Origin of the sequence: Roseivivax isoporae LMG 25204 (genome assembly GCF_000521865.1) — a bacterium.
GTDB classification, from domain to species: domain Bacteria; phylum Pseudomonadota; class Alphaproteobacteria; order Rhodobacterales; family Rhodobacteraceae; genus Roseivivax; species Roseivivax isoporae.
Genome location: NZ_JAME01000004.1, coordinates 56256 through 111120 on the forward strand (window position 1 = coordinate 56256; position 54865 = coordinate 111120).

A 54865-nucleotide genomic window follows, 5' to 3' on the forward strand; every position below is an offset into this window, starting at 1 on the left:
GGGCGAGGCGATCCTCGTGATTGACAAGAACGTCGACGCGCTCTGCCGCTTCGCCGACCGTCACGTGGTGATCGAGAAGGGCCGCGTGGTCTGGACCGGCACCACCCCCGAGATCCTTGCGACCCCAGAGGTCAAGGACCGTTTCCTGCATGTCTGAACCAATGAGGACCCCCATGACCATGCTGCCCGGCGTCACCAAGTCGAATACCGGCATCGACGGTATCTCGTGGAACATCCTCGGCCAGACCTACGTGCCGAAGCAGAAGTCCGAGGACTCGATGGCCTGGCACGCGACGCTGCCGCGCGGCACCTTCGTGCCGCCGCACATCCATCCCACGCAGGACGAGTTCATCTACGTGCTCGAGGGGCGGTTCGACCTGCTCCTGAACGGCGTCGAGACCTATGCCGAACCGGGCGACCTGATCCGGATGCCGATGGGCATCCCGCACGGGATCTTCAACAAGACCGAGCAGACCATCAAGTGCCTGTTCTGGGTGGCGCCGACGCGCCGGCTCTACGACCTGTTCTGGGGCCTGCACAATCTCGGGCCGGACGCGAACCCCGCGGACGTGGTCGCGCTCTCGGCCGAGCACGAGGTCGATTTCCTGCCGCCGGAGGATTGAGGCCATGACCGTCGTCATTGCGGGCGCCGGGATCGGCGGGCTGACCACGGCGCTGATGCTGCATGCGCGCGGCGTCCGCTGCGTCGTCTACGAGGCGGCGCGCGAGGTGCGCGAGGTGGGCGTGGGCATCAACGTGCTGCCGCACGCGATCCGCGAACTGGCGGCGCTGGGTCTCCTGCCGGCGCTCGACAAGGTCGGCGTGCGCACGCGCCGGCTGTCCTACCTCACCAAGGGCGGGCTCGAGGTCTGGTCGGAGCTGCGCGGCATGCATGCGGGCCACGACGTGCCGCAATTCTCGATCCACCGCGGCCGCCTGCAGAAGGTGATCCACGACGCGGTGGTCGAGCGGCTCGGGGCGGACGCGATCCGCACCGGGCGGCGGCTTGCGGGGTTCGTGCAGGACGAGGCGGGCGTCAGCGCCCACTTCCGCGACAGCGCCGAGGGCGGCGCCGGCGAGACGGTGCGCGGCGAGGTGCTGGTCTGCGCCGACGGCATCCATTCCGCCGGTCGCCGCGTGTTCTACCCGGACGAGGGCGCGCCGTCCTGGCAGGGCGTGGTCATGTGGCGCGGCGCGGCCGACTGGCCGGTCTGGGAGGACGGCGAGAGCATGGCGATCGGCGGCGGCCTCGGCGCGAAGTTCGTGCTCTACCCGATCGCGCCGGCGGTCGGGAAGCGCCAGCTGATGAACTGGGTGGTGAACGTCCGCATCAAGGACCCGTCGGTGTCCACGCCGCCGCCCGACAGCTGGTCGCGGCAGGCGTCGCTGGCGACCGTGCTGCCGCACGCGCTGCGGTTCCGGGTGCCGGGCATGGACATCGGCGGTCTCGTCCGGGCGACGCCCGCGATCTACGAATATCCCATGGCCGACCGCGATCCGCTGCCGCGCTGGACCTTCGGGCGGGTCACGCTGCTCGGGGACGCGGCGCACCCGATGTACCCGGTGGGCTCGAACGGGGCGAGCCAGGCGGTCCTCGACGCGCGCTGTCTCGCCGATGCGCTGGCCGCGGCCGAGCATCCGCGCGCGGGTCTCTGGGTCTACGAGAAGGAGCGCCTGCCGAAGACCGCGGAGGTCGTGGCGCAGAACCGCACGGGCGGTCCCGAGCGGGTGATCGACGAGGTCGAGAAGCGCGCGCCCGCGGGCTTCACCGACATCGACAAGGTCCTGGACCACGCGGCGCGGCGCGCGATCGTGGGCGGCTACGCCGCGACGGCGGGATTCTCGAAGGTGCGCGCGCTGCGCTGAGGCGCGGCGCGCGTCAGTCGTCGGCACAGAGTTCGCGGTAGACGACGCGCAGGAGGCGCTTCAGCTCGCGCCCCGATCCGCCGGGCAGGCGGTCGAGGAGCGCGGTCTCGTGCGCGCGGGCCTTGTCGATCATGCGCCGGGCGAGATCGGCCCCCGCCGGCGTGAGGAAGACGCGCACGCGCCGGCGGTCGGCCGCGTCCGAGCGGCGCTCGACGAGGCCGCGGGCGTCCATCTGGTCGATGATGCGCGTGAGGCGCGACTGTTCCATGAGCGACAGCGCGGCGAGCCGCGTGACCATCTGCCCGTCGGCGTCGCTGAGGCAGGCGAGCACGCGCCATTCCGGCACCCGGAGCCCGTTCGCGCGCACCTCGGCGTGGAATTCCTCGGACGCCGCGGCGGAGGTCGAGGCGAGCAGGAAGAGCACGTAATCGGGCAGGAAGGGCACGCCCTCGCGGCTGTCGGCGCGGTCCTGCAGGCGGGGATGATTGCCCATCTCGGTCACATCGAGTTCGGGACGAAGAGGGCGAGCCCCGGCACCGCGATCAGCAGCAGGAGCCGCAGGACGTCGACGAACACAAAGGGCAGCACGCCCGAGAACACCGACGCGAGCGGGATGTCCGGCGCCACGATCCGCATGACGAAGACGTTCATGCCGATGGGGGGCGTGATGTAGCTGAGCTCGGTGGCGACGACGACGAAGATGCCGAACCAGATGAGGTCGATGCCGAGGCCCTGCACGATGGGGTAGAGGACCGGCACCGTGAGCAGGATCATCGAGAGGCTCTCGAGCAGGCAGCCGAGGACAAGGAAGAGCACGATCATCATCAGGATGACGCCGAGCCGGCCGGCATCGAGCCAGGTCACGAAGGCGCGCAGGTCCGTGGTGAGCCCCGAGAGGTTCACGTAGTTCAGGAAGTAGAGCGCGCCGAAGAGGATGAAGAACATCACCGCCGTGGTCTTGGCCGTGTCGAAGAGCGTGGCGAGGGTGACGCGCCAGGTCAGGCGGCGGCGGAGCGCGGTGATCAGGATGGCGCCGCCCGCGCCCATGCCCGCGGCTTCGGTCGCGGTGAAGACGCCGAGATAGATGCCGCCCAGCACGAAGACGAAGAGGACGAGCGCGCCCGAGACGCCTTTCGTCGCGCGCAGGCGTTCGCGCAGGGGCAGGCGCGGGATCGCCCCGTGATCCTCGGCATGCAGCCAGAGCGAGAGGCGCACCGCGACGAGGTAGAAGAGGATGCCGACGAGCCCCGGCACGAGGCCCGCGAGGAAGAGCTTGCCGATGTCCTGCTGGGTCAGGATGCCGTAGATCACGAGGATGACCGAGGGCGGGATCAGGATGCCGAGCGTGCCGCCGGCGGCGACGGAGGCCGCCGCCAGCCGGTCGGAATAGCCGTAGCGGCGCATGGCCGGCAGCGAGATGCGCCCCATCGTGGCGGTGGTGGCGAGCGAGGAGCCGCAGACCGAGGAGAAGCCGCCGCAGGCCACGATCGTGGCCATGGCGAGCCCGCCCTTGCGGTGCCGCAGCCAGGCGTTCGCCGCGTCGTAGAGTTCGGACGCGATGCCCGACTGCACGATGAAATTGCCCATGAGCAGGAAGAGCGGCACCACCGACAGCGTGTAGCTCTTGCCGCTGTCGAAGTAGACCTGCCCCAGCATCGCCATGGCCGGGTCGAGGCCGATGATCGACACGACGCCGATCACGCCGACGAGGGTCAGTGCGAAGGCGATGGGCAGGCCGGCGAAGATGAGCCCGAGCAGGAGGGCGAGACCGAGGGGCCAGTCCATGGGTCAGAACTCCTCGGAGCGGCCGCGGGGAAGGCGCAGGACGCCCATGACGACGACGATGGCCGCCGAGGCGGCGCAGAACAGGCTCGCCGCGTAGGCCGCGGGCGCGAGCGGGATGCGCAGGTAGACGGTCGTCGAGTTGTAGCCGCCGATGCGGGTGCCGTGCTTCCACAGCTCCCATGCGACGAGTGCGAGGATCGCACCGACCAGCAGCCGCGACATGAGCGTCTGCACGGCCTCGGCGCGGCCGGTCAGGCGGGTGGTGAAGATGTCGACGGTGATGTGGGCGTCGTCGAGGCAGATCGCCGGCAGGCCGGTGAAGACGATGGCCATGACGAGAAGCTCGGTGATCTCGGCGGCGCCGGGCAGCGGACGCGACAGCAGGTAGCGCCCCGTCACGTCCACCAGCGTGATGCCGGTGAGCGCGAGGAGGAGCGCGCCCGTCACGAGCGCCGTGACGAGGCGCACGCGCTGGCGCCAATGGCCGGCGCGTGCGCCGGGTGCCGTGCCGCTGCCCGGTCGGGTCATTCCGCCGCGACCTTTTCCGCCTCGCTCGTCAGCATCTCGAGCGCGGCGTCGAAGTCGACGCCCTTTTCCTCGTACTTGGCGCGCACCGCGTCGTAGATCGGGCCCGCGAGGGTGCGGATCTCCTCGATCTGCTCGGGGCTCGCGGCGGTGAAGTCGACGCTGTCCTGCATCGCCTCGAGGCCCGCGGCATCGGCCGTGTCCCAGGCCTGGCCGGCCATGCGGGCGAGCGCCTCGCCCGAGACGCCGTCAATCGCCGCCTTGTCCTCGTCCGAGAGCGAGTCCCACTTCGCCTGGTTCATGACCATGAAGAAGGAGGTGTTGTAGAGCCCGCCCTCGACGGTCAGGGCCTTCGACACGATGCTGTCGAGCTTGAAGAACACGATGGATTCGTGCGGGAAGTAGATCGCGTCCGCGACGCCGCCCGACAGCACCTCGTAGGTCTGGGTCGAGGGCACCTGCAGCGGCACCATGCCCATCGCCTCGGCCAGCTGCGAGGGCAGGGGGCCGCCCACGCGGATCTTGAGCCCCTCGACCGCCGAGAGCGGCGTGACGTCGGCGCCGGTGGTGAAGAGGTGGCCGGGTCCGTGGGTGAAGACCGACAGCACCTTGACGCCCTGGTGTTCGTCCGCTTCCGCCAGCATCTGCTCGTGGAGCCGCTGGTAGGCGACGGAAAGCGCGGTCGAGGACGGCGTGATGAGCGTCAGCTCGACGATGTCGGTCAGCCCGAATCGGCCCGGCGTGTAGCCGTGGGGCGCGTAGGTCACGTCGGCCGCGCCGGTCGCGGCGAGGTCGAAATGCGCGGGCGGGGGGCCGAGCGGCGCGTCGAGGATCTGCACGCTCACGCGGCCCTCGGTCGCCTCGGCCACGGCTTCGGACCACGGAACGACGATGTCCTTGACGATCGGGTGCGACGGCGGAAGCCAGTTCGACAGGCGCAGGACGGTCTCCTGCGCGGCGGCCGGCTGGGCCAGTGCCGACAGCGCGAGCGCGGCGCCGGCAAGGGTGGTGGCGATCCTGTTCATTTTGGCACGCTCCCTGCGATTGTGGATCTCCGGCCAGCGTAGACGCGGGATTCCGCGTCTGGCAACGAAAATATGAAATCGCATCTTTTGAAACTTAAACCTTGACGCTCCGATCCATGATATTTCATGCTTAAAGGGACGACGACCCCTGCGGATGCATGCAAGGGAGGCTTTCCATGTCCGTTCTCGATCTCGTGGTGACACGCGCGGAGCCCGCCGGCGACATGATTCGCCTGGTGGAGCTGGCGCGGCCCGACGGCGGCACGCTGCCTGCCTTCGAGGCCGGCGCGCACGTGGAAATCCACCTGCCCGACGGCGATACGCGGCCCTACAGCCTGATCGATCTCGGCGGCGAGGCGGCGGCGCCCGCGCTCTACCGCTTCGGCGTGCGGCTCGAGGCGCCGGGGCGCGGCGGGTCGGCCTACATGCACGGATTGTCCGCGGGCGACCCGGTGCGGGTGGATGCGCCGAAGAACGACTTTCCGCTCGACGCCGGCGATGCGCCGGCGGTGCTGGTCGCGGGAGGGATCGGGGTGACGCCGATCGTGTCCATGGCCGCCGCGCTGAAGGCCGCGGGCCGGTCCTACGTGCTGCACTACGCGGCGCGCTCGCGCGCGGCCGCGGCGCTCGCCGATCACCTGGCCGAGGCGCATGGCGACGCGCTGTCGCTGCATCTCGACGACACGGCCGGCGGGCCGCTCGACCTGGCCGCGGTCATGGCCGCGGCCGATCCGGCATCGCATGTCTACATCTGCGGGCCGAAGCCCATGATCGAGGCGGCGCGCCGCGCGGCCGAGGCGGCGGGCATCCCGTCCGCGCGGATCCACGTGGAGCTCTTCGAGAGCGCGGCGGCGCCCGCGGCGGGCGACGCGCCCTTCGAGGTCGAGCTCGCGTCGAGCGGAAAGGTCTACACGATTCCGCCCGGCCGCAGCATCATCGAGGTGCTGGAGGAGGCGGGCGAGGACCTGATCTACGACTGCCAGCGCGGCGATTGCGGCATCTGCCAGACCGACGTGCTGGAGGGCGAGCCCGACCACCGCGACGTGGTGCTGTCCGAGGACGAGCGCGCGTCGGGCAAGGTGATGCAGATCTGCGTGAGCCGGGCGAAATCCGCCCGCCTGAAGCTGGACCTCTGAGGGAGGAGCGAGATGGGACTTTCCACGAGACAGGACATCGAGGCGCTGGTGACCCCGTTCCAGGTGCACCGCGACGTCTACACCTCGGCCGAGGTCTACCGGCTGGAGATGAAGCATCTCTTCGCCAACACCTGGGTCTTCGTCGGCCATGACAGCCAGGTGCCGAACAAGGGCGACTACTACACCACGCAGGTGGGCGACCAGCCCGTCATCATGGTGCGCCACTCGGACGGCGAGGTGAAGGTCCTCTACAACCGCTGCCCGCACAAGGGCACCAAGATCGCCATCGACCGCACCGGGAACACCGGCAAGTTCTTCCGCTGCCCCTACCATGCCTGGTCGTTCAAGACCGATGGCTGCCTGCTCGCGATCCCGCTCAAGAAGGGCTACGATGGCACCGGCCTGTCCGAGACCGAGAGCGCGAAGGGCATGAAGGCCGTGGGCGCGGTCGAGGTCTATCGCGGCTTCGTCTTCGCCCGTCTCGCGCCCGAGGGCATCGGCTTTGCGGAATTCTTCGGCGACAGCCTGTCCTCCATCGACAACATGGTCGACCGCTCGCCCGCCGGGCGGCTCGAGGTGGCAGGGCAGCCGCTGCGCTACATGCACCGCTGCAACTGGAAGATGCTGGTCGAGAACCAGACCGACACCTGCCACCCGATGGTGGCGCACGAGAGCAGCGCCGGCACCGCCGTGCGCATCTGGGAGGAGATGGACGCGCCCGAAGGCACGCCCAAGCCCGCGGCGATGCAGATCATCGCGCCCTTCATGAGCCCCTACGAGTTCTTCGAGGAAATGGGCATCCGCACCTGGCCGAACGGGCACGGGCACACCGGCGTGCACCACTCGATCCACTCTGCCTATTCCGAGATCCCGGGTTACATGGACGCCATGACCGCGGCCTACGGCGAGGAGCGCGCGACCGCGATCCTGGGCGAGAACCGGCACAACACAGTCTATTTCCCGAACATCATGATCAAGGGGCCGATCCAGCAGCTGCGGAACTTCATCCCGCTCGGGCCGGACAAGACGCTGGTCGAGAGCTGGATCTACCGGCTGGTGGACGCGCCCGACGAACTGGTGGCGCGCACCGCCATGTACAACCGCATGATCAACGCGCCGACCTCGATCGTCGGGCACGACGACCTCGAGATGTACGAGCGCGCGCAGGAGGGGCTGATGTCCGACGGGCTCGAATGGGTGAACGTGCAGCGGCTCTACCGCGAGGGCGAGGATTTCGACACGACCGCCGAGGAGAACGGCACCACCGAGCGGCAGATGCGCAACCAGTTCCACGCCTGGGTCAAGTTCATGACCGCCTCGATGCCGCGGGACGCCGCGCGGGAGGCGGCGGAATGAGCGTCGCGACCACGGACCGCGCGGTGACCCGCGACGACCTCGTCGACTTCGTCTACGACGAGGTGCGCATGCTCGACGAGGGGCGCTGGGACGACTGGCTGAAGCTCTGGCTGCCGGACGGCATGTACTGGATGCCGCTCGACTACAAGCAGACCGATCCGATCCACGAGACCTCGCTCATGTGGGAGGACCAGTTCATGCTGCGCCTGCGCGTCGAGCGGCTGAACGGGGCGCGCACCTTCTCGCAGAAGCCCAAGAGCCGCTGTCACCACGTGATCCAGCGCCCCTATGTCGACCGGATCGACAACGCGGCGGGCGAATACGTGGTGGTGACGCAGATGCACTATGTCGAGACGCGGCTCGACGACCAGATGCTGCTGGCGCTGACCGCCCGGCACGACCTCGTGCGCGAGGGGGACGCGTTGAGGATCCGGCAGAAGCGGGTGGACATCCTCAACTGCGACGCGGCCTTCGGCAACATCCAGCTGCTGCCATGAGCCCGATGGACGCCGAGACGGTCGCGGGCGCGTTCGAGGCGGCCGCCACGCGCTGGCCCGCGCGGCCGGTGCTGAACGTGCTGCCAGAGACCGCGGAGGTCTACGGCATCCCCGCGGGCGAGATCGCCTACGGCGCGGCGGCCGAGCGGATCGCGGCACAGCGCGCGGCGTTCGCCGCGGCGGGATATGTCGCGGGCCAGCGGGTGATGCTGCTGCTCGAGAACCGGCCGGATTTCTTCCTCACCTGGCTCGCGCTGAACGGGCTCGGCCTGTCGGTGGTGCCGGTGAACCCGGACCTGCGGGCGGCCGAGCTCGAATACATGATCGGCCATGCCGAGCCCGCGGCCGCCATCGCGATCGCGTCCCGCGTCGCGGACCTCTCCGCCGCGGCCGAGGCCGCCGGCATCGCGATGCCGGTGGTGGCGCCAGGCGACGCGCTGCCCGCGCCGGGCCGCGGCCCGGTCTGCAGGGAGCCCGCGGCGGCGGAGGACCGCGAGGCGGCGATGCTCTACACCTCGGGCACGACCGGACGGCCCAAGGGATGCGTGCTGTCGAACCAGTATTTCCTCGAGGCGGGCCGCTGGTACGCGGACGCGGGCGGCGTCTGCGCGCTGTCGGCGGAGGGCGAGCGCATGCTGACGCCGCTGCCGATCTTCCACATGAACGCCATGGCCTATTCGTTCATGGCGATGGTGGCGGTGGGCGGCTGCCTGACCGCGCTCGACCGCTTCCACCCGCGCACGTGGTGGGCGTCGGTCCGCGAGAGTGGCGCGACCTGCCTGCACTACCTGGGCGTGATGCCGTCCATGCTGATGGGTCTGCCCGAGGCGCCCGGCGACCGCGACCACGCGGTGCGGTTCGGCTTCGGCGCGGGGGTCGATCCCAAGCTGCACGCGGCCTTCGAGCGGCGGTTCGGCTTTCCGCTGATGGAGGCCTGGGCCATGACCGAGACCGGCGCGGGCGCGGTCGTCGCCGCGAACCATGCGCCGCGCAAGGTGGGGGTCGCCTGCTTCGGCCGTCCGGGGCCGGAGCTCGAGGTCCGCATCGTGGGCGAGGACGGCGCCGACGTGGCGCCGGGGGCGCCCGGCGAGCTCCTTGTGCGGCGGGCGGGCGACGATCCGCGGCGCGGCTTCTTCCGCGAGTACTGGCGCAACCCCGAGGAGACCGAGGCGGTCTGGGCGGGCGGCTGGTTCCACACCGGGGACGTGGTGCGGCAGGACGCGGACGGCTCGATGACCTTCGTCGACCGCAAGAAGAACGTGATCCGCCGCTCGGGCGAGAACATCGCGGCGGTCGAGGTGGAATCGGTGCTGATGCGCCATCCCGGGATCACCGCGGCGGGCGTCGCGGCGGTGCCCGACGACATCCGCGGCGACGAGGTCTTTGCCTGCCTGTCGGTCACCGGCGCGCGGGACGAGGGCGCGGCGCGGGCGATCGTGGACTGGGCGCTGACGCAGATGGCCTATTACAAGGTGCCGGGATACGTGGCTTTCGTCGACGCGCTGCCGCTGACCGCCACCAACAAGATCCAGCGCGGCGCGCTCAAGACCCTCGCGGCGGAGCTTCTGCGCGACGGGCGCGCGGTCGACACGCGCGGCATGAAGCGCAGGACCGCGGCATGACGCGACGCGATTACGCGGGCGTGGTGCTGGCGGCGCCCTTCTCGACGCCCTACACCCGCTATTCGACCGAGACCGCGCATCACTGGATCGCCCGGGCGCTCGCGGGCTGCCTGGACGCGGCGGGCCTCCGCAAGGACGCGGTGGACGGGCTGTCGGTCGCGTCCTTCACGCTGTTTCCGGACACGCCGGTGGGGCTGACCCAGCATCTGGGGTTCTCGCCCCGCTGGCTCGATTCCATTCCCATGGGCGGCGCGTCCGGGGTGGTCGCGGTCCGGCGCGCGGCGCGCGCGGTGCAGGCGGGCGATGCCGACATCGTGGCCTGCGTCGCGGGCGACACGAACCAGATCGACAGTTTCCGCAAGCTGCTGTCCTCGTTCTCGCGCTTCGCGATGGATGCGGCCTATCCCTACGGCTACGGCGGCCCGAACGCGATGTTCGCACTGCTGACCGACCGCTACATGACCGAGTACGGCGCCACGCGCGCGGAGTTCGGCCATCTCTGTGTGGCGCAGCGGGCGAACGCGCTGCGGAACCCGAACGCCGTGATGAAGACGCCGCTCAGCCTCGAGGATTATCTCGGCGCGCGGCCCATCGCGGACCCGATCGCGCTCTTCGACTGCGTGATGCCCTGTGCGGGCGCGGAGGCGTTCCTCGTCATGTCCGAGGATGCGGCGGCGCGCCTCGGGCTGCGGGGCGCGCGCATCGCGGGGACCATCGAGCGGCACAACGCCTTTCCCGACGATCCCGTGCAGCTGAGGGGCGGCTGGGCCGTCGACGTGGATGCGCTCTGGGCGCAGGCGGGCTGCGGGCCGGAGGACATGGACCTCGTGCAGACCTACGACGACTACCCGGTGATCTCGGTGCTGCAATTCGAGGATCTCGGGTTCTGTCCCAAGGGCGAGGGGGCGGCGTGGCTCGCGGCGCGCGACCTAACGGTGAGCGGCGACCTGCCGCACAACACCTCGGGCGGTCAGCTCTCGGCGGGCCAGGCGGGCGCGGCCGGCGGGTTCCTCGGCCTTGTCGAGGCGATCCGGCAGGTGACGGGGACCGCCGGGCCGACGCAGGTCGCGGGCGCCGCGCGCGCGCTGGTCTCTGGGTTCGGGATGATCAACTACGACCGCGGGCTCTGCTCGGGCGCGGCGGTGATCGAGGGCGTGGCATGACCGATCCGCTGAAGCCGCCACCCAAGAAGGACCCCCAGAAGGTGCAGGCGGTGCCGCTGCTGCCACCGTCCATGCGCAGCCGCGCGGCGATGGGCCTGACGGCCGCGGCCGCCGAGGCGCGGTTCATGCTGCAGCACTGCGCGCGCTGCGGCGCGGTGCAGTATCCCCCGCGCGACGCTTGCCGCGAGTGCCTGTCGGTGGATCTCGACTGGCGCGACACCGATCCGCGCGGCGTGCTGATCGCCGAGACCACGGTGCGCACCTCGCCCAACCTCTACTTCCGCGGGCAGGCGCCGTGGCGGACCGGGACGGTGCGCCTCGAGGCGGGGGTGAGCGTCGTCGTGCACGTGCACGGCGATTGCGTGAAGGGACAGGCGGTGCGGCTGATCAACCGGCTCGACCGCGCGGGACAGGGCGTGCTGATGGCGCTGCCCGAGGAGGCGACACCCGACATGGCCGACGATCCGGAACTGCGCGAGCTGACCGCCGATCCGAAACACCGCCGCGTGCTGATCGCGGATGCGCGTGCCGACCACACCCCCGCGCTGGTGCAGGCGCTGCGGGCTGCGGGCGCCACGACGATCTTCCTCGGCGAGGCCGAGGCCTGGCGGCCGTGGCCGGGGCGCGCGGCGCTCGCGGCGCTGGAGGGCGTGCACATCCTGCCGCTCGACGTGACCGATACCGCGTCGGTGACCGAGCTGGCCGGCGAGATCGGCGGCAAGGTCGACATCCTGATCAACAACGCGCGGTTCCTGCGGCCGGGCGGCGTCCTGTCGCGGACCGACACCGCCTGGGCGCGCGAGGAGATGGAGGTGAACGCGCTGGGGCTCATGCGGCTCGCGCAGGCCTTCGGGCCGGGGATGCGGGCGCGGGGCGCGGACGGCGTCAACAGCGCGGTCGCGTGGGTGAACATCCTGTCGGCGCACGCGCTGGTGCCGGACCCGGCCTACGGCGCCTTCGACGCGAGCCAGGCGGCGGCCCTGTCGCTGTCGCAATCGCTCCGGGCCGAGATGCGGCCGGGGGGCGTGCGGGTGATGAACGTGTTCACCGGGCCGACCGAGGACGCCTGGCACCAGGACGTGCCGCCGCCCAAGGTCACGCCCGGCGCGCTCGCGCGCGCGCTGGTGGCGGGGCTTCGCGAGGGGTGCGAGGAGGTCTGGTGCGGCGACGTGGCGCGCGACCTGGCCGAGCGGTGGCGCAAGGGCCCCAAGGTGCTCGAACGCGAGATGGGGGGCGACACATGAGCGTGCTGGCGGGACTGGCGGGGGCGCTCGGCTCGGGCGCGGTCGAGGTGGTGGACCTGACCCACACGCTCGACCCGGATTTCCCGGTGATCGTGCTGCCGCCCGAGTTCGGGCAGTGCGCGCGGTTCCGGATGGAGGAAGTGTCGGCCTACGATCACCGCGGGCCGGCGTGGAAGTGGCACACCATCACCATGTCCGAGCATACGGGCACGCATTTCGACGCGCCCGTACACTGGATCTCGGGGCGCGACGTGCCGCGGGGCGCGGTGGACGAGATCGACCCCGCGGCCTTTGTCGGGCCGGTCTGCGTGATCGACTGCTCGGAGGGCGCGGCGGCGGACGACGATTTCGAGCTGACGCCCGAGATCATCGCCGCCTGGGAGGCGGTGCACGGCCGGATCCCGGCCGGGGCCTGGGTGCTCATGCGCACCGACTGGTCGAAGCGCACGGGCGCGGCCTACCTGAACCTGCGCGAGGACGGCGCCCATTCGCCGGGCCCCACGCCCGAGGCGGTGCGGCTGCTGGTCGAGGAGCGCGACATCCGCGGCTTCGGGACCGAGACGGTCGGCACGGATGCGGGGCAGGGCATGCATTACACGCCGCCCTTCCCGGCGCACTACATCCTGCACGGGGCGGGACGGCTCGGGCTCCAGTGCCTGTCGGGCCTCGACCGGCTGCCGCCCACGGGCGCGCTGCTGATCGCGGCGCCGCTCAAGATCAAGGGCGGGACCGGCTCGCCGCTCAGGGTGCTGGCCCTCGTCGAGAAGGAGACGGCATGACCCACACGGCACTCATCACCGGCGGCAACAAGGGCATCGGCGCCGATCTCGCGCAGGCCCTGCTCGACCGCGGCTACCGGGTCGTGTCGGTGGCGCGGCACGCGCCGGACGTCACCCACGAGCGGCTCGAGCACGCGGAATGCGACCTGCTCGATCCGGTGGCGGTCGCTGCGGTCGCGGCCGACATCGCCGCGCGGCACGAGATCACCCATCTGGTGCACAATGCGGGCGTGATCTGGCCGAACCGCGTCGAGGACGCGACGCCCGCCGACATCACCGGCCTCGCACAGCTGCATCTGGGATCGGCGCTGACGCTGCTGCAGGCCGCACTTCCGGCGATGAAAGAACGGCGCTTCGGGCGCGTTCTTTTCAACTCGTCGCGTGCGGCGCTCGGCGCGGCGACGCGGACCGCCTACGGCGCGTCCAAGGCCGGCATGATCGGCATGGCGCGCACCTGGGCGCTGGAACTCGCGCCGCACGGCATCACGGTGAACGTGGTGGCGCCGGGACCGATCCAGACCGACAATTTCTGGGGAATCGTGCCGAAGGGGTCGGACCAGGAGGCCTCGCTCGCCACGCGCATCCCGGTGGGGCGGCTCGGGACGGTGGGCGACGTGACGCGCGCGTTCCTGTTCTTCTGCGATCCCGAGAACGGCTTCGTCACTGGCCAGACGCTCTATGTCTGCGGTGGCGCGAGCGTGGGGTCGGTGCCGATCTGATCGGGCGGGCCCCCCGCTTGGGGGGCCTGCGCGCTCAGCCGTTCGGCAGGACCGCCGTCGCCTCGATCTCGACCTTCGCCTCGTCCTCGACGAGGGCACTCACCACGACCATGGTCATGGCGGGAAAGTGGTAGCCCATCACCTCGCGGTAGGCCGCGCCCACCTCGCGCTGGCGCGCGACGTATTCGGACTTGTCGGTGACGTACCAGGTCAGGCGCACGATGTCGGTGACGTCGCCGCCGGCGGCGCGCACCACCTCGGCGATGTTGACGAGCGCCTGCTTCATCTGGCCGATGAAGTCGTGGCTCTCGAAGACCTGCCGGGACGTCCAGCCGATCTGGCCGCCGACGAACAGCATGCGTCCCTCGGCGACGATGCCGTTGGCGTAACCCTTGGCGGGCGTCCAGCCTTCGGGGTGAATGGTGACCGTGCTCACTGCGGGGCATCCTCCAGATAACGTTCGAGCGCCCGGCGCGTGGGCTCGGGCCAGGGCTTCGATTTCAGCGGGTCGAGCGAGACGAGGACCAGCGTCGCCCGGGCGGTCAGCCGGGCGCTGCCGTCGTCGCCGGTGGCGTGCAGCACGAGGTCGAGGCTCGCGCCGCCGATGCGGGTGACGCGCAGCGACCAGTCGAGATCATCGCCGAGCCGCGAGGCGGCGTGGAACTCGGTGTCGATCCGAGCGGCGGGCACGCCCACCCGGTCCCGGCCGTGCATCCGCGCGAAGGACCAGCCGACCGCGTCGGCGAAGAACGTCTCGATCGCCGCGTTGATCATCTCGAAATAGCGCGGGTAGAAGACGATTCCGGCCGGGTCGCAATGCTGGAACATCACGCTATTTCGCCACGCAAAGGCGGGCATCAGCCGCGCCCCCCGTCCTGTTCGCCAATAGCCATGGGTCCTCGCCCGCTGCCGTTGCCCATCCACCTTCGGGCAGTGCGGCAAAAACTTCAAGCCTAAAGTTTTATACTTGAAATGAATCGCGGGCGGTGGGACAGTTCCGCCAAAGCTTGCCCGGAAGGAGAGCGCGCGATGAAGATTGTCTGCCTCGGGGGAGGTCCGGCCGGCCTCTACTTCGCCATCAGCATGAAGCTGCGCCGCCCGGACGCCCAGGTGACCGTGCTGGAGCGCAACCGCGCCGACGACACCTTCGGCTGGGGGGTCGTGCTGTCGGACGAGACGCTCGACAACCTCGAGAAGAACGACCCGAAATCGGCCGCCCTGATCCGCGACCATTTCGCCTACTGGGACGACATCAAGGTGGTGAAGGAGGACGTGGCGATCACGTCCACCGGCCACGGGTTCTGCGGGCTCGGGCGCAAGACGATGCTGCTGCTGCTGCAGGAACGCGCGCGGGAGCTGGACGTCGAGATGCGGTTCGAGACCGAGGTCGACGACATCGAGACGCTGATGCGCGAGAACGACCTCGTCGTGGCGGCGGACGGCATCAACTCGCGCACGCGGACGGCCTTTGCCGCCACGTTCAAGCCCGAGATCGACACCCGCGCGTGCAAGTTCATCTGGCTCGGCACGCACGCGAAGTTCGACGACGCCTTCACCTTCATCTTCAAGAAGACCGAGGCGGGCTGGATCTGGGCGCATGCCTACCAGTTCGACGACGACACCGCGACGTTCATCGTGGAATGCGCGGAGCCGACCTGGCGCGCGCTCGGCCTAGACACCGCGTCGCAGGACGAGACCATCGCGCTCTGCGAGAAGATCTTCGCGGATCACCTGGACGGCCAGCCGCTCATGTCGAACGCCAAGCACCTGCGCGGCTCGGCCTGGCTGAACTTCAACCGCGTGCTCTGCGAGAAGTGGCACCACGAGAACGTGGTCCTGCTGGGCGATTCCTCGGCGACCGCGCATTTCTCGATCGGGTCTGGCACCAAGCTCGCGCTAGAATCCGCGATCTCGCTCGCCGAGCTCGTGACCGAGAAGCCGACGCTGCGGGAGGCCTTCGAGACCTACCAGGAGGACCGTCGGCTCGACGTGCTGCGGCTGCAATCGGCGGCGCGCAACTCGACCGAGTGGTTCGAGGAGGTGGAGCGCTACCTGCATCTCGATCCGGTGCAGTTCACCTATTCGCTGCTCACGCGCAGCCAGCGCATCAGCCACGAGAACCTGCGCCTGCGCGACGCCGCATGGCTGCGGCAGGCCGAGGAGTGGTTCCAGGCGCAGGCGGGCGCCAACGGCGTGCACCGCGCGCCGATGTTCGCGCCCTTCGCGCTGCGCGACATGCGGCTCAAGAACCGCGTCGTGGTCTCGCCCATGGCGCAGTACAAGGCGGTGGACGGCTGCCCGACCGACTGGCACTTCTCGCATTATGCAGAGCGGGCAAAGGGCGGTGCGGGCCTCGTCTACATCGAGATGACCTGCGTCAGCCCCGAGGGGCGGATCACGCCGGGATGCCCGGGTCTCTACGCGCCCGAACACGAGGCCGCGTGGAAGCGGCTCTGCGATTTCGTGCATGCCGAGACCGACGCGAAGCTCTGCATGCAGATCGGCCATGCGGGCCGAAAGGGATCGACCCAGATCGGCTGGGAGGAAATGGACGCGCCGCTGCCCGCGAACAACTGGCCGCTCCTGTCGGCCTCGGCGGTCCCGTGGTCCGACCGCAACGCGGTGCCGAAGGCCATGGACCGTTCCGACATGGACCGGGTGCGCGACGAATTCGTCGCCGCGACGGAGATGGCGGCACGGGCGGGCTTCGACATGATCGAGCTGCACGCGGCGCACGGGTACCTGTTGTCCTCGTTCATCTCGCCGATCTCGAACCTGCGCGACGACGAATACGGCGGATCGCTCGAGAACCGGATGCGCTGGCCGCTCGAGGTGTTCCGCGCCATGCGCGCGGCCTGGCCCGAGGAAAAGCCCATGTCGGTGCGGATCTCGGCAACCGACTGGATCGGCAGCCGCGGCGTCGAGGGCGAGGAGGCGGTCGAGATCGCGTCGATGTTCCGCGCGGCAGGCGTCGACATCGTCGATGTCTCGGCGGGCCAGACCAGCGTCGAGGCGCGCCCCGTCTACGGCCGGATGTTCCAGACGCCGTTCTCGGACCGCATCCGTAACGAGCGCGGCATTCCCACCATGGCGGTCGGCAACATCTACGAGCCCGACCACGTGAACTCGATCCTGATGGCGGGACGGGCGGACCTGGTCTGCCTCGCGCGGCCGCACCTGGCCGATCCCTACTGGACGCTGCATGCCGCGGCGGCCCTCGGCGACGAGGACACCGCCTGGCCCGATCCCTACCTTCCGGGCCGCGACCAGATGCGCCGGCTCGCCACCCGCGGCGAGGGGCTGGGGATCCGGGTATGACCGATCTCACGGGACGCACGGCCCTGGTGACGGGCGGGGGCGCGGGCCTCGGCGCGGCGCTGGCGCGGGGGCTCGCCGAGGCGGGCGCCGAGGTCTGGATCGCCGGGCGCCGCGCCGGCCCGCTCGAGGCGGTGGCGGCGACGCATGCGCGCATCCGCGCGGTCGAGGCCGACGTGACCGACGAGACCTCCGTCGAGGCGATGTTCGAGTTCGCGGGCCCCTGCGACATCGTGATCGCCAATGCGGGCGCGTCCGAAAGCGCGCCCTTCTCGCGCACCGGGCTCGACACCTGGCGGGCGATGATCGACGTGAACCTCACCGGCGCCTTCCTGACGCTGCGCGAGGGCGCGGCGCGGCTCAAGGGCGCGGAGTGGGGCCGGCTGATCGCCGTGTCCTCGACCGCGGGGCTCAAGGGCTACGCCTACGTGTCGGCCTATGCCGCTGCAAAGCACGGTGTCGTCGGCATGGTCCGGTCCGCCGCGCTCGAGATGGCGCGCACGGGCGTGACGGTGAACGCGCTCTGCCCGGGCTTTCTCGAGACCGAGATGACCGACCGCTCGATCGCCAACATCGCCGAGAAGACCGGCATGAGCCCCGAGGATGCGCGGGCGCAGCTCGAGCAGATGAGCCCGCAGCGGCGCCTGATACGCCCCGAGGAAGTGGTGGCCGCGGCGCTCTGGCTCTGCGGGCCGGGATCGGAAGGGATCACCGGCCAGGCGATCGCGATCGCCGGCGGCGAGGCCTGAGGCGCGCGTCGCACGCGCGCGTCCCGGTCCGCGCGTCGGTCAGACCTTCTCGAACACGAGGAAGGTCATGATGCCCATGGGCGGCTTGCGCTTGCGGATGATGAGGTTCAGGCCCGGCGTCTCGGTCACCGTGGACATCGGGAAATCCGAGTGCCAGCCCAGGAGGTCCGCGAAGGGCGCGATGCCGCGTTCGATCCGCGCCATTGGGCCCCGGTCGGTGGAGAAGTGGTTGGTCATGACGAGCCGGCCGCCCGGGCGCAGCACGCGCGCGATCTCGGCCATGACGCGCCTTGGTTCGGGCACGACCGAGATGACGTGCATCGCGGCGACGGCGTCGAAGCTTTCGTCGGGAAAGGTCAGTTCGCGCGCGTCCATCTGCAGGAGCGCGTCGATCTGGTTCAGCCGGTCCCGGCTCACGCGCGCGCGCGCCTTGGCCAGCATCTCGTCGGAGAAGTCGATGCCCGTAACGCGCCGGTCGCGGCCGTAATGCGGCAGCGCGAGGCCGGTGCCAACCCCCAACTCGAGGACGTCGCGGCCCGGCAGCGCGTTGATGTGGCCGACCGCGCAGGCGCGCGTGCCGGCGGTCAGCGCGCCGAAGGTCCGGTCGTAGATCGGGGCCCACCGGGCATAGGTGTTCTTGACCGCGTCGAGTTCCAAGTGCCTCATCCTCCTCGGGGTTTTCGCAGGTAGTCCCGGACCGACAGGAGCAGCGCCGCCCCGTAGAAGCCCGCGAGGACCACGAGGGTGGCCCATGTGTAGATCAGCAGGAGCGCCGCCAGGAGCACCGTCCCGAGCAGCACGTAGCGCGCGCGACCGCGCGAGATAGTCACGTTCTTGAAGGACGGCGTCGGCAGCCGGCTGATCATCAGGAAGCCCACGAAGACCACCCAGGCCGCGACGGCGCCCGCCGGCAGGAACGGCCCGGCATCGAAGGCGAGCGACAGGATGATCGGCAGGAGCGCCAGGAACCCGCCCGCGGGCGAGGGGACACCGGTGAAATGCGTGGCGGGCCCCGCGGTCTCGGTGGTGCGGCTGTCGACGTTGAACCGCGCGAGCCGCATCAGCCCGCAGAGCGCGTAGCACAGGACCGCGATCCAGCCCGCGCCGCCGATCTCCTGCAGGCTCCAGAAATAGAGGATCAGCGCCGGGGCGACGGCGAAGTTCAGGAAGTCCGCGAGCGAATCGAGCTCCGCGCCGATCAGCGAGCGGCTGCGCAGGAGCCGGGCCAGCCGGCCGTCGAGCCCGTCGAGAAGGCCCGCGAGCAGGATCAGGCGCACCGCCCAGTCGAATTCTCCCTGCCATGCGAAGCGGATGGCGGTCATGCCCGCGCAGACCGCCGAGAGCGTGACGAGGTTCGGCAGGAGCTTGACCAGCGGCAGTTCGCGGGCGGCGCCGTTGCCGCGTCGCGGCTTGCCCTCGGGATCGCGTGGCGCCTCGTCCAGCATGGCTCAGGTCGTCCGCGAGGACCGGCGGGGCTCGTCCGAGGCGAGGTCGGCGATCACCGTCTCGCCCGCGACCATGGTCTGGCCGACGCTCACGAGCGGCGCGACGCCCTCGGGCAGGTAGACGTCGAGCCGCGAGCCGAAGCGGATCAGGCCGAAGCGGTCGCCGCCGCGCAGGTCGTGGCCCTCGGAGACGAAGCAGAGGATGCGCCGGGCGACGAGACCCGCGATCTGCACCACGGCGATGCGCTGGCCGCCCTCGGTGTCGATCACCAGCGCGTTGCGCTCGTTGTCCTCGGACGCCTTGTCGAGCGAGGCGTTGAGGAACTTGCCCGGGCGGTAGGCGATGGCCGAGACGCGGCCGGGAACCGGCGCGCGGTTCACGTGGCAGTTGAAGACCGACATGAAGACGCTGACGCGCAGACGCCGCTCCTCGGGCAGGCCGAGCTCGGGCGGCGGCGTCGCTTTCTCGATCAGCGACACGATGCCGTCGGCGGGGCTGAGCACGAGCCCGGGCCGTTCCGGCGAGGTCCGCACCGGGTCACGGAAGAAGTAGTAGCACCATACGGTCAGCCCGACACCGATCCAGCCGAGCGGTTCGGCGATCAGGAACAGGACCGCGGTAACGGCGGCGAAGATCGCGACGAAGCGGCGCCCCTCGGGGTGCATCGGCTTCAGGAAGGTGTCGCGCATGCGCATGGGCGGGTCTTTCGGGACGTGTCGGTACCCGGCGGTGGTATCCCGTGGCGCGCGGCACATGCAAGGGTCGCCGCGCGTCTGGATTGTGCGGATCGTTGCCGGGACGGCGCGTCAGTCGGCGCTTCCATGGATCGCCACGAGGTCGATCTCGGCCTCGGCGGGGGTGATGGCGCGGAAGCTCTCGCGCACGCCGGCCTCGGTCAGCTCGCGGCTGACGGCGAGGAGCACGTTCGGGGAATGGTCGGCGCAGAGCTCGACCATGTAGGCGATCTCCTCCCGCGCGATGGGCAGGGCGGCCTCGGCGTCAGGGGCGCCGTAGAGCTGCACGAAATGGTCGGCGAGCCGGCGCGCGAGCGGCTCGAGCTCGGCCTCCTCGACCTGCGCCACCGCGACGAGCGTCGCGCGGCCGAAGCTCTCGAGCGACAGCCAGCCATTGGCGAAGGCCTGCCGCGCCTTGCCCGACAGGTCTCCCTCGGTCCAGTTCGAGAACTCGAAACCGCCGGGAATCGCCCATTCCCCCGCCTCGGCGGGACGGGAGAAGACCTGCGCGTCGCTTTCGTCGAAGCGGATCGTGCGGGCAAGTTTGGGCATGGGGTCAGAGGTCCTCCAGCATCAGGGTGAGCGGCAGGAGCCGCGTGGCCCCGTCCGACTTGAGGATCATGCCGCCCGTTTCGTCAAGGCCGAGGAACGTGCCCGTCTCCTGCCTGCCGGGCAGGGTTACGGTGACGGGGCCGTTCAGGCCGAAGGCGCGGCCGGTCCACATGGCGTGCAGCCGCTTGCGTTCGCCGCGGTCGAGCATGTCGATCCAGTAGAGCGCGTGGCGCCCCCAGGCCGACAGGAGGTCGGTCGCGGCCAGGTCGCCGCAGCCCTCCTCGATCAGGCTGGTGCGGTCGGGATGGTGGCCCGGTTCGTGCACCCGCGAGGACGTGAGCGCGAGGTCGAGGCCCACCACCAGCCAGTCGGGTTCCGCCTGCGGGTCGCGGGTCGCTGCCGCGGCGCGCAGCGTGCCGCACAGCCCGCCGTTGATCCGGATGCCGCCCGGCCAGTCGAACTGCGCGGCGATCTCGGAGGGCGCGAGCGCGCCGAAAGCGTCTGCGAAGCCGTTGGCGAGCGCCAGCACCGCCAGCATGGCCGAGCCGAGCGGCTCCTCGGGGGCGAGCACGATGGCGGCCGACAGCCTCTCGGCGTCGAGCCGGTGCAGGATCAGCCCGGGATCGGTGCCGGCGCGGGCGCGCGCCACCGCCTCGGGCAGCGGCGCGCGCCGCACCGGCTCTCCCCGCAGGAGCGGGGGGAAGGTGGGCGCGTCGGCGGTGACGTCAGACATGGCCCGCGTCGATCAGCTTCCGCGCGATGTCGCGGAAGGCCTTCGCCTGCGGGCTTTCGGGCTTGATCGCCACGATCGGCGCGCCGCCGTCGCCGGCCAGCCGGATGTCGAGGTCGAGCGGCACCGCGCCGAGGAAGGGCAGGCCCAGTTTCTCGGCCTCGGCCCGCGCGCCGCCATGGCCGAAGAGATGCGCCTCGTGGCCGCAGTTCGGGCAGATGTAGGTCGACATGTTCTCGATCATGCCCAGCACCGGGGTGCTCGTCTTCTTGAACATGTCGAGCGCCTTGCGCGCGTCGAGAAGCGCGATGTCCTGCGGCGTCGAGACCACCACGGCGCCCGCGACCACCGCCTTCTGCGCGAGGGTCAGCTGCACGTCGCCGGTGCCCGGCGGCAGGTCGACGAGCAGCACGTCGAGGCTGCCCCACTGCACCTGGTTCAGCATCTGCTGCAGCGCGCCCATGAGCATCGGCCCGCGCCAGACGACCGCCTCGTCCTCGCGCGTCATGAGGCCGATCGACATGAGCGTCACGCCGTGGTTGCGCAGCGGCAGGATGGTCTTGCCGTCGGGCGAGGCGGGCCGCCCCGAGACGCCCAGCATGCGCGGCTGCGAGGGGCCGTAGACGTCGGCGTCGAGCAGCCCGACCTTCTTGCCCTCGGCGGCGAGCGCGACCGCGAGGTTCGCGGCGACCGTCGACTTGCCGACGCCGCCCTTGCCCGAGGCGATGGGAATGATGGCGCGCACGCCCGGGATGGCCTGCGGGCCTTTCTGCGGCGTCGGGTGGCGGCCGACCTTGAGGTCCGGCGGCGGCGCCTTGGCGCTGTGCGCGGTCAGCACGGCGGACACGTTGCCCGCGCCCGCGATCTTCTCGAGCTCGGCGACGGCGGCGGCGCGCACGGGCTCCATCGCCTTGCCATGGGCGGGATCGACCTCGATCACGAAGCGCACGCGCCCGTCCTCGACGGTGAGCGCGCGCACCACGTCGGAGGCCACGAGATCGGTGCCGGTCGTCGGGTTCTCGATCGACTTGAGCACCTCGAGGACGCTGTCGCGGGTCAGGCTCATGCCGCGCCCCCGCTGTCGCGGGCGGGCTTGATGCGGCCCTCGACCACGTGCTCGAGCCCGAGCGCGTCGGAGGTGAGGACCACCTTCACCGGCACCTCGTCGGGAAGCGCGCGACCCTCGGCTGCGGCATTGCGCACCGCCTCCTCGATCGCCTGCTGCGATGTCACGCCCACCTGCTTGAGGAACTTGCGCATGGACATGTTGAAATCTTCGTCGGTCACTCTGGCCTCCTCGGCGTCGGATCCGGCGCGGCGCGCGCTGTGGCGTCGCGCCGCCGGTGGCGTTTGTGTCGTCTCGCGCGTCCGAGGACAAGGTGCGCGGCCGTCCGTCCCGCGCATCGTGATCGCGGACCGGGACCGGCGCGCCTGTCCTCAGTTGCGCTTCGACGGGTCGAGATAGTCGTCGGTCGTGCGCACCCGCGGGCGGTCGCCCATCCGGAAGGGCGCGTTCTCGTCGTGGTACTGCGCCCGCACGCGGCAATCGTCGCACATGCGGATGAGCCGCGTGTTGTGCGAGTTCGTGAACATCGCGTGGCTGCCCTCGAGCTTGGCCACGATGCGCTCGACCGTCGACTTCACGCCGAACGGCTTGCCGCACTCGATGCAGCAATAGGGCTCCTCGGCCTTGAGGACGCGCGCGTCGAGCGCGGCGTCGGAGGGATCGAGCCGGGGTTCGAGCGTGATCGCGTCCTCGGGGCAGATCGTCGCGCAGATGCCGCATTGCAGGCAGGCGTCCTCGCGGAACCGCAGCTCGGGGCTGTCGGGATTGTCGAGCAGCGCCCCCGACGGGCAGAGCCCGGCGCAGGAGAGGCAGAGCGTGCAGGCCTCGGTGTCGAGGAGGACCGCGCCGTAGGGCGCGCCCTCGGGCAGGGCGATCGGGTCGTGTTGCGCGCCGCGGGCCAGCGCGCGGACCGCGAGCCGCGTGGCGTCGCGCCGCCGCCCGAGCGGCAGGATGGGCGAGACGCCGTCGAGCGGCGCGGGCCGCCCGGCATGCAGCGCGTCGGCGACCGCGTCCGGGTCCGCCATGTCGAGAAGCCGCACGCGGCCCGCACCCGCGCCGATGCCGCCCGACAGCGCCTCGGCCAGCGCGATCTCGGCCTCGAGCGGGCCGCGCTCGGTGCGGGGCGCGGGCAGGATGTCGACGCCGACGAAGCCGCAGCCCAGGGCCACCAGCGCCTCGGCATGGCCGAAGGCGTTGAGCGCGGGCAGTTCCAGCGGGATCACGTCGGCGGGCAGGCCGCGGCCGAAGCGCGCGGCGAGAGCGATCAGCTCGCGCCCGTGGCCCTCGTCGTGCACGAGCAGCCGCGGCGCCGTGCCGCCCGCTGCGCGATGGGCCGCGGCGAGCGCCGAAATCTCGGCGAAGACGTCGGCCACGGGCGGCGCGTCGTAGGAGATGGCGCCCGAGGGACAGGCGGCCGAGCACATGCCGCAGCCCGCGCAGATCATCGGATCGACCGCGACATGGTCGCCGTCGGGGGTGATCGCCCCGGTCGGGCAGAGGTCGAGGCAGCGCGTGCAGCCGGTCTGCCCGGCGCGGGAATGGGCGCAGAGGCTTTCCTCGAGCGCCACGTGCAGCACCTTCTCGAAGGTGCCCGAGAGGTGCGAGGCCTCGAAGAGGACGCGTTCGACGGCGATGCGGTCGCGCGGGTCGGCGCGCAGGTAGCCCTCGCGCTTTTCATGCGCCGGAAAGAGCGGCGTGCCGCCCGTCAGGTCCAAGAGCACGTCGCAGTCCGAGGTGCCGCCGTCGCGGGGCGGGCCGAAACCCGGCACGCGGCCCGCGGGATCGAACGGGCGAAGCGCGTCCACCGTGACCTCGAAATGTCCGAGCGCACCCTCTGCGCGGCGCAGCCGGCCCATCGCCACGTCGAAGCGGCGCACGGGTTTCGCGAGCATCGCCGGATCGGGCGCGTCCGTCAGCACGCAGGTGACCGACAGCGCGTCCGCGAGCCGTTCCGCCGCGGGCAGCGCCACGTCGGGCGCGCCGATGACGAGGCAGAGCCCCTCGGACACCACGTCGCGCGTCTTGGCGGGCGTCCGGCCGCGGCGGGCGGCGGCGAGCAGCGCCGCGATCTTGGGCGTGGCGGCGCGGCCGCCTTCTTCGGACCAGCCGGCGCGATCGCGGATGTCGACGGTCAGCGGCGGCGGCACGCCCTGGTCTTCGGCCAGCGCCGCGAAGGTCTCGGCCTCCTGCTCGCAGGCGACGATGACCTCGGCGTCGGGATCGGCCAGCGCCTCGGTCAGCGCGTCGGACTGGCGGGTGCAGAGCGCGGTGTGCGTGCGCGGACAGCTCAGCCCCGTCGCCGCCGCGATGCCCTCGCGGTCGAGCGTCTGGCTGCCTCCGCAATCGCAGAGAAACAGGCGGCGTGACATGTGGTCCCTTCCTGCGCACGTCTGGACATATGTCCCGGTCTGCGCGTTATCCTCAGGCCGGGCACGGTAGAACGGCCGAACGGAGAGGACAAGATTATGAATGGCGCATCGGACACGGGCACGGCGGCGCGCAGCGCGCGGCTGCCGGTCGGCATCGTGGTGCGGCGCGCGCCCGGGGCGACGCGCTGGGCGAAATGGTCGTGGCGCGTCGTGGCCCTGATGCCGGGGGCGGGGCCCGGCGGCTGGACCGAGCTGCGCCGCGACGGCGAGATCGTCGACTATCACGCCGCGACGGTCCCGCTCGAGCTGCACCGCGCCGAGACCGACGGCTACCTCGTGGCGCTGAACGGCACGCCGCCCGCGGTCTTCGTCATCCTGCGCCGGCCGCCCGGCACCATCGAGGCGCGGCCCGAGGTCGTGAAGATCACGGCCTCGGCCTATGACGGGCAGGACCACACCGACAACGGCGAGGACATCGTCGAGCGGGTGCCGATGCCCGAGGGGCTCGAGGCGTGGATCGCCGAGTTCTGCCGCACGCACCATGTCGAGGAGGCCTTCGTGAAGCGCAAGCGCACGCCGCACCACGTCGAGGCGCGCGAGGACGGCAAGGGCGACGCGCGGGTGCGTCAGGCGGCGGACGTCTACCGCGCGCCGGCCTCGCTGCGCGCGGGGCAGCGCGGGGAGGGTGCGGAATGACCGGCAGCGACGACGGGTTCCTCGGCCGCTGGTCGCGGCGCAAGCGGGCGGTGGCCCGGGAGGAGGCCGAGGCCGAGGACGTGGCGCCCGCGCCCGACACGGCGCCCGACGAGGCGCCGGATGCCGAACCCGAGCCGGCCGGGCCCGAGCGCAGCGACGCGGAGATCCTCGAGATGCTGGGGCTGAAGGATCCCGACCTTCTGAAGAAGGGCGACGCCTTCGCGCCCTACATGCAGGCCGCGGTGCCGGATCACCTGCGCCGGCGCGCGCTGCGCCGGCTCTGGCGGTCGAACCCGGTGCTCGCGAACCTCGACGGGCTCAACGACTACGACACCGACTTCACCGGCGGGGGCGTGGCGCCCGGGATGCTGAAGACCGCCTACAAGGTCGGGCGGGGATTCCTGCGGGATGCGCCCGAGGTGGCGGACGGGACGGGCGAGTCGGAGGTGGCGGTCGCCGATGCCTCGGACGAGCCCGCCGAGGCCGCTGCAACCGGAGCGGGAGACGCCGCGGCGGTGTCGGAGGAGACCCCCGCGGACGGTGGCACTGACGACACTGCAGAACCTCCCGAAGAACACGAGACCGGGAAGAAACGACACGAACCGCAGGATTATGCATACGCGCCGCCCCGTCGTAGAATGCGCTTTCATTTCAATGACTAGGAAGTGAGCGGTGCGGCACCTGCGCGCTTGAATTATGACGCGGCACCGCGCAATCTGTATGCAAACGGGCGGAACGGCCCGATCGTGACGTCGCGGAACAGCGATGCACGCCATGCCGCATATGGGAGGACGACCGATCGTGTCTTCGGGGACAGCCGAGCTTGACGCCATCGCGGAAGAGGACGCGCTCCGGGCCGAACTCTACGATCTGCTCGCCGCGCTCCTGGCGCGGCCGGCGGATGCGGAGCTGATCGCCCGCGTCGCGGGCCTGAGCGGTGACGCGACGCCCCTCGGGACGGCGATCGGGGATCTGGCGCGGGTGGCCCGCGCGGCGAGCCCGGGTGCGGTCGAGCGCGAGTTCAACCGGCTCTTCATCGGTCTCGGGCGCGGCGAACTCCTGCCCTATGCCAGCTTCTACATGACCGGTTTCCTGAACGAGAAGCCGCTTGCGGCGCTGCGCCGGGACATGGCGCGCATCGGCGCCGCCCGCGCGCCCGGCGTATGGGAGCCCGAGGACAACGTGGCGAGCCTCTGCGAGATCATGGGCGGGCTCATTCGAGGCCGCTTCGGCGCGCCGGCGTCGCTCGCCGAGCAGCGCGAGATCTTCGGCCGGCACATCGCGCCCTGGGCCGGGCATTTCTTTTCGGACCTCGAGGGCGCGAAGAACGCGGAGTTCTACCGGCCGGTGGGCGCGGTGGGCCGCGCCTTCGTCGAGATCGAGAAACAGGCGTTCCGGATGTCCGGCGACGGCGCGGACTGAACGGGCGCGCGGGGATACATGCAGCGGGAAGGGATCAGACAGATGGCCGAAACGGACAGACCGGGCGACGCGAGCCGCCGCAACTTCCTGAAATTCGTGGGTGTCGCGGCGCCTGCGGCGGCTGCGGCCGCGACCGGAACCGCCGCGGCGGCCGATGTCGACCAGCCGGAGGCAGAGGGCAACGGTCTGCGCGATACCGCGCATGTCCGCGCCTACATCGCCAGCGCGCGGTTCTGACCGCCGCGCACGGTCGCACTTTACCAGTACCGAGCGCAGCCCGGCCGGAATGACGGTCCGAGGCGAGCCAGGGAGGACAGACATGCTGAAGAAGAAGACGAACACCGCCCCCCGGTCGCGTCCGCGCGGGGCGTTCCAGCGCGTCGCGGAGGCGTCGGTCGACCGGCGCTCGTTCCTGCGGGGATCGGGTCTTGCCATCGGCGGGCTCGCAGCGCTCGGGGCCACCGCGGGCACCGTCACGCGGGCCGAGGCGCAGGCCGCCGTCGCCCGCGCGGTCGACACCGTGAAATCGGTCTGCACGCACTGCTCGGTCGGCTGCACCGTCATCGCCGAGGTGTCGGACGGCGTCTGGGTCGGGCAGGAGCCCGGCTGGGACAGCCCGTTCAACCTGGGCGCCCATTGCGCCAAGGGCGCGTCCGTGCGCGAGCACGCCCACGGCGAGCGCCGCCTCAAGTACCCGATGAAGAAGGTCGGGGGCGAGTGGCAGCGCATCTCGTGGGAAGACGCGATCAACGAGATCGGCGACCGGATGATGGCGATCCGCGACGAGAGCGGGCCGGATTCCATCTACTGGCTGGGATCGGCCAAGCATTCGAACGAGCAGGCATACCTGCTGCGCAAGTTCGCGGCCTATTTCGGCACGAACAACATCGACCACCAGGCGCGGATCTGCCATTCCACCACGGTCGCCGGGGTTGCGAACACGTGGGGCTACGGCGCCATGACCAACTCCTACAACGACATCCACAATTCCAAGGCGATCTTCCTCATCGGCGGCAACCCTGCCGAGGCGCATCCGGTGTCGCTCCTGCACCTGCTGAAGGCCAAGGAGGAGAACAACGCGCCGCTGATCGTCTGCGACCCGCGCTTCACCCGCACGGCGGCGCATGCGGACGAGTTCGTGCGCTTCCGGCCCGGGTCGGACGTGGCGCTGGTCTGGGGCATCCTCTGGCACATCTTCGAGAACGGCTGGGAGGACAAGGAGTTCATCCGCACCCGCGTCTGGGGCATGGACCAGATCAAGACCGAGGTCGCCAAGTGGACGCCCGACGAGGTCGAGCGCGTGACCGGCGTGCCGGGCAGCCAGCTCGAGCGCGTGGCCCGCACGCTGGCCAACAACCGTCCGGGCACCGTGATCTGGTGCATGGGCGGGACGCAGCACACCAACGGCAACAACAACACGCGTGCCTACTGCATCCTGCAGCTCGCGCTGGGGAACATGGGCACCGCCGGCGGCGGCACCAACATCTTCCGCGGCCATGACAACGTGCAGGGCGCGACCGACCTCGGCGTGCTCGCCGACACGCTGCCCGGCTATTACGGCCTGACCGACGGGGCCTGGGCGCACTGGGCGCGGGTCTGGGACGAGGACCTCGACTGGCTGCGCGGCAATTTCCGCGTGATGCCGGGGGCCGGCGCCGACGGCGCCGACCGCATGATGATCAACGAGACGGGCATCCCAGTGTCGCGCTGGTTCGACGGCGTGCTCGAGGCCAAGGAGAACCTCGACCAGCCCGACAGCACGCGCGCCATGGTGTTCTGGGGCCACGCGCCCAACTCGCAGACGCGCCTGCCGGAAATGAAGGAGGCGATGGAGAAGCTCGACCTCCTCGTGGTCATCGACCCCTATCCGACCATGACCGCGGTCATGCAGGATCGGACCGACGACCTCTACCTGCTGCCTGCCGCGACGCAGTTCGAGACCTACGGGTCGGTCACTGCGTCGAACCGGTCGCTGCAATGGCGCGAGAAGGTGGTCGAGCCGCTGTTCGAGAGCCGCCCGGACCACAACATCATCGCCATGTTCGCAGAGAAGTTCGGGTTCGCAGACCGGCTGTTCCGCAACATCGAGGTGAACGACACCGACCGCGGCCCCGAGCCGCTGATCGAGGACCTCACCCGCGAGTTCAACCGCGGCATGTGGACCGTTGGCTATACCGGCCAGTCGCCGGAACGGCTGCGCACCCACATGCAGAACCAGCACACCTTCGACCGTACCACGCTGCGCGCCATGGGCGGCCCCGCCGACGGCGATTTCTACGGCCTGCCGTGGCCCTGCTGGGGCACGCCGGAGATGCGGCACCCGGGGTCGGCGAACCTCTACGACACGTCGCTGCCGGTGGCCGAGGGAGGCATGGGTTTCCGGGCCCGCTACGGCGTCGAGTACAACGGCGACAACCTGCTGGCCGAGGGATCCTATCCCGTGGGCTCCGAGATCCAGGACGGCTACCCCGAGTTCACGATGCAGATGCTCATCGATCTCGGTTGGGACGGCGACCTGACCCCCGAGGAGCGCGCCGCGATCGAGACGGTCGCGGGCTACACGCCCCCGGGCGGCGAGGAGGTCGGCGAGACCTCGCAGACCGGCGAGCGTCCGTCCGACTATTCCGAGAAGGTCGGCGGCGTGAACTGGAAGACCGACGTGTCGGGCGGCATCCAGAGGGTGGCGATCGCCCATGGCTGCGCGCCCTACGGCAACGCCAAGGCGCGGGCCGTGGTCTGGACCTTCCCCGACCCGATCCCGCTGCACCGCGAACCGCTCTACTCGAACCGCCGCGATCTCGTGGCCGACTACCCGACCTACGAGGACAAGAAGTTCTGGCGGGTGCCGACCATGTACGCGTCGATCCAGCAAAACGACTTCAGCAAGGACTTCCCCATCATCCTGACCTCGGGCCGGCTCGTGGAATATGAGGGCGGCGGCGACGAGACCCGGTCGAACCCGTGGCTCGCCGAGCTGCAGCAGGAGATGTTCGTCGAGGTGAACCCGCGCGACGCCAACGATCTCGGCGTGCGGGACGGCTCGGACGTCTGGGTCGAGGGCCCGGAGGGTGGCAAGGTGCTCGTGAAGGCCATGGTGACCGAACGGGTCGCCGCAGGCGTCGCGTTCATGCCGTTCCACTTCGGCGGTCACTGGATGGGCGAGGACCAGAGGTCGAAATATCCCGACGGCGCCGATCCCTACGTTCTGGGTGAAAGCACCAACACCGCGCAGACCTACGGCTACGACTCGGTCACCCAGATGCAGGAGACCAAGGCCACGCTCTGCAAGATCTCGGCCGCGTAAGGGAGGACTCGATACATGGCACGCGCAAAATTCCTTTGCGACGCGGAACGCTGCATCGAGTGCAACGCCTGCGTCACCGCCTGCAAGAACGAGCACGAGGTGCCCTGGGGCATCAACCGGCGCCGGGTGGTCACCATCAACGACGGCAAGCCGGGCGAGCGGTCGATCTCGGTCGCCTGCATGCACTGCTCGGACGCGCCCTGCATGGCCGTCTGCCCGGTGGACTGCTTCTACCAGACTTCGGACGGCGTGGTCCTGCATTCCAAGGACCTGTGCATCGGCTGCGGCTACTGCTTCTACGCGTGCCCGTTCGGCGCGCCGCAATACCCGCAGGCCGGCAATTTCGGCAGCCGCGGCAAGATGGACAAGTGCACCTTCTGCAACGGCGGTCCCGAAGAGGACATGTCCGAGGTCGAGTTCCAGAAATACGGCCGGAACCGGATCGCCGAGGGCAAGCTGCCCATCTGCGCCGAGATGTGCTCGACCAAGGCACTGCTCGCCGGTGACGGCGACACGGTGTCGGACATCTACCGCGAGCGCGTGGTCGCGCGCGGCTTCGGCTCCGGCGCCTGGGGCTGGGGCACGGCCTACGACCAGAAGGGCAACTGATCCCTTCGGGTCCGGCGCCGGTGCGCCGGGCCCGTCACCTGAAACGAGATCGGGCCGGACGGCGGGATGTCCCTGCCGGCCGGCCCTTGAACGAAGGCCCCGTGCGCGGCACGATGGGCGCTCTCCGGGGAGGACGGCAGCATGGCGACGACGGCATCGGGCGGCAGGGGATCGTCGGGTTTCGGGTGGTTCCTACTGATCGGTCTCGTTCTGGCGGTGGCGGGCGGCCTCTTCGTCCTGCGCAACGCCGAACCCGCGGGCCCGCCGCAGGAGGCGCTCGCCGAGGCGCGCGAGGCGGTGGGCGGGGCGTCGAGCCTCGAGGACATCCTCGCACGCCAGCAGGGCCTCGACGTGGACCGCACGCCGCGGGATTACGGCAGCGCGGCCGAGGGCGCGGACGAGATCCGCAGCCAGCTCGGCACGCTCGGCGGCACCTCGGATGCCGAGGTGTGGGAGGCGCTGCGCTTCGGCACCGCGGACGTGAGGGTGTCGGCGGGCGATGCGCCCGCGCGCGTGCTGATGCAGGACAACGGCATGTGGTGGCAGCAGTTCCGGCAGGGCCCGCTGTCCACCTGGGGCGGCATCCTGCTGCTCGGCACGATCGGCGTGCTGACGCTGTTCTTCCTCGTGCGCGGCCGCGTCCGGATCGGCAAGGGCAAGTCGGGCCGCACGATCCTGCGATTCACCGCCATCGAACGCTTCGCCCACTGGCTGCTCGCCGGCTCGTTCATCCTGCTGGGCCTGACGGGTCTCATCACGCTCTTCGGGCGCAAGGGCCTGATCCCGCTCATGGGCAAGGACGGCTACGCGACGCTCGCGCTCTATTCCAAGTGGATCCACAACAACGTCAGCTGGGCCTTCATGCTGGCCCTGGTTTTGGTGTTCCTGTTCTGGGTCTGGCACAACCTGCCTGACAAGACCGACCTCAACTGGATCGCCAAGGGCGGCGGCATCTTCGGCAAGGAGCATCCGCCGGCGAAGAAGTTCAACGCCGGGCAGAAGGTCATCTTCTGGTCGGTGGTGATCTTCGGGGCGTCGATCTCGGCCTCCGGCCTGTCGCTCCTCTTTCCGTTCGAGATCCCGATGTTCGCCAAGACCTTCGGCATCCTGAACGACATGGGCGTGCCGGCGATCCTCGGGCTCGATCCGTTCCCGGCGCAGCTCGCCCCGCACGAGGAGATGCAGTATGCGCAGCTCTGGCACGCGATCGTGGGCTTCGTGCTGATGGCGATCATCATCGCGCACATCTACATCGGCACGGTCGGCATGGAGGGCGCCTACGATGCCATGGGCAGCGGCCAGGTGGACGTGAACTGGGCCCGCGAGCACCATTCGATCTGGGCGGCCAAGGTCGAGGCCAAGCGTCGCGGCGGCCGCGCCGCCACACCTGCCGAATAGCGATGCGGGCGGCGCTGGCGCTCGTCCTCGCGGCGCTGTCGACGCCGCTGGCCGCCGAGGGCTTCCGCAGCTTCGCGGGCCACGGCGGCCCGGTCATGGACATCGCGGTGTCGGGCGACCGGGTGCTGACCGGCAGTTTCGACTACGCGGTCGGCCTGTGGCCGATCGGCGGCGGGGACCCGCGCTGGCTCGACGGTCATCGCGCGGCGGTCGTCGACGTGGCCTTCCTCGGGGACGGGCATGTGCTGTCGGCGGGTGACGATTTCACCGCGATCCTGTGGGACCTCGGCACCGGCACGATGGTGCGCCGGTTCGAGGGGCACCAGGGCAAGGTGACGGCGGTGCGCCCCTCGCCCGACGGGACGACGCTCGCCACGGCAAGCTGGGACGGCACCATCCGGCTCTGGGACATCGCGACGGGCGCGGAGCGCGCGGTCCTCGACGACCACGAGGGCAACGTCAACGACGTGGCATGGAGCACCGACGGCACGCATATCTACTCGGCCGGCTATGACGGCCTCGTGCTCGACTGGGACGTGGCGGCGCGGGAGCCGGTGCGCCGCCTCGCCGATCACGGCTTCGGGGTGAACGTGCTGGCGCGGGCGCCGGACGGGACGTGGCTCGCCTATGGCGGGCTCGACGGCGGCACCCGCATCCTCGACCTCGCCACGGGCGAGACGGTGGCGGACCTCTCCGGCGAACGGCGGCCCGTGCTGGCGCTGGCAGTGCCGCCCGCGGGGGACATGCTGGCCATCGGCGATGGCGAGGGGCACATCATGGTCGTGGGCGCGGCCGCGTGGAATGTCCTGCACGATTTCCGCGCCGCCGCGAACGGCCCGATCTGGGCGCTGGCCTTCACCCCCGACGGATCGGGGGTGATCGCGGGCGGCATCGCGGACGAGGCGTTCCTCTGGCCGCTCGCGGAGGCCACGTCGGAGGCGCCACAGATCGCCGAGGCCGCGCGCGCCTTCCACACCGATCCCGCAGCCGTGCCGAACGGCGAGCGGCAGTTCCTGCGCAAGTGTTCGGTCTGCCACACGCTCGGCCCCGACGGCGCGCGGCGCGCGGGGCCGTCGCTTGCCGGCGTCTTCGGGCGTGCGGCGGGCAGTCTGCCGGGCTATCCCTATTCCGACGCGCTCCGGCAGAGCGACATCGTCTGGACGGCCGAGACCATCGACGCGCTCTTCGCGCTTGGTCCCGACCACGTCACGCCGGGCTCGAAGATGCCCATGCAGCAGATCGCGCGTCCCGAGGATCGCGCGGACCTGATCGACTACCTTCGGCAGGCCACCGCCGCCAACTGAACGGAGACCCCCATGCCTTCGATGCTTCTTGCCTTCGTGTCGATCTTCGTCATCGCCTTCGGGGCCGAATACGGCCTCGAGCAGCTGGGCCTGTCGAGTGCCGCGACCCAGTCGGCAGACAGCGTTCGGCTCGAATAGGGGCGACGCGGCTCAGGCGGCGCGGTCACGCACCCGCGCGCGGGCCCAGGCAAAGAGCGCCTCGGGCTCGGGCGCCAGTTCCTCCGCCATGCCGTCGGCGATCTGCAGGAACGCCGCACGGTTCGCGTCGGACACCGACACCAGCACCGGCACGCCCTGCGACAGCGCCTCGCCGATCACCGGCAGGAAGCCGCGGCCGTCGCATTCCTGCTTGCCGAACTTGTTCACGATCAGCAGGTCGACGCGGGCATCGAGCGCGCCCGCGACCATCGCCGCCGCGCGTTCGAGCCCGTCGGGATCGAGCCGGCAGCCGCGGGCATGCTCGCCCAGGTCCTGGCTGATGCGCACGCGGCGCGTGCCCGCGAGCACGTGCAACTCCATGTGGCAGTGGCGACGCCCCGGGCGCTCGATGTTCTCCTGCACCGCGCCTGCGAGGTGGAGCCCCGCCTGCTGCAGGCGGCGGGCGAGTGCCGCCACCATGGGATCGGTGCCGCCCCGCTGGCGGCAGGTGAAGAACCCGAGCATCTGATCTCCCCGTGAGCGGGCCTTGCGGACCCGCGGCGCAGCCGACAAGATGCGCCGGAAGGAGGATACCGCCCCCATGCCCGACCGCAAGCCCATCCTGCCCGACCCGACGGATCCGCGGCTGACGCGGGCGGTCCTGGGGCGCGACCATACCGGCGCCGAGGTCGAGATCGCGGTGGTCGAGGAGCGCCCGCTGACGATCTTCCTCAACAGCCAGGAGATCGTGACCGCCATGACCATCGGCGATCACCCCGATTACCTCGCCGTGGGATTCCTGCGCAACCAGGGCATGCTGCGCGACGACGACGTGGTGACCGGCATCGACGTGGACGAGGAGACCGAGGTCGTCGTGGTGCGCACCGAGCGCGAGACGCGGCACGAGGAGAAGCTGAAGAAGAAGACCCGGACCTCGGGCTGTGCGGTGGGCACCGTCTTCGGCGACATGATGGAGGGGCTCGAGGGCCTGACCCTGCCCGCGGCCGAGTGCCGGACGAGCTGGCTCTATGCGCTCGCGCGCGAGATCAACACGATGCCGTCGCTCTACCTCGCGGCCGGCGCGATCCATGGCACGGTGCTGTGCCAGGCCGACCGCCCGCTCGTCTACATGGAGGATGTCGGGCGCCACAACGCGGTCGACAAGGTGGCGGGCTGGATGTTCCGCGAGGACGTGAGCCCCGCGGACAAGATCCTCTACACCACCGGCCGGCTCACGTCCGAGATGGTCATCAAGACCGCGCTCATGGGCATCCCGGTCCTCGCCTCGCGGTCGGGCTTCACCGCCTGGGGCGTCGAGATCGCCCGCCAGGTCGGGCTGACGCTGATCGGGCGGCTGCGCGGCCAGCGGTTCGTCTGCCTCGCGGGCGAGGAGCGGCTCGTGCGCGATGCCGATCCGGGCGCCGTGTCGGACGAGGGGACGCGCCACCGGCGCAAGGCGGCGGCCCTTGACTGACCTCCTGCCCGCGGTGGTGCTGGCCGGCGGCGCGGCGACGCGGATGGGCGGCGGCGACAAGCCGCTCCGCACGCTTGCGGGGCGCCCCATCCTCGCCCACGTGCTCGACCGGATCGGTCCGCAATGCGGGCCGGTGGCGCTGAACGCGAACGGCGATCCCGCGCGGCTCGGGGCGTGGGGCCTCCCGGTCCTGCCCGACACGCTGCCCGACCGGCCGGGTCCGCTGGCCGGCGTGCTGGCCGGGCTCGACTGGGCGGCGGACCTCGGGGCGGAGGCCGTGGTCAGCGTCGCGGGCGACACGCCGTTCTTCCCCGCGGATCTCGTGGCCCGGCTGCGCGGGGCGGCGGCGCCCTCGGGTCTCGCCCTGGCCGCGACGCCCGACGCGGAGGGCGTGCTGCGGCGGCACCCGACCTTCGGGCTCTGGCCCGTGGCGCTGCGCCACGACCTGCGCGCCGCGCTCGGGGACGGGCTGCGCAAGGTGGTGCTCTGGACCGACCGCCACGGCGCGGGCACGGCGACCTTCGCGACCGATCCGTTCGATCCCTTCTTCAACATCAACCGCCCCGAGGACATCGACGCCGCCGAGGCGCTGCTCGCGGGGGCGGCGCGGTGAGGGTCTACGGCGTCACGGGGTGGAAGAACACCGGCAAGACCGGGCTGGTGGTCCGGCTGGTCGCGCATTTCGCGGGACAGGGCCTGCGCGTCGCCACGGTCAAGCATGCCCACCACGCGACCGAGACCGACCGGCCGGGCACCGACAGCTATCGCCACCGCGAGGCCGGCGCGGCCGAGGTGCTGGTCGCCTCACCGCATCGCTGGGCGCTGATGGCCGAGCTCGCGGGGGCGCCAGAGCCGCCGCTGTCCGAGCTCCTGGGGCGGCTCTCGCCCGCCGACCTCGTGCTGATCGAGGGCTACAAGTCCGAGCCGCACCCGAAGATCGAGACGCACCGGGCTGCCGCCGGCCGCGATCTCTTGGCGCCGACGTCCGCGTCGGTGCGTGCGGTCGCGTCCGACACGCCGCTCGACGGGATCGGCGTGCCGCTCTTCGATCTCGACGACACCGCCGGCATCGCGGCCTTCATCGCGGCCGAGGTCGGCCTGTGAGGGTCGTGGTCATCGACGGCGCGCGCACGGCCTGGGCCGAGGGCGACGCGACGGGGCTCGATCCCGTGGACCTTGCCGCCGACGTGGTGGGCGTGGGACCGGAGAGCGCGGGGCAGCCGGGCGTGGCGCTCGACCCCGCGGCGCTCGCGGCCGAGGCCGAGGCCGAGGCGCGCCGGTCGGGCGGCGCGCCCGAGGCGTGGCGGATGCGGCTCGCCGCGGCCGCGCTTCTCGCCATCGCGCGGTCCGGCACGCCGCCGCGGGTGCTCGACGCCGTGGCGCTCAGGCGGGCGGTGCCGTCGACGCTGGTGCCGCCGCGCCTGCGCGACGATTGTTTCGCCATGCCGCAGGGCGTCGCGTGGATCCCGGTCGACGACGCGCTGGCGCGCCTGCGCGCGGGACTGCACGCGGTCACGGGATCCCATACGGTGCCGCTGGCGGATGCCGGGGGCCGGGTGCTGGCGCGCGAGGTCACCGCGCTGCGGTCGAACCCGCCCGCAGCGAACGCGGCTGTCGACGGCTACGGGTTTGCCCACGCGTCGATTGGCGTGGGGCCGCAGCGCCTGCCGCTCGTGCGGGGCCGGGCGGCGGCGGGCCAGCCCTTCGCCGGGGCGGTGCCGCCGGGCGCGGCGGTGCGCATCCTGACGGGCGCGATCCTGCCCGAGGGCGTCGACACCGTGGTGCTCGAGGAGGACTGCGCCAGCGACGGTGCGGCGGTCGTGTTCGACGGCCCGGTGAAGCCCGGAGCCAACACTCGCCGCGCGGGCGAGGACGTGGTGGCGGGCACGCCGGCCTTCGGCGCGGGCCACGTGCTGCGGGCGCCGGATCTCGCGCTCCTGTCGGCGCTCGGGGTGTCCGAGGTGCCGGTGCGCGCGCGGCTCCGGGTTGGGGTGCTGTCCACCGGCGACGAGCTTGCCGACCGGGTCGCGGCGGACGCGCCGCCGCACGTGATCGCGGATGCGAACCGGCCGATGCTCCTGTCGCTGCTCGCGGGCTGGGGGATCGACGCGGTCGATCTCGGGCGGGCGCCCGACGATGCGGACGACATCGCGCGCCGGCTCGACCACGGGGCGGCGACGTGCGACGCGATCCTCACCTCGGGCGGCGCCTCGGCCGGGGACGAGGATCACATGTCGCGGCTCCTGCGCACGCGGGGCACGCTGCAGAGCTGGCGCATCGCGCTGAAGCCGGGACGTCCTCTGGCGCTGGCGCTCTGGGACGGCGTGCCGGTCTTCGGCCTGCCCGGCAACCCGGTCGCGGCCTTCGTCTGCGCGCTCGTCTTCGCGCGGCCCGCCCTGTCGATGCTGTCGGGGGCGGGGTGGACCGAACCCCCGGGTTTCACCGTGCCGGCGGCATTCTCGAAATCGAAGAAGCCGGGCCGGCGCGAGTTCCTGCGCGCCCGGCTCGACGCGCAGGGCCGGGCAGATGTGTTCCGGTCCGAAGGCTCGGGACGCATCTCGGGCCTCGCCTGGGCCACGGGCCTGGTGGAGCTGCCGGATGGCGCAGCCGAGATCGCGCCGGGCGACCCGGTGACGTTCCGGCCCTATGCGGGCTTCGGCGTCTGAGGCTCAGCCGCCCTTGCGGATGAAGTGGTAGGTGACGCCGTCGCCCTCCTCGGCGCCGAGATAGGCGTGACCGGCCTCGGCGCAGAAATGCGGCACGTCCACCACCGCGGCGGGATCGGTCGCGGCGAGCCGCAGCACCGCGCCGGGCGCGAGGGGGACGAGCCGCTTGCGCGCCCGCAGGACCGGCAGCGGGCATTTCAGCCCGACGGCGTCCACGTCCTCGTCGCTGTGCATGTGCCGTCCTCCGTTCCCGATGCCCGGTCCGCGCGGCGGACGCTAGCGCCCCGGGCGGGCGACCTCAAGCGGTGCGGTGCGCGGACCGCGCGGCGGCCCAGGAGAGGAGGTCGCCGCGGTCGAGCGGCGGCGACACGTAATATCCCTGCAGGAGGTCGCAGCCCATCTCGCGCACGAGCCGCGCATGTTCGGCGGTCTCGATCCCCTCTGCGGTCATGGGGATCCCGAGGCCATGGCACATCTCGGCGATGGCGCGGACCATGGCGCCGGCGCCGCGCGTGTCCTCGAGCGCCGCGCGCACGATCTGGCTGTCGAGCTTGACCCGGTCCGGCCGGATCTTGAGCAGGGAGGTGAGCGAGGCGCGGCCGCTGCCGAAATCGTCGACCTCGATCAGGATGCCGCGCTCGCGCAGGGCGTCGAACACCCACGCGATTTCGTCGAAGTCGCGGTCGACATCCACCGCCTCGAGGATCTCAAGGCTGAGGCGGAAGCCGTCGCAGGGCCCGGACGGCAGTTGCTGGACGAACGGCCCCTCGGTCAGGCGGCCCATGCTGACATTGACCGACACGGTCGAGAGCGCATGCCCCGCCGCGACCAGAGCGCGGCCGGTGGCAATCGCGTGGTCGCAGATCAGCCGGTCGACGGTGGGCACGAGGCCCAGATCCTCGGCGATGCCGAGAAAGGCCTGTGGCCCGAGCAGGCCGCGGACCGGGTGGCGCCAGCGCGCGAGCGCCTCGAAGCCCACGAGCGTTCCGTCGGCCGCATCCACCTGCGGCTGGTACTGCGCCTCGATCTCGCCGCGGGAGAGCCCCGCGAGCAGGTCGTCGGACAGCGCCTTGCGCGCCTCGACCCGGTGGCGCAGGTCTGCGTTGAACAGCAGGTTGCGGTTGCGCCCGCCCTTCTTGGCCTCGTAGAGCGCGATGTCGGCGTCGGCCTGCATCCGCGGCAGGTCGGCGGCGGGGCCAAGCGCGATGCCGATGCTCGCCCCGAAGCGCAGCGTCTTGCCGTTCCAGTCCACGGGTTCGCTGCACTGGCTGAGGATGCGCTGCGCGGCGGCCATCGCCCGGCGCCGGTCGCAGGGCGGCGTGAGCACCAGCACGAACTCGTCGCCGCCGACGCGTGCCACGACGTCCTCGCGCCGGACGCTGCGGGTCAGAACCTCGGCCACGCGGCGCAGCGCGAAGTCGCCGGCGGCATGGCCGAAGACGCTGTTGATCGGCTTGAAGCGGTCGAGGTCCACGTGCAGGAGACCGAAGCGCGCGGATTTCGGGCAGGTGCGGGCAAGCTCGGCCACCGCGCGTTCCAGTCCGCGGCGGTTCCGCAGGCCGGTGAGGGAATCGGTGGTCGCCGCGACCTCGAGCGCGGCGGCCTTTTCCCGCAGTTCCTGCTTGCGGCGCTTGATCTCGGTCACGTCCACGCGGAATCCGGCCGTGTCGCCGTTGGGCAAGCGGACCTCGTGGATCTGCAGGTGGCGCCCGCCGGGCAGTTCCTGCGCGATGGGCCCCCGCGGCGCGCGGTGCCGTTCGAGCCGTTCGGCGAGCCACGCCTCTTCCCGTCCCGCGGCCTCGGGATACTGGCCGTGGGCGAGGCCCGCGCGCAGGATCTCCTCGAACGTGGCGCCGATGCGGATCGCGCCGGCGGAGGCGGCGTAGAGGTCGCGGTACTTGGTGTTGAAGAGCGCGACGCGGTCCTCGGCGTCGTAGAGGACGAAGGCGTCGGGCAGCGCCTCGATCGCGGCCCAGAGCCGGTCCTCGGCGGCCCGTGCGGCCCGGCGCGCGCCGGCCAGTTCGGCGGCACGCCGCCAGCGGCCCTGGGCGGCCGATGCGTCGTCGGGGCGCGGTGTCCCTGCCTCAGTCATGGCGCCGATCTGTCCCAAGCCCTGGTCCCGCGGACCACGAGGGCCATGGATGCACCAGAAAGCTTACGAAGCCGTTAGTGCGCGCCGCCCGGGTCGGGCGGCGCGCGGTCGCTCAGTTGCCCGGGGTGAGCTTGTGGATCATGCCCTCGTCGACCGCGGTGTAGAGGCTGCCGTCGGGCCCGAGCACCAGCGAGCGGAAGCGGCCCGCTTCCATGGGCAGGGTCATCTCGGTCACGTCCACGACCTCGGTGCCCTCCTCGTTGAACTCGATGACGTCGATCCGCTGGCCGATGGGCGTCCCGCCGAAGCCGATGCCCATGATGCCGACCGCCATGGCGCCGTTCCAGTCGCCCCACTGCTCGCCCTCGAGGAAGACCGCCGAGGAGGTGCCCTGCGACCAGCCGTTGTTGGTCCAGACCGGGGGCATGGCGTCGGGATAGGTGTCGAAGTCGGTCATCGGCATGAAGGCCGCGCGCTCGTAGCGGTTCATCCCGTCGTTCTGGTTCGGGCTGTAGCCGCAGTAATCGTCGGGGCAGTCGCCGCGCCCGGCCATGTTCGGACGCGGATCCCAGCCGCCGTTCCCGCCATTCGTGAGCACCGTGATCTCGTCGGAATGCCAGGGCCCGTGCTCGGCCGTGATCGTGGCGCCGGTGTCCGGATGGAAGGCGATGCCCTGCACGTTGCGGTGCCCGTAGGTGTAGGTGCGCGGGTCGAAGCCCTCGGGCGGGCTGTTGTCGGGGTGTCCGTTGCCGTCGGTGTCCATCCGCAGCACCTTGGAGCCCATGATGGTCGGGCTCTGGGGGATTTCCTCGTTGTGGTTGTCCCCGGTGGTGAGCCAGAGCGCGCCGTCGGGGCCGAACCGGACCCGGCCGCCATTGTGCGCGCCGGGGCCGCCGAACGGATGGTCCGAGGCCGCCATCTTGTAGGGCACGTCATCGACGATGTCGGTGCGGTCCGACACGCCGGTGAAGTCCTCGTTCACCACGAGGCGCATCAGCCGGTTGGTGTGCGGGTCCGACATGTTCGAGGTCGAATAGACGTAGATGCGGCGGTTGTCGGCGAAGGACGGATCGACCGCCACTCCCATCATGCCGGCCTGGCCCTCGCAGAAGAGGTCGTCGGCGGTGTCGGGATAGCTCTCGCTGCCGCCCATGCCGAGCAGCGCGTTCACCGTGCCGTCGGGCATCCGCACCGACAGGCCCTTGCACTTCTCGGTGAAGAACATCGTGCCGTCCTCGAGGAAGGCCATGTCCCACGGGTTCTCGAGATCCTCGAGCACGACCTCGTGCTGCAGGCTCGTGGTGTTCATGCCCGACTGCGCGAGGGCGGCGGTCGCGGTCATCGCGGCCCCCGCGACGACCGGCAGGACAAGCGCGGCGAGGGATCTTCTCGGTGGTTGAAGCATTGTTTCCTCCCTGAAACGTGCGCCGTCGGCCGGGCGCCGGGCCATTCTGCGATGACGCTGCGTCAGGCCGACTCTCGGGACGGTAGAAAAGAAGGAAACACCCGGCAGCTTATTTCGTCGCCCGAAGGGGTTGCGGCGGGGGCCGGGTCGGATCCGGCCCCCCGGCGCGGGGCTCAGTCGAAGGCAGTGGTGATGTAGCCCGCGAGGTTCGCGATGTCGGCGTCCGACAGCTCCTTCGCGTGCGGGATCATCAGCATCGAGTTCGGGCCGATCTTCTCGCCGTCGCGGTAGCGCTCGAGCCGCTCGGTCAGGTAGTCCGCGTCCTTGTCCGACAGCCGCGGATAGCTCGCGATCCCCTGCGCCTTCGGGCCGTGACAGTTGCGGCAGACGCCCTGGTAGGTTTCCTCGCCCGCCGCGATGTCGGCCTCCGCATGGGCCGCCCCCGCACCGCCAAGCGCGAACAGGACCAGGAACATGGCGCGTTTCATGTGATGACTTCCCCTCGAGGCCATTGCGCAGGATGCCGCGCGCCGGCCGGTCCGGTCGCGCCAGATCCCGACGCTACCGGTTCCGCGGCGTCGATCAAGCCGATTGTCGCGGGGTCGTATCGGGCTCGCGGATGCGGCGGAAGCACTTTTGCCGCGGGCGGCGAGCCTCTACATACGGAACCGGACCGCCCGCCCGCGCGTCCAGAAAGGCGGCACCGCCGGGTACCGCCCGCGGGGGCGCCGGTCATCCGTCACAGCCGCGCCGGGTGGCGCGGGAACGAGGTCCCTCATGGTTCTGGAAATGTCGATCGTCCTGGCGCTGATCGTGCTGAACGGCGTCCTCGCGATGTCCGAGCTCGCGGTCGTGTCCTCGCGCCCCGCGCGGCTCGAGACACGGGCGCGGCAGGGCGACCGGGGCGCGCGCGCGGCGCTGCGCCTGGCCGAGGAGCCGGGGCGCTTCCTGTCGAGCGTGCAGATCGGCATCACGCTGGTCGGCATCCTGTCGGGCGCGCTCTCGGGCGCGACGCTCGGCCTGCGGCTGGCGACGGTGCTGCCCGAGGTCGGTGTGCCCGAGCGCTTCGCGCAGGAGGTGGGCGTGGGCATCGTCGTCGTGGTCATCACCTACCTGTCGCTGATCGTCGGCGAACTGGTCCCGAAGCAGATCGCGCTCTCGAATCCCGAGGCGGTCGCCGCCCGCGTGGCCCCGGCGATGCAGCTTCTCGCGCGGATCGCGCTGCCGCTCGTCTGGGTCCTCGACCGCTCGGGCGCGCTGGTCCTCGCGCTGCTCGGCCAGTCGGGCCGGCGCGAGACCACGGTCAGCGACGAGGAGATCCGGCTGGTGATCTCGGAGGCCGCGGGCGCCGGCGTGATCGAGACCGCCGAGACCGAGATGATCGCGGGGGTGATGCGGGTCGCGGACCGCACCGCGCGCGGCCTGATGACGCCGCGCCACGACGTCGAGATCGCGGACGCGCGCGAGAGCCGGGCAGAAGTCCTCGCCCGGTTCGCGGCCTCGGGACGCTCGCGCCTGCCGCTGCGCGACGGGGGCGCGGACGACATCGTGGGAATCCTGCACAGCCGCGACGTGCTGCTCGCGCCGGCCGAGGCCTTCGTGCCGCGGGACATCGCCGTGGCGGTGCCGGTTGTGCACGAGGCGCTCGCCGCGACCGAGGTGATCGAGCGGCTCAAGACGGCGCCCGCGCACATGCTGCTCGTCTACGACGAGTACGGCCATTTCGAGGGCGTCATCACGCCCATGGACATCCTCGGCGCGATCACCGGCGGCTTCGACGAGACCGAGCGCGACGAGCCGAAGCTGGTGGAGCGGCCGGACGGGTCGATGCTCGTCGCGGGCTGGATGCCGGTCGACGAGTTCGCCGCGCGCCTCGGGATCGAGATCGAGCCCGAGCGCGATTTCGAGACGGTGGGCGGCCTCGTCCTCGACCGCGCCGGCGTCCTGCCGGACGTGGCCCAGCACGTCACCATCGGCGACTGGCGCATCGAGGTCGTCGATCTCGACGGGCGCCGCATCGACAAGCTGCTCGTCTCCCGCACCGCACCCATGCCGCCCGACGCGGCCTGACCCGTCGCCCGCGCGACGTCAGTCGAGGACCCATCCGGGGATGCCGTGCGCGCCGCGCGGTGGCTTTGCCCATCTCGTCTTCTATGCGCATGCCGGCGATGTCCGCAGGTCTCGGACGCGGAGCGGAGCTCGTCCGTGGTGGAGATGTTCATCGTGGTCGGTGCCGCGGGGAGCCTCCCGCAGGCCATCTTGGGCGTGGCATGCGGCGCGGTTGCGGGTTAGGTCCGCAGGCGACGGAACCGCGCGGGACGCTGCATGACCTTCGACGACCTCTGGCTTTTCCTGCCGCTCCTCCTCGCCACCGGCGGGTTCTCGGGCGTGATCTCGGGTCTTCTGGGGATCGGCGGGGGCATCTTTCTCGTGCCGGTGTTCCTGTTCGTCTTCACCCGGTTCGGGGTGTCGGACGCGGTGGTGATGCAGCTCTGCGTCGGAACCTCGACCGCCACCGTGGTCGCGACCTCGCTGCGCTCGGTGCTGAGCCACCACAAGCGCGGGGCGGTGGACGTCGCGGCGCTGCGGCTCTTCGCGCCCTGGCTGTCCGTCGGCGCCGTGGGCGGCGTAATCGCCGCCACCTCGATGCGGTCGGACACGCTGATGGCGGTGTTCGGCACGATCGCGCTGGTGATGGGCTTCTACATCCTTGCGGGCAATCCGAGATGGCGGGTGGCCGAGACGCTGCCGCGCCGGCGGGTGGCGGCCCCGCTCGGCGGGTTCATCGGCTTCGTCTGCGCGATGATGGGGATCGGCGGCGGCACGTTCGGCGTACCGACCCTGACGGCGTTCGGGCGCAGCGTGCACGTGGCGATCGCCACCGCGGCGGGGTTCGGGTTGCTCGTGTCGCTGCCCGCGGCCCTGGCCTACCTGGTCCGGACACCCTCCGCCCCGGTGCCACCCCTGACCGCCGGCTTCGTGAGCCTGCCGGCTTTCGCGGTCACGGTGATCGCGACCTTCCTGACGGTGCCGATCGGCGTCCGGCTGGCGCATGTCCTGCCGGCGCAGACGCTGCGCCGCGTCTTCGCGGCCTTCATCATCCTCGCGGCCCTCAACATGCTGCGCAAGGCGTTCGGCTGATCCCGCCGTGCGCTAGCGCGCCGCGGTGGACCGGCGCGGGATGAGCGAGGGCGTCACGACCCGCAGGCGGTCGTCGTCGGCAAGATCCGTCGCGGTCAGCAGGTCGAGCGCCGCGGCCGCGATCTGGTCGAAGGGCACGCGCACGGTGGTCAGCGGAACGGGCAGGCGACTGACGATGGGGATGTCGTTGTAGCCCACGAGCGAGATGTCCTCGGGCACCGACAGGCCGCGCCGCGCGATGGCGGACAGGGCACCGATCGCGGTGTTGTCGTTCACCGCGAAGATGGCCGATGGCGGCGCGTCGAGAGACAGGAGCCTCTGCGTCGCCTCGGCGCCCGATTCGATGCTGAAGGTCGATCCGACGACCAGCGCGGGATCGACTTCGAGGCCGGCTTCCGTCATGGCCTGGCGGTAGCCCTCGACGCGGCCCTGCGCCGAGGTGGCGTAGTCCGGGCCGGTCAGGATGCCGATGCGCCGGTGCCCGAGATCGGTCAGGTGCCGCGTCGCGAGGTAGCCGCCCAGCCGGTCGTCGCCCACCGCGGCAAGGCTCCGACCGTTGTGGCGCAGCGCCAGAACGTAAGGCACGTCGCGCGCAGCCAGCTCGGCGGTGAAGTCGCTGCCCCGGCGCGCGGTCGACAGCACCAGCCCGTCCACGCCCCGGCGCAGGAGCGCGTCCGCCGCCTTGCGGTCGGCCTCGGGTTCGTCGTCGGTGGTGGCGACGATGGTGAAGTGCCCGGTCCGCGCCGCGGCGCGCGCGAGCGCCTCGTAGAGCATCGCCATCACCGTGTCCGTCAGGCGGGGCACGATCACGCCGATCATGCCGGTCGTGCCACGCCGAAGGCTCGAGGCCGAGACGTCGCGCACGTAGCCGAGCTTTTCCGCGATGCGGCGGACATGGCGGGCCTTCTCGGTGTCCGACCGCGGCAGGCGTTCGTCGAGCATCCGCGACACGGTCGATTTCGACACTCCGGCAGCCTTCGCGACGTCGTGCAGCGTCACGCGCACCTTCTCCTTGCCGCGTCTGTCTTCGGGATACATGCGCCTTCCTCCTGCCGGCTGCTCGGGCCGCCTTCCGAAAACTAGCACTTGACTCGTGCGTGCTGCAATGGGAATTTGGGAACGTTCCCACAAACGTTCCCAAACGCGCCGTGGGTCGGACATCGTCTCGCACAGGAGGAGCTACACAATGCAACCCATGGATCTTCGCGGCCTCAACCCGGCCCCCGTCACCGCGTTCACCAGGGACGGTGCGCTGGATATCGAGGCGAACGTGCGCATCGCCAAATGGCTCGCGAGCTTCGAGGACGTGAAGTCTCTGGTCATCCTCGGCCACGCGGGCGAAGGCACGTTCCTGACCACGGACGAGCGGCTGGAGCTCATTCGCGCCTACAAGGATGCGGTCGACATCCCCATCATCGCGGGCATCACCGGCGAGGGCACGAAGGTCGCCGCCGAGGAGGCCAGGCGCTCGCACGATGCCGGCGCGACCGGCGCGCTGGTCTATCCCAACCACGGCTGGCTGCGCTTCGGCTTCCAGAAGGGCGCGCCGCAGGACCGCTACAAGGCGATCCACGAGGAGGGCGGCCTGCAGACGATCCTCTTCCAGTACCCCGATGCCACCAAGGCGTGCTACGACCTCGACACCCAGCTCGAGATCGCGGCGCAGCCGGGCTGCGTCGCCACCAAGAACGGCGTGCGCAACATGAAGCGCTGGTACACCGAGATCCCCGAACTGCGCGCGGCGCAGCCGGATCTGCAGATCCTGTCGTGCCACGACGAATGGCTGCTGCCGACCATGTTTGACGTGGACGGCCTCCTTGTGGGCTACGGCAACATCGCGCCCGAGCTGCTGATCGCGCTGATCAAGGCTGGCAAGGCGCAGGACTACACCGCCGCGCGCAAGGTCCACGAGCAGCTTCTGCCGGTGACCAAGGCGGTGTACCACCGCGGCTCGCACATGGAGGGGACGGTCGCTCTCAAGATCGGTCTGCGCCATCGCGGGCTCCTTGACCACGCGACGATCCGCGAGCCGCTCAAGGATCTCGGCGCCGCGGCGGAGCGCGAGATCGAGGCCGCGTTCGACGCCGCGGGCATCGGCCGGGTCGAAAGCCGCATGGCGGCCGAGTGACGCAGACAGCGGCCCCCGCGGCACCCGCGGGGGCATCCGGAGCAAGGGAGGAAAAGGCATGTTGGACTTCATCCGCAAGCGGGCCCGGTCGGCGGCGCTTGCCGCGAGTGTGGCCGCGCTCGGCGCGACCGCCGTCGCGGCGCAGGACATCCGCATCGGCGCGATGCGCGAGGGCTCGTCCTGGTACGTCTTCGCCGCGACGCTCGAGCAGATCATCGAGCCGATCCTCGGCGGCAACTCGGTCGAGGTGATCGCGCGGGGCGGCGGCGTCGCCAACCCGATGGTCGTGCAGAACGGCAAGGCCGAGATCGCCCTGTCGAACGTCGCCTCGGCCGTGTGGGCCAGCCAGGGGGCCGACGTCTACTAGGGCATGGCTGCACCCGACATCCGCGCGCTCGTCGGTGGGCTGAACAACGTCTACGTGGGCGTGATCGCGCGGCAGGATTTCGTCGAGGCCCGCGGCACGCGCGACCTCGCGGAGATCCTCGGCTCGGACGAACCCGTGCGCGTGCTGATGAAGCCGGTCGGGTCCTCCGCGGTGCCGGTGGCCGAGATGATCTTCGAGAGCCTCGGCACCAGCGTCGACGACATAAAGTCGAATGGCGGCGAGGTCACGCAGGTGGATACCGGCCAGATCGCCGACCAGATGCGCAACGGCGCCGCGGATCTCTACATCGACACGATGATCAAGGGGCATCCCGCGATCACGGAGGTCGCGCTGACCACGGACGTGACGTTCCTCGACCTGCCGCAGGCGGCGCTCGACCTGCTGACCTCGAACGGCCTGACCGAAGGCAGCTACGGACCCTGGTTCGAGGGCCAGGAGGGCGAGACCGTCGGCGCCAACCTCGGCACCGTGCTGATCGCCAGCGCCGCGCTCGACGAGGAAACCGCCTACCAGGTCACCAAGGCGATCATCGAGAACGCCGAGGCGCTCAAGTCGTCGCACGGTGCCTGGGCTGCGTTCGATCCGGCCGCCGCGATGACGCCCGAGAACACCGGCGTGCCGCTGCACCCGGGCGCGCAACGCTATTACGAGGAAGCGGGCCTGATGTAGGGCCCACCCGAGCCGCGCCGCCACAGGGAGGGCGCCGCGGCCGCACCGCCGGACAGACAGACCACGTCGCGCGCTCCAAGGGAGGAGATCATGCTCGCAGGTTCCCGAAACACCCCGGCCCGGCTGCTTGCCTTCGGGATCGGTGTCGCCTTCATCGCCTTCCAGATCTGGCTGCTCTTCTCGCCGCAGCAGCCGCTTCTGGCGCGGCCGATCCACCTGTGCTTCGCGCTGGTCCTGCTGTTCCTCTACAAGCCCTTCCGCGCCGCTGCGCTGCCGGCCTGGGCCTGCCGCGCCGTCGACGTGGTCGCCATCGGCGCGGCGCTGGCGGTCGGCACCTACTACCTCGCCGGCTTCGAGCGGCTGACCACGCGAATGGAGAACGTCTCGCCGATCTTCCCGGTCGACATCGCCATGGGGGCGACGCTGGTCCTGCTGCTGCTCGAGGGATCGCGCCGCGCGGTGGGCTGGATCCTCGTCTGGGTGGTCCTCGCCTTCATCGCCTACGCGTTCTGGGGAGACGTGCTGCCCGGCTGGCTGAACTTCCGCGGTTTCGGCGTCGAGGCGGCGACCGAGATCACGACGATGACGACCGCGGGCGTGCTCGGCATCACCACGTCGACCTCGATCAGCTTCGTCTTCTATTTCGTGCTCTTCGGCGCGTTTTACGCCGCGGTGGGGGGCGGCCAGCTGTTCATCGACCTCGCGATCCGCGCGGCGGGCCGTGCCACCGGCGGGACCGCGAAGGCCGCGATCATCGGCTCCTCCCTCATGGGCTCGATCAGCGGCTCGGCCGTGGCCAACGTGGTCTCGACCGGCGTCTTCACCATCCCGCTGATGAAGCGCACCGGGCTCTCGGCGCATCGCGCGGCGGGGATCGAGGCGATCGCCTCGACCGGCGGTCAGCTCATGCCCCCGATCATGGGCGTCGCCGCCTTCATCATGGCAGAGCTCCTCGGCATGCCCTATGCGCAGATCGCGCTCGCGGGCCTCATCCCGGCGGTGGCGTTCTACCTGGCGCTGCTGCTCGTGGTGGACCTCGGCGCGCGCCGCGACGGCATCCGCGCGCTGACCGCCGCCGAGGTGGCCGACACCGAACGCCTCGGCCCGCGCATCCACCTGATCCTGCCGCCGCTCCTGCTCATCGGGCTTCTCGTCGGCGGCTATTCCGCCTCCTACGCGGCGGTTCTCGCCACGGTGTCGTGCCTCGTCGTGCCGTTCCTGCGGCGGTCGACCCGGATCGGCTGGTCCGAGATCGCGGACGGCTTCCGCGAGGCGCCGCGGCAGGCGGCCGAGGTGGCCGTGCCCATCGCCGCCATCGGCATCATCATCGCCGTCGCGGTGCAGTCGAACCTCGCGCTCAAGTTCGCGGGCTCACTCCTGTCGCTTTCCGAGGGGTCGGTCTACGCGTCGCTCGCGCTTGCCATGGTCGGATGCATCGTCATGGGCATGGGCCTGCCGACGGTCGCCGCCTACATCATCGGCGCGGTGCTCTTCGTCCCGGCGCTCGAGGATCTCGGCATCCAGCCGCTCGCCGCGCATTTCTTCATCTTCTACTACTGCGTCCTGTCCATGGTGACGCCCCCAGTCGCGCTCGCGTCCTTCGCCGCGGCCGCCGTCGGCGACGCGTCGGCGGTCCGGACCAGCATCTCGGCCTTCGGGCTGAGCCTCGTGGCCTTCTTCGTGCCCTTCGGCTTCGTCTTCGACATGGGCGTCCTGGCGCAGGGCAGCGCGGTCGAGATCGGCGTGAGCGCGCTGTCGCTGCTCGTGTCGACCGCGCTCTGGGCCGTGGCGTTCGGCGGATGGTGCGGCCGGCCGCTCTCCTGGGGCGCGCGCGTGCCGATCGGCATGGCCGGGCTCGTCGGCGTGATCGCCCCGTCGGGCACGCCGCTCTGGCTTGCCGCGGTGGCGGCGGGCTGGCTCCTCGTCGGCGGCATCGCGCTGTTCTCGCGCCGCGCCGGTGCCCGTCCGGTCTTCGTCAAGCCCGCGGAGTGAGCGTCGTGCCCGACAGCCTGCACCCCACCCGCGGACGCATCGTCGAGGAGCGGGACGACATCGTCGTGCGCCAGGTGACCGAGGGCGCCGCGATCCATCACCATCCGTTCTTCTTCGTCAATGCCTGGGACCGCGAGATGACCTTTCTCGTCCTGGTCTCGCACCGGACGGGCCGGCCGCAGATCTGGCTCGAATGGCAGGAGACGGGCGCGCTCGTCCAGCTGACCGACGATCCGGCACTGGCGGAATGGTCGGTGATCCCGTCGAAGGACGGGCGCTGGATCTACTTCGTCTCGGGACAGGAGGGCAAACGCGTCTCGCCGCGGGACGGCTCGGTCGAGGTGCTGGTCGCGTTCGGCGGGGCGGAGATGCGCGAGGCGGGCATGGTCGGCGCCGCGATGGGGACCACGGCGCTCTCGGCCTCGGGCCGCTACTGGGCGGTCCCGGTCAAGACGGGCGGGGTCAGCCGCTTCTGGATGATCGACACCGGGCGCGGCACCGCCGACGTCTTCCTCGAAAGTCCGACCATCGGCCATCCGCAATTCTGCCCCGACGACGACGACCTCATCCTCTACGCGGGCCCGATGACCGACCGCGTCTGGGTGACCGATCGCGCGGGCAACCGCCGCCGCATCTTCGAGCGGCGCCACGACATGCAGTGGATCACCCACGAGGTCTGGCGGCCCGGCCATCGCAGCGTCCTTTTTGTCGACTGGCCGAACGGCATGGGCGAGATCGACGTGGACACCGGCGCCGTCGGCACCGTCACGGGTTTTCCCGTCTGGCACGGTGCGCCCGACCCGGGCGGCAGGCGGCTCGTGTGCGACACGAACTTTCCGGATCGGGGCCTTTTCGCGCTCGACCTCGACGGGGTCAGTGTCCCGCGGTTCCTGCACGCGCCCGGGGCGTCCTCGCAGGGCGCGCACTGGGCGCATCCGTTTCCCTACAACGATGGCCCGGTCACGGTGCATGCCCCGCAGCACACCCACCCGCATCCGCGCTTTTCCCCGGACGGTCGGCAGGTCGTCTTCACCTCGGATCGGACGGGACATGCGCAGGTCTACGTGGCGACGCTGCGCGACACCGGCTGACCGCGCCCGCGCGCCTCAGGCGCGGGCGGCTTCGTGCCGCGCCGCCGCGCCGGTCATGTCCCGCACGAGGCTGCCCCAGCGCAGGCCGTCGCCGGCGCCCCCGAGGATCGGCGCCAGGCGATCGGCGCCGCCGGGATAGGCCGCGTCGATGGAACGGCGTCCCTTCTCGCGGATTTCGTCGGGCGTGAACGGGCGATCCGGGCCGCCGCGCGCGCTGCGGCATTCGCCGGTCAGCGTCCGTCCGCTGCCGAGCGTGATGCGCACGCGCGCGGGGCGATCCTCTGGCGCCGGCAGGGCGGGCTCGAACGGCACGAGCGTCACGCGGTCCCGCACCGCGGCAAAACCCGCATCGGACAGCGTGTCGGGATGGAACGCGCCGGCATCGGCTGCCCCCGTGAGGAGCGTCGCCGCCGCAACATGCTGCATCGAGAACTTGGCGGCGAGCGTGGTCCGCGGCGCGGCGTTCTCGAGCTTCAGGGCCTTCTCGTGGGTCTCGATCCGGATCTCGGAGATGTCCGCCGCGTCGAGGACGTGACCGTCGAGTGCGCCCTGGATCGCCTCGACCGTCGAATGGGCGTACTGACAGCAGGCGTGCATCTTGTGGTAGCCTTGGCTCACCGCCCAGTCGGACCCGAGGTCCGCGGACAGCGCCTCTGGCTCCGCATCCGCGCCGAGGATGTCGCAGAACACGGCGCGCAGGCTCGAAGACGTTCCGGCGATGCCGATCTCGGCCCAGTCGACGGCCCGCAGGCCGTTCTGCGCGCAATGCCCCGGCCAGACATTGCGCACCAGCGCCCCCTCGACCGCGTGTCCGAAGGGGCCCGGCACGACCAGCGTCGCGGCGCCCGTGAGCGCGTCGAGGCGGGTTGCGGCGTCGTGGCCGCGCAGATGCGCCACCGCGGCGGCCGCCCCGATCGTGGCGAGACCGCCATGCGGATGCAGCTTCAGCGCGGGAAAGCTGAATGCCTTCGCCACGCGGGCGACCGTCTCGTAGCCCACCACGAGCGCCGCCAGCAGGTCGGGCACCGCGGCATCCGCGGCTTCGGCCTCGGCCAGGAGCGCGGGCAGGACGTAGAGCGCCGCATGGCAGACGACCGGGCGGAAGCCGCCGTCGAGTTCGCACCAGTCGGCCGCGCTGCCGTTGCCAAGCGCCGCGCTGTAGCGGTCGGTGCGGGTCGACCCGCCGTCGAACACGGTGGCCTCGGCGCGCCCTCCGCTTTCGGCGATCTTGCGGCGCAGGGCCCGGACCTCGGGTTCGTCCCGCGCGGCGAGCATCGCGCCCAGGTCGTCCCAGAGGATCAGCGCGGCGCGGCGCCGGATGTCCGCGGGCACGGCGTCCGGGGTCAGCCCGGCGGACCAGTCCGTCAGGGTGCGCAGGTGGGCGAAGATCGGGTCAGGCGGCGTCATGTCGGCTCCTTCCGGCGTCAGCCGGCGATCGAGGGCAGGAAGGTCGCGATCTCGGGGAAGAGGATCAGCAGCATCAGCACCAGCGCCTCGAGCCCGATGAAGGGCGCGACGCCGCGGAAGACGTCGCCGAGGCTGAGCGGCACGGGCGAGGCGCTGCGCACCACGTAGACGTTGAGCCCGACGGGCGGCGTGATGAGGGAGATCTCCGCCATCTTCACCGCGATGACACCCAGCCAGACCGGGTCGTAACCGACCTCGGTCATCACCGGGAACATCACCGGCAGCGTCATGATCATGATCGCGATGGGCTCGATGAACATGCCGAGGATCAGGAACAGGAGCGCGAAGGCCATGAGATAGGCGAAGGGCGGCAGCCCGAGGCCCAGCACCGCCTCGGACACCGTGGCGACGAGCCCGGTATAGGTCAGGAAGCGGGCGAACAGCATGCCGCCGATGATCACGGTGAAGATGGTCGAGCTTGTCAGCACCGCGTCGCGGAAGGTCTCGGCCAGCACGCCCGCCTTGGCGCGCCGCTTGAGCAGGACGATGACGAAGGCGCCGAAGGCCCCGACCGCGCCGGCATAGGTCGGCACGAAGAAGCCGCCGTAGATGCCCCCGATCACCAGCGAGAAGAGCAGGACGATCCCCCAGACGTTCTTGAGCGACGAGAGCTTTTCCGACATCGGGATCGGCTTGTCGGGCCGCGGCGCGATCTCGGGGTTCCGCCGGACCATGACGTAGATGCCGACCAGGAAGACCACGGCGGTCAGCAGGCCCGGCACCAGTCCCGCGATCAGGAGGATGCCGACCGATTGTTCGGTGATGATCGCGTAGATCACCATCAGGACGCTCGGGGGGATCATCGCGGCGAGCGTGCCCGAGGCGGCGATCGAGCCCGCGGAGAGCTGCTTGGAATAGCCGAGCTTCGTCATCTCGGGCATGGCCATGCGGGTGAAGACGGCGGCGTTCACGATGGTCGATCCCGACGCCGCGCCGAACGCGGCGGAGGCGATCGTGGTGGTCATCGCGAGCCCGCCGGGCAGCCGCGAGACCCAGTTGTAGGCCGCGTGGTAGAGCTCCGTGGTCAGCCCCGCCTGCGTCGCGAGCGAACCCATCAGGATGAACAGGGGAATGACCGCGAGCGTGAAGGAGTTCGTGGTGCTGAAGGGCACCGTGGCCAGCTGGGCCATCGCCGCGCCCGAGCCGATGGTCAGCGTCATGCCGAGAAGGCCGGCAAGTCCGAGCGAGACGCCGATATGCGCGCCCGAGATGAGCAGGAACGCGACCAGCGCGATGACGATGAGGGCGGCCGTCACGGGATCGAACACGTGGGAAACCTTTCTGGGGGCGGAGCGGGGCAGGTCAGCCCAGCTCGAAGTCCTTCGGCTGGCCGAAGGTCGCGAAGTCCTTCAGCAGGTCGAGGCAGAGTTGAACGATGTAGAGGCCGGCCCCGAGCACGACGGCGATGCGCGCGGGCAGGAGCGGGAAGCTCACGAGTCCCGACGTGGCCTCGCCGATCTGGTAGCTGAAGAGCGCCTCGTTGTAGGCCTGCCAGGTCAGCAGGCCGAAGAAGACGATGCCGCTCAGCGAGGCCACGATGTCCATGACGGATCGGAGCTTCGGCCCGGCCTGGAGATAGGCCAGTTCCACCCTGAGGTGCCGCTGCCGGATCTGGGCGTAGGCGAGTCCGCCGAAGACGATCAGCACCATGGTGCTTTCGGTGACTTCGAGCGCGCCGGGCAGCGGCTTGTTGAAGAGCGAGCCGATCACGTCGCCCATGCCGAGGAACATCGAGATCATCAGCCCGACGCCGCCCAGCAGCACGGCGAGGAACGCCATGGGCTCGATGATCCGTTGTGCACGGTCCAGCATTGCCAGTCTCCGTCATGCCAAGGCGCGGGCGGCACCTCGGCCGCCCGCGTGGAATCTTCGGTGAAGTGGGGGCGTCAGTCGGCCATCAGCTCGCGCCAGGCATCGGCAGTCTCCTGCGCCGCCTCGCCCTTGCCACGGCCCTCGAGCTCCTCGACCCACTGGGCCAGCATGTCGGGCGCAGCCTCGTCCCACTGGGCCAGCTGCTCGTCGGTATAGGCGTGGATCGTGGCGCCTTCGGCCTCGACGGCCTCGGCGGACCCGGCTTCGCTGGCGTCGACCCACTCGACGTAGCGCTGCTGGGCCTTCTCCGCCTCTTCCATGATGATCGTCCGGATGTCCTCGGGCAGGCGTTGCCAGGTGCGCTCGCCGACGACCACCATGTGTCCCGCCATGGACAGCGCCGGGCCGCACAGGTTCGGGCCCGGCTCGTAAAGGCGATAGGCCTCGATGTTGCCGATGTTGACGAAGGCATAGTCGAGGGTGCCGCGTTCCAGCGCCTCGTACTGGTCGCCTGCGGGCACCGATTGCGGCACCGCGCCGACGGCGTCCATCATCTTGGGGATGTCCGACCCGAAGGTGCGGACCTTCTTGCCCTGCAACCCGTCGAGGGTCTGGCACTCGTCCGACGGGCCGGCAAAGTAGTAGGACCCGAGCGGCTGGTGGAACAGCCGGCGCACGCGCAACTGGTCGAGCTCTTCCTTGAAGGCCGGGATGTTGTCGTAGGCATATTCGGCCGCCTCGATGGCCTCGCCGGGCGAGCCGAAGACGAACGGGATCTGCAGCGCCTTCGCGAACAGCAGCTGGTTGGCGTAGTATCCCGGGACGACCGAGGCGATGTCGACCGCGCCGCGGCCGGCGAGCGTCAGCAGTTCGTCGCCGGCGCCGAGACCTCCGGAATAGACCACGTTGAATTCGACGCGGCCTTCGGTGCGTTCTTCCACGGCGGCGATGAACTCGTCCTCGACCTCGAGGAACGGGCCGTTCGCCAGGT

At 70.9% G+C, this 54865-nt stretch carries 57 protein-coding genes (2 of these 57 only partly in view); 33 read left to right on the forward strand and 24 right to left on the reverse strand.

The genetic code is table 11. The features are described 5' to 3' along the window. The 3 genes in view from RISW2_RS03380 to RISW2_RS03390 are tightly spaced (at most 22 nt apart) and all read left to right on the forward strand, a layout consistent with a single transcriptional unit that may run on beyond the window. Positions 1-157 carry the final stretch of an ABC transporter ATP-binding protein gene (locus tag RISW2_RS03380; RefSeq protein ID WP_043766649.1) on the forward strand. Its footprint begins 569 nt before the window's first position, so only the last 157 of its 726 coding nucleotides appear in the window; its start codon lies off the left edge, out of view; the stop codon is at positions 155-157. A 22-nt stretch (positions 158-179) separates the two neighbouring features. Beyond that, a complete protein-coding gene (locus RISW2_RS03385) occupies positions 180-623 on the forward strand; it encodes a cupin domain-containing protein (protein WP_211238660.1) in 444 nt (147 codons plus the stop codon). Positions 624-627: 4 nt separating this feature from the next. Beyond that, positions 628-1866, forward strand: a complete 1239-nt coding sequence (locus RISW2_RS03390; RefSeq protein ID WP_043766655.1) for a flavin-dependent oxidoreductase — start codon at positions 628-630, stop codon at positions 1864-1866. Between the two features lie 13 nt (positions 1867-1879). On the opposite strand, the gene RISW2_RS03395 is transcribed toward RISW2_RS03390, so the two are convergent. Genes RISW2_RS03395 through RISW2_RS03410 form a run of 4 tightly spaced genes read right to left on the reverse strand, consistent with a single transcriptional unit; the run spans position 1880 to position 5201 of the window. Next, positions 1880-2359 carry a MarR family winged helix-turn-helix transcriptional regulator gene (locus RISW2_RS03395; protein ID WP_043766957.1) on the reverse strand — a complete coding sequence of 160 codons (480 nt, stop codon included), beginning with the start codon at positions 2357-2359 and terminating at the stop codon, positions 1880-1882. 5 nt (positions 2360-2364) lie between these two features. Continuing rightward, positions 2365-3651 carry a TRAP transporter large permease gene (locus RISW2_RS03400; RefSeq protein ID WP_043766659.1) on the reverse strand — a complete coding sequence of 429 codons (1287 nt, stop codon included), beginning with the start codon at positions 3649-3651 and terminating at the stop codon, positions 2365-2367. A 3-nt stretch (positions 3652-3654) separates the two neighbouring features. After that, a complete protein-coding gene (locus tag RISW2_RS03405; protein ID WP_043766661.1) occupies positions 3655-4179 on the reverse strand; it encodes a TRAP transporter small permease in 525 nt (174 codons plus the stop codon). Next, complete coding sequence (locus RISW2_RS03410; RefSeq protein ID WP_043766664.1) at positions 4176-5201, reverse strand: TRAP transporter substrate-binding protein; 1026 nt, start codon at positions 5199-5201, stop codon at positions 4176-4178. Before RISW2_RS03410 ends, RISW2_RS03405 begins: the two co-directional genes overlap by 4 nt. A gap of 176 nt (positions 5202-5377) precedes the next feature. Here RISW2_RS03410 and RISW2_RS03415 point away from each other — a divergent pair, with 176 nt between their 5' ends. Genes RISW2_RS03415 through RISW2_RS03450 form a run of 8 tightly spaced genes read left to right on the forward strand, consistent with a single transcriptional unit; the run spans position 5378 to position 13717 of the window. Beyond that, complete coding sequence (locus RISW2_RS03415) at positions 5378-6337, forward strand: PDR/VanB family oxidoreductase (protein ID WP_043766667.1); 960 nt, start codon at positions 5378-5380, stop codon at positions 6335-6337. Between the two features lie 12 nt (positions 6338-6349). Next, complete coding sequence (locus RISW2_RS03420; RefSeq protein ID WP_043766669.1) at positions 6350-7693, forward strand: aromatic ring-hydroxylating dioxygenase subunit alpha; 1344 nt, start codon at positions 6350-6352, stop codon at positions 7691-7693. Beyond that, positions 7690-8190 (forward strand): aromatic-ring-hydroxylating dioxygenase subunit beta, encoded by a 501-nt coding sequence (locus RISW2_RS03425; protein ID WP_043766672.1) that lies wholly within the window; start codon positions 7690-7692, stop codon positions 8188-8190. Before RISW2_RS03420 ends, RISW2_RS03425 begins: the two co-directional genes overlap by 4 nt. Further along, entirely contained in the window at positions 8187-9812 is a 1626-nt protein-coding gene (locus RISW2_RS03430; RefSeq protein WP_084615233.1) for an AMP-binding protein, read from the forward strand. The genes RISW2_RS03425 and RISW2_RS03430 overlap by 4 nt, the downstream gene beginning before the upstream one ends. After that, on the forward strand, positions 9809-10975 hold the full coding sequence (locus RISW2_RS03435; protein WP_043766678.1) for a thiolase family protein: 1167 nt from the start codon (positions 9809-9811) through the stop codon (positions 10973-10975). Before RISW2_RS03430 ends, RISW2_RS03435 begins: the two co-directional genes overlap by 4 nt. Beyond that, the gene (locus tag RISW2_RS03440) at positions 10972-12219 is read left to right on the forward strand and encodes an SDR family NAD(P)-dependent oxidoreductase (protein ID WP_043766680.1); all 1248 of its coding nucleotides are present in this window, start codon (positions 10972-10974) and stop codon (positions 12217-12219) included. The genes RISW2_RS03435 and RISW2_RS03440 overlap by 4 nt, the downstream gene beginning before the upstream one ends. Next, positions 12216-12998, forward strand: a complete 783-nt coding sequence (locus RISW2_RS03445; protein ID WP_043766683.1) for a cyclase family protein — start codon at positions 12216-12218, stop codon at positions 12996-12998. The genes RISW2_RS03440 and RISW2_RS03445 overlap by 4 nt, the downstream gene beginning before the upstream one ends. Further along, complete coding sequence (locus RISW2_RS03450; RefSeq protein WP_043766685.1) at positions 12995-13717, forward strand: SDR family NAD(P)-dependent oxidoreductase; 723 nt, start codon at positions 12995-12997, stop codon at positions 13715-13717. Before RISW2_RS03445 ends, RISW2_RS03450 begins: the two co-directional genes overlap by 4 nt. A 34-nt stretch (positions 13718-13751) precedes the next feature. On the opposite strand, the gene RISW2_RS03455 is transcribed toward RISW2_RS03450, so the two are convergent. Together RISW2_RS03455 and RISW2_RS03460 are read right to left on the reverse strand one after the other, a co-directional pair. Beyond that, positions 13752-14153 (reverse strand): RidA family protein, encoded by a 402-nt coding sequence (locus RISW2_RS03455; protein ID WP_043766688.1) that lies wholly within the window; start codon positions 14151-14153, stop codon positions 13752-13754. After that, positions 14150-14575, reverse strand: coding sequence for an acyl-CoA thioesterase (locus RISW2_RS03460; protein ID WP_043766692.1), 426 nt, complete (start codon positions 14573-14575; stop codon positions 14150-14152). Before RISW2_RS03460 ends, RISW2_RS03455 begins: the two co-directional genes overlap by 4 nt. Before the next feature lie 171 nt (positions 14576-14746). Here RISW2_RS03460 and RISW2_RS03465 point away from each other — a divergent pair, with 171 nt between their 5' ends. Next, positions 14747-17035, forward strand: coding sequence for a bifunctional salicylyl-CoA 5-hydroxylase/oxidoreductase (locus tag RISW2_RS03465; RefSeq protein ID WP_043766695.1), 2289 nt, complete (start codon positions 14747-14749; stop codon positions 17033-17035). Next, a complete protein-coding gene (locus RISW2_RS03470) occupies positions 17032-17781 on the forward strand; it encodes an SDR family NAD(P)-dependent oxidoreductase (protein WP_043766698.1) in 750 nt (249 codons plus the stop codon). The genes RISW2_RS03465 and RISW2_RS03470 overlap by 4 nt, the downstream gene beginning before the upstream one ends. 39 nt (positions 17782-17820) lie before the next feature. Here RISW2_RS03470 and RISW2_RS03475 read toward each other — a convergent pair whose 3' ends face one another. The 8 genes from RISW2_RS03475 to RISW2_RS03510 all read right to left on the reverse strand — a co-directional run bounded on the left by RISW2_RS03475 (position 17821) and on the right by RISW2_RS03510 (position 24678). Beyond that, positions 17821-18438, reverse strand: a complete 618-nt coding sequence (locus tag RISW2_RS03475; RefSeq protein WP_043766700.1) for a class I SAM-dependent methyltransferase — start codon at positions 18436-18438, stop codon at positions 17821-17823. Positions 18439-18443: 5 nt separating this feature from the next. Continuing rightward, complete coding sequence (gene pssA / locus RISW2_RS03480; protein WP_084615234.1) at positions 18444-19226, reverse strand: CDP-diacylglycerol--serine O-phosphatidyltransferase; 783 nt, start codon at positions 19224-19226, stop codon at positions 18444-18446. Positions 19227-19229: 3 nt separating this feature from the next. Next, entirely contained in the window at positions 19230-19922 is a 693-nt protein-coding gene (locus tag RISW2_RS03485; RefSeq protein WP_043766703.1) for a phosphatidylserine decarboxylase, read from the reverse strand. A gap of 111 nt (positions 19923-20033) precedes the next feature. Further along, a complete protein-coding gene (locus RISW2_RS03490) occupies positions 20034-20513 on the reverse strand; it encodes a DUF6505 family protein (RefSeq protein WP_043766707.1) in 480 nt (159 codons plus the stop codon). A 4-nt stretch (positions 20514-20517) separates the two neighbouring features. Beyond that, positions 20518-21246 (reverse strand): biotin/lipoate--protein ligase family protein, encoded by a 729-nt coding sequence (locus RISW2_RS03495; RefSeq protein ID WP_043766711.1) that lies wholly within the window; start codon positions 21244-21246, stop codon positions 20518-20520. Then, positions 21239-22309, reverse strand: a complete 1071-nt coding sequence (locus RISW2_RS03500; protein ID WP_043766715.1) for an Mrp/NBP35 family ATP-binding protein — start codon at positions 22307-22309, stop codon at positions 21239-21241. Before RISW2_RS03500 ends, RISW2_RS03495 begins: the two co-directional genes overlap by 8 nt. Then, the gene (locus RISW2_RS03505; RefSeq protein WP_280113150.1) at positions 22306-22530 is read right to left on the reverse strand and encodes a DUF6494 family protein; all 225 of its coding nucleotides are present in this window, start codon (positions 22528-22530) and stop codon (positions 22306-22308) included. Before RISW2_RS03505 ends, RISW2_RS03500 begins: the two co-directional genes overlap by 4 nt. Positions 22531-22680: 150 nt before the next feature. Beyond that, positions 22681-24678 carry a 4Fe-4S binding protein gene (locus RISW2_RS03510; RefSeq protein WP_043766718.1) on the reverse strand — a complete coding sequence of 666 codons (1998 nt, stop codon included), beginning with the start codon at positions 24676-24678 and terminating at the stop codon, positions 22681-22683. A gap of 96 nt (positions 24679-24774) precedes the next feature. Here RISW2_RS03510 and RISW2_RS03515 point away from each other — a divergent pair, with 96 nt between their 5' ends. From RISW2_RS03515 to RISW2_RS25790, 9 genes are all read left to right on the forward strand, one after another. After that, the gene (locus tag RISW2_RS03515) at positions 24775-25374 is read left to right on the forward strand and encodes a DUF3305 domain-containing protein (protein WP_051491769.1); all 600 of its coding nucleotides are present in this window, start codon (positions 24775-24777) and stop codon (positions 25372-25374) included. Continuing rightward, positions 25371-26036, forward strand: coding sequence for a DUF3306 domain-containing protein (locus RISW2_RS03520; RefSeq protein ID WP_043766722.1), 666 nt, complete (start codon positions 25371-25373; stop codon positions 26034-26036). Before RISW2_RS03515 ends, RISW2_RS03520 begins: the two co-directional genes overlap by 4 nt. A gap of 121 nt (positions 26037-26157) precedes the next feature. Beyond that, the gene (locus RISW2_RS03525) at positions 26158-26796 is read left to right on the forward strand and encodes a TorD/DmsD family molecular chaperone (RefSeq protein ID WP_043766968.1); all 639 of its coding nucleotides are present in this window, start codon (positions 26158-26160) and stop codon (positions 26794-26796) included. Between the two features lie 42 nt (positions 26797-26838). Continuing rightward, the gene (locus RISW2_RS03530; protein ID WP_043766725.1) at positions 26839-27033 is read left to right on the forward strand and encodes a hypothetical protein; all 195 of its coding nucleotides are present in this window, start codon (positions 26839-26841) and stop codon (positions 27031-27033) included. Positions 27034-27115: 82 nt separating this feature from the next. Then, positions 27116-30100, forward strand: a complete 2985-nt coding sequence (locus RISW2_RS03535) for a formate dehydrogenase subunit alpha (RefSeq protein WP_043766729.1) — start codon at positions 27116-27118, stop codon at positions 30098-30100. A gap of 15 nt (positions 30101-30115) precedes the next feature. Next, positions 30116-30709 (forward strand): formate dehydrogenase FDH3 subunit beta, encoded by a 594-nt coding sequence (fdh3B, locus tag RISW2_RS03540; RefSeq protein ID WP_043766732.1) that lies wholly within the window; start codon positions 30116-30118, stop codon positions 30707-30709. 141 nt (positions 30710-30850) lie between these two features. Continuing rightward, a complete protein-coding gene (locus tag RISW2_RS03545) occupies positions 30851-32107 on the forward strand; it encodes a formate dehydrogenase subunit gamma (protein WP_084615235.1) in 1257 nt (418 codons plus the stop codon). Between the two features lie 2 nt (positions 32108-32109). After that, on the forward strand, positions 32110-33411 hold the full coding sequence (locus RISW2_RS03550; protein WP_043766734.1) for a c-type cytochrome: 1302 nt from the start codon (positions 32110-32112) through the stop codon (positions 33409-33411). Positions 33412-33423: 12 nt separating this feature from the next. Further along, a complete protein-coding gene (locus RISW2_RS25790; RefSeq protein WP_280113151.1) occupies positions 33424-33549 on the forward strand; it encodes a hypothetical protein in 126 nt (41 codons plus the stop codon). A 12-nt stretch (positions 33550-33561) separates the two neighbouring features. On the opposite strand, the gene RISW2_RS03555 is transcribed toward RISW2_RS25790, so the two are convergent. Beyond that, positions 33562-34074, reverse strand: a complete 513-nt coding sequence (locus RISW2_RS03555; RefSeq protein ID WP_043766737.1) for a DUF2478 domain-containing protein — start codon at positions 34072-34074, stop codon at positions 33562-33564. A 76-nt stretch (positions 34075-34150) separates the two neighbouring features. On the opposite strand from RISW2_RS03555, the gene fdhD reads away from it, so the two are divergent. The 4 genes from fdhD to RISW2_RS03575 are packed head-to-tail and all read left to right on the forward strand — an operon-like array spanning position 34151 to position 37689. Then, complete coding sequence (fdhD, locus tag RISW2_RS03560; RefSeq protein WP_043766740.1) at positions 34151-35023, forward strand: formate dehydrogenase accessory sulfurtransferase FdhD; 873 nt, start codon at positions 34151-34153, stop codon at positions 35021-35023. Then, on the forward strand, positions 35016-35636 hold the full coding sequence (gene mobA / locus RISW2_RS03565) for a molybdenum cofactor guanylyltransferase MobA (protein ID WP_043766743.1): 621 nt from the start codon (positions 35016-35018) through the stop codon (positions 35634-35636). Before fdhD ends, mobA begins: the two co-directional genes overlap by 8 nt. Beyond that, positions 35633-36127 (forward strand): molybdopterin-guanine dinucleotide biosynthesis protein B, encoded by a 495-nt coding sequence (mobB, locus tag RISW2_RS03570; RefSeq protein WP_043766746.1) that lies wholly within the window; start codon positions 35633-35635, stop codon positions 36125-36127. The genes mobA and mobB overlap by 4 nt, the downstream gene beginning before the upstream one ends. After that, positions 36124-37689: a molybdopterin-binding protein gene (locus RISW2_RS03575; protein ID WP_341872003.1), complete on the forward strand. Its 1566-nt coding sequence runs from the start codon at positions 36124-36126 to the stop codon at positions 37687-37689. Before mobB ends, RISW2_RS03575 begins: the two co-directional genes overlap by 4 nt. Before the next feature lie 3 nt (positions 37690-37692). Here the strand turns inward: RISW2_RS03575 and RISW2_RS03580 are convergent, their stop codons facing one another. From RISW2_RS03580 to RISW2_RS03595, 4 genes are all read right to left on the reverse strand, one after another. Next, positions 37693-37923 carry a sulfurtransferase TusA family protein gene (locus tag RISW2_RS03580; RefSeq protein WP_043766749.1) on the reverse strand — a complete coding sequence of 77 codons (231 nt, stop codon included), beginning with the start codon at positions 37921-37923 and terminating at the stop codon, positions 37693-37695. A gap of 64 nt (positions 37924-37987) precedes the next feature. Continuing rightward, the gene (locus tag RISW2_RS03585) at positions 37988-39781 is read right to left on the reverse strand and encodes a putative bifunctional diguanylate cyclase/phosphodiesterase (RefSeq protein ID WP_156943775.1); all 1794 of its coding nucleotides are present in this window, start codon (positions 39779-39781) and stop codon (positions 37988-37990) included. A gap of 112 nt (positions 39782-39893) precedes the next feature. Further along, positions 39894-41186, reverse strand: coding sequence for a PQQ-dependent sugar dehydrogenase (locus RISW2_RS03590; RefSeq protein ID WP_043766752.1), 1293 nt, complete (start codon positions 41184-41186; stop codon positions 39894-39896). A gap of 173 nt (positions 41187-41359) precedes the next feature. Then, positions 41360-41674 carry a c-type cytochrome gene (locus RISW2_RS03595; protein ID WP_043766755.1) on the reverse strand — a complete coding sequence of 105 codons (315 nt, stop codon included), beginning with the start codon at positions 41672-41674 and terminating at the stop codon, positions 41360-41362. 289 nt (positions 41675-41963) lie between these two features. Here RISW2_RS03595 and RISW2_RS03600 point away from each other — a divergent pair, with 289 nt between their 5' ends. Further along, complete coding sequence (locus RISW2_RS03600) at positions 41964-43256, forward strand: hemolysin family protein (protein WP_043766758.1); 1293 nt, start codon at positions 41964-41966, stop codon at positions 43254-43256. 255 nt (positions 43257-43511) lie between these two features. After that, positions 43512-44327: a sulfite exporter TauE/SafE family protein gene (locus RISW2_RS03605; RefSeq protein WP_043766761.1), complete on the forward strand. Its 816-nt coding sequence runs from the start codon at positions 43512-43514 to the stop codon at positions 44325-44327. A gap of 12 nt (positions 44328-44339) precedes the next feature. On the opposite strand, the gene RISW2_RS03610 is transcribed toward RISW2_RS03605, so the two are convergent. Beyond that, on the reverse strand, positions 44340-45365 hold the full coding sequence (locus tag RISW2_RS03610) for a LacI family DNA-binding transcriptional regulator (RefSeq protein WP_043766765.1): 1026 nt from the start codon (positions 45363-45365) through the stop codon (positions 44340-44342). A gap of 148 nt (positions 45366-45513) precedes the next feature. Here RISW2_RS03610 and RISW2_RS03615 point away from each other — a divergent pair, with 148 nt between their 5' ends. From RISW2_RS03615 to RISW2_RS03630, 5 genes are all read left to right on the forward strand, one after another. Continuing rightward, complete coding sequence (locus RISW2_RS03615; RefSeq protein ID WP_043766768.1) at positions 45514-46455, forward strand: dihydrodipicolinate synthase family protein; 942 nt, start codon at positions 45514-45516, stop codon at positions 46453-46455. Between the two features lie 58 nt (positions 46456-46513). Then, positions 46514-46822 (forward strand): TAXI family TRAP transporter solute-binding subunit, encoded by a 309-nt coding sequence (locus RISW2_RS25440; RefSeq protein ID WP_211238657.1) that lies wholly within the window; start codon positions 46514-46516, stop codon positions 46820-46822. A gap of 3 nt (positions 46823-46825) precedes the next feature. Continuing rightward, on the forward strand, positions 46826-47512 hold the full coding sequence (locus RISW2_RS03620) for a TAXI family TRAP transporter solute-binding subunit (protein ID WP_211238658.1): 687 nt from the start codon (positions 46826-46828) through the stop codon (positions 47510-47512). A gap of 90 nt (positions 47513-47602) precedes the next feature. After that, positions 47603-49504 (forward strand): TRAP transporter permease, encoded by a 1902-nt coding sequence (locus RISW2_RS25595; protein WP_051491771.1) that lies wholly within the window; start codon positions 47603-47605, stop codon positions 49502-49504. A gap of 5 nt (positions 49505-49509) precedes the next feature. Beyond that, positions 49510-50595 carry a TolB family protein gene (locus RISW2_RS03630; protein ID WP_043766983.1) on the forward strand — a complete coding sequence of 362 codons (1086 nt, stop codon included), beginning with the start codon at positions 49510-49512 and terminating at the stop codon, positions 50593-50595. Between the two features lie 15 nt (positions 50596-50610). Here RISW2_RS03630 and RISW2_RS03635 read toward each other — a convergent pair whose 3' ends face one another. From RISW2_RS03635 to dctP, 4 genes are all read right to left on the reverse strand, one after another. After that, entirely contained in the window at positions 50611-52002 is a 1392-nt protein-coding gene (locus RISW2_RS03635) for an MmgE/PrpD family protein (protein WP_051491772.1), read from the reverse strand. Positions 52003-52019: 17 nt separating this feature from the next. Continuing rightward, complete coding sequence (locus RISW2_RS03640; RefSeq protein ID WP_043766771.1) at positions 52020-53330, reverse strand: TRAP transporter large permease; 1311 nt, start codon at positions 53328-53330, stop codon at positions 52020-52022. Between the two features lie 34 nt (positions 53331-53364). After that, positions 53365-53874, reverse strand: a complete 510-nt coding sequence (locus tag RISW2_RS23410) for a TRAP transporter small permease subunit (RefSeq protein WP_051491773.1) — start codon at positions 53872-53874, stop codon at positions 53365-53367. 74 nt (positions 53875-53948) lie between these two features. Continuing rightward, positions 53949-54865: the 3' portion of a TRAP transporter substrate-binding protein DctP gene (dctP, locus tag RISW2_RS03650; RefSeq protein WP_043766774.1), read on the reverse strand. The gene runs 94 nt beyond the window's last position; only the last 917 of its 1011 coding nucleotides appear in the window; the start codon falls outside the window, past its right edge — the gene reads right to left on this strand; its stop codon occupies positions 53949-53951.

What these genes read in the sequence shown, in the direction of transcription:
- RISW2_RS03385 (WP_211238660.1), top strand. Translation starts at nt 180, where the DNA reads ATGCTGCCCGGCGTCACCAAGTCGAATACCGGCATCGACGGTATCTCG.
- RISW2_RS03390 (WP_043766655.1), top strand. Translation starts at nt 628, where the DNA reads ATGACCGTCGTCATTGCGGGCGCCGGGATCGGCGGGCTGACCACGGCG.
- RISW2_RS03395 (WP_043766957.1), bottom strand. Translation starts at nt 2,359, where the DNA reads ATGGGCAATCATCCCCGCCTGCAGGACCGCGCCGACAGCCGCGAGGGC.
- RISW2_RS03400 (WP_043766659.1), bottom strand. Translation starts at nt 3,651, where the DNA reads ATGGACTGGCCCCTCGGTCTCGCCCTCCTGCTCGGGCTCATCTTCGCC.
- RISW2_RS03405 (WP_043766661.1), bottom strand. Translation starts at nt 4,179, where the DNA reads ATGACCCGACCGGGCAGCGGCACGGCACCCGGCGCACGCGCCGGCCAT.
- RISW2_RS03410 (WP_043766664.1), bottom strand. Translation starts at nt 5,201, where the DNA reads ATGAACAGGATCGCCACCACCCTTGCCGGCGCCGCGCTCGCGCTGTCG.
- RISW2_RS03415 (WP_043766667.1), top strand. Translation starts at nt 5,378, where the DNA reads ATGTCCGTTCTCGATCTCGTGGTGACACGCGCGGAGCCCGCCGGCGAC.
- RISW2_RS03420 (WP_043766669.1), top strand. Translation starts at nt 6,350, where the DNA reads ATGGGACTTTCCACGAGACAGGACATCGAGGCGCTGGTGACCCCGTTC.
- RISW2_RS03425 (WP_043766672.1), top strand. Translation starts at nt 7,690, where the DNA reads ATGAGCGTCGCGACCACGGACCGCGCGGTGACCCGCGACGACCTCGTC.
- RISW2_RS03430 (WP_084615233.1), top strand. Translation starts at nt 8,187, where the DNA reads ATGAGCCCGATGGACGCCGAGACGGTCGCGGGCGCGTTCGAGGCGGCC.
- RISW2_RS03435 (WP_043766678.1), top strand. Translation starts at nt 9,809, where the DNA reads ATGACGCGACGCGATTACGCGGGCGTGGTGCTGGCGGCGCCCTTCTCG.
- RISW2_RS03440 (WP_043766680.1), top strand. Translation starts at nt 10,972, where the DNA reads ATGACCGATCCGCTGAAGCCGCCACCCAAGAAGGACCCCCAGAAGGTG.
- RISW2_RS03445 (WP_043766683.1), top strand. Translation starts at nt 12,216, where the DNA reads ATGAGCGTGCTGGCGGGACTGGCGGGGGCGCTCGGCTCGGGCGCGGTC.
- RISW2_RS03450 (WP_043766685.1), top strand. Translation starts at nt 12,995, where the DNA reads ATGACCCACACGGCACTCATCACCGGCGGCAACAAGGGCATCGGCGCC.
- RISW2_RS03460 (WP_043766692.1), bottom strand. Translation starts at nt 14,575, where the DNA reads ATGCCCGCCTTTGCGTGGCGAAATAGCGTGATGTTCCAGCATTGCGAC.
- RISW2_RS03465 (WP_043766695.1), top strand. Translation starts at nt 14,747, where the DNA reads ATGAAGATTGTCTGCCTCGGGGGAGGTCCGGCCGGCCTCTACTTCGCC.
- RISW2_RS03470 (WP_043766698.1), top strand. Translation starts at nt 17,032, where the DNA reads ATGACCGATCTCACGGGACGCACGGCCCTGGTGACGGGCGGGGGCGCG.
- pssA (WP_084615234.1), bottom strand. Translation starts at nt 19,226, where the DNA reads ATGCTGGACGAGGCGCCACGCGATCCCGAGGGCAAGCCGCGACGCGGC.
- RISW2_RS03485 (WP_043766703.1), bottom strand. Translation starts at nt 19,922, where the DNA reads ATGCGCATGCGCGACACCTTCCTGAAGCCGATGCACCCCGAGGGGCGC.
- RISW2_RS03490 (WP_043766707.1), bottom strand. Translation starts at nt 20,513, where the DNA reads ATGCCCAAACTTGCCCGCACGATCCGCTTCGACGAAAGCGACGCGCAG.
- RISW2_RS03495 (WP_043766711.1), bottom strand. Translation starts at nt 21,246, where the DNA reads ATGTCTGACGTCACCGCCGACGCGCCCACCTTCCCCCCGCTCCTGCGG.
- RISW2_RS03500 (WP_043766715.1), bottom strand. Translation starts at nt 22,309, where the DNA reads ATGAGCCTGACCCGCGACAGCGTCCTCGAGGTGCTCAAGTCGATCGAG.
- RISW2_RS03510 (WP_043766718.1), bottom strand. Translation starts at nt 24,678, where the DNA reads ATGTCACGCCGCCTGTTTCTCTGCGATTGCGGAGGCAGCCAGACGCTC.
- RISW2_RS03515 (WP_051491769.1), top strand. Translation starts at nt 24,775, where the DNA reads ATGAATGGCGCATCGGACACGGGCACGGCGGCGCGCAGCGCGCGGCTG.
- RISW2_RS03520 (WP_043766722.1), top strand. Translation starts at nt 25,371, where the DNA reads ATGACCGGCAGCGACGACGGGTTCCTCGGCCGCTGGTCGCGGCGCAAG.
- RISW2_RS03525 (WP_043766968.1), top strand. Translation starts at nt 26,158, where the DNA reads ATGGGAGGACGACCGATCGTGTCTTCGGGGACAGCCGAGCTTGACGCC.
- RISW2_RS03530 (WP_043766725.1), top strand. Translation starts at nt 26,839, where the DNA reads ATGGCCGAAACGGACAGACCGGGCGACGCGAGCCGCCGCAACTTCCTG.
- RISW2_RS03535 (WP_043766729.1), top strand. Translation starts at nt 27,116, where the DNA reads ATGCTGAAGAAGAAGACGAACACCGCCCCCCGGTCGCGTCCGCGCGGG.
- fdh3B (WP_043766732.1), top strand. Translation starts at nt 30,116, where the DNA reads ATGGCACGCGCAAAATTCCTTTGCGACGCGGAACGCTGCATCGAGTGC.
- RISW2_RS03545 (WP_084615235.1), top strand. Translation starts at nt 30,851, where the DNA reads ATGGCGACGACGGCATCGGGCGGCAGGGGATCGTCGGGTTTCGGGTGG.
- RISW2_RS03550 (WP_043766734.1), top strand. Translation starts at nt 32,110, where the DNA reads ATGCGGGCGGCGCTGGCGCTCGTCCTCGCGGCGCTGTCGACGCCGCTG.
- RISW2_RS25790 (WP_280113151.1), top strand. Translation starts at nt 33,424, where the DNA reads ATGCCTTCGATGCTTCTTGCCTTCGTGTCGATCTTCGTCATCGCCTTC.
- RISW2_RS03555 (WP_043766737.1), bottom strand. Translation starts at nt 34,074, where the DNA reads ATGCTCGGGTTCTTCACCTGCCGCCAGCGGGGCGGCACCGATCCCATG.
- fdhD (WP_043766740.1), top strand. Translation starts at nt 34,151, where the DNA reads ATGCCCGACCGCAAGCCCATCCTGCCCGACCCGACGGATCCGCGGCTG.
- RISW2_RS03580 (WP_043766749.1), bottom strand. Translation starts at nt 37,923, where the DNA reads ATGCACAGCGACGAGGACGTGGACGCCGTCGGGCTGAAATGCCCGCTG.
- RISW2_RS03585 (WP_156943775.1), bottom strand. Translation starts at nt 39,781, where the DNA reads ATGACTGAGGCAGGGACACCGCGCCCCGACGACGCATCGGCCGCCCAG.
- RISW2_RS03590 (WP_043766752.1), bottom strand. Translation starts at nt 41,186, where the DNA reads ATGCTTCAACCACCGAGAAGATCCCTCGCCGCGCTTGTCCTGCCGGTC.
- RISW2_RS03595 (WP_043766755.1), bottom strand. Translation starts at nt 41,674, where the DNA reads ATGAAACGCGCCATGTTCCTGGTCCTGTTCGCGCTTGGCGGTGCGGGG.
- RISW2_RS03600 (WP_043766758.1), top strand. Translation starts at nt 41,964, where the DNA reads ATGGTTCTGGAAATGTCGATCGTCCTGGCGCTGATCGTGCTGAACGGC.
- RISW2_RS03605 (WP_043766761.1), top strand. Translation starts at nt 43,512, where the DNA reads ATGACCTTCGACGACCTCTGGCTTTTCCTGCCGCTCCTCCTCGCCACC.
- RISW2_RS03610 (WP_043766765.1), bottom strand. Translation starts at nt 45,365, where the DNA reads ATGTATCCCGAAGACAGACGCGGCAAGGAGAAGGTGCGCGTGACGCTG.
- RISW2_RS03615 (WP_043766768.1), top strand. Translation starts at nt 45,514, where the DNA reads ATGCAACCCATGGATCTTCGCGGCCTCAACCCGGCCCCCGTCACCGCG.
- RISW2_RS25440 (WP_211238657.1), top strand. Translation starts at nt 46,514, where the DNA reads ATGTTGGACTTCATCCGCAAGCGGGCCCGGTCGGCGGCGCTTGCCGCG.
- RISW2_RS03620 (WP_211238658.1), top strand. Translation starts at nt 46,826, where the DNA reads ATGGCTGCACCCGACATCCGCGCGCTCGTCGGTGGGCTGAACAACGTC.
- RISW2_RS25595 (WP_051491771.1), top strand. Translation starts at nt 47,603, where the DNA reads ATGCTCGCAGGTTCCCGAAACACCCCGGCCCGGCTGCTTGCCTTCGGG.
- RISW2_RS03635 (WP_051491772.1), bottom strand. Translation starts at nt 52,002, where the DNA reads ATGACGCCGCCTGACCCGATCTTCGCCCACCTGCGCACCCTGACGGAC.
- RISW2_RS23410 (WP_051491773.1), bottom strand. Translation starts at nt 53,874, where the DNA reads ATGCTGGACCGTGCACAACGGATCATCGAGCCCATGGCGTTCCTCGCC.